Annotated in this window: 48 protein-coding genes and 4 tRNA genes (1 of these 52 running past the window's edge); 26 read left to right on the top strand and 26 right to left on the bottom strand. The window is 39.1% G+C overall.

Annotated elements, in window-relative coordinates:
- Positions 1–2,140, top strand: the 3' portion of a protein-coding gene (locus BW142_RS18460) for a TonB-dependent receptor (RefSeq protein WP_076925878.1). 803 nt of this gene lie to the left of the window's left edge; 2,140 of the gene's 2,943 nt are visible here — the last part of the coding sequence; the start codon falls outside the window, past its left edge; the stop codon is at positions 2,138–2,140.
- A 283-nt stretch (positions 2,141–2,423) separates the two neighbouring features.
- Here the strand turns inward: BW142_RS18460 and BW142_RS18455 are convergent, their stop codons facing one another.
- Entirely contained in the window at positions 2,424–2,897 is a 474-nt protein-coding gene (locus tag BW142_RS18455; RefSeq protein ID WP_004334993.1) for a Dps family protein, read from the bottom strand.
- Between the two features lie 334 nt (positions 2,898–3,231).
- On the opposite strand from BW142_RS18455, the gene BW142_RS18450 reads away from it, so the two are divergent.
- On the top strand, positions 3,232–3,441 hold the full coding sequence (locus tag BW142_RS18450; RefSeq protein WP_024599694.1) for a hypothetical protein: 210 nt from the start codon (positions 3,232–3,234) through the stop codon (positions 3,439–3,441).
- Here the strand turns inward: BW142_RS18450 and BW142_RS18445 are convergent.
- Both BW142_RS18445 and BW142_RS18440 read right to left on the bottom strand, forming a co-directional pair.
- Positions 3,438–4,043 (bottom strand): alpha/beta fold hydrolase, encoded by a 606-nt coding sequence (locus BW142_RS18445; protein WP_024599695.1) that lies wholly within the window; start codon positions 4,041–4,043, stop codon positions 3,438–3,440. The two genes, BW142_RS18450 and BW142_RS18445, sit on opposite strands and share 4 nt — an antisense overlap.
- 183 nt (positions 4,044–4,226) lie before the next feature.
- The gene (locus BW142_RS18440) at positions 4,227–4,763 is read right to left on the bottom strand and encodes a YaeQ family protein (RefSeq protein WP_024593828.1); all 537 of its coding nucleotides are present in this window, start codon (positions 4,761–4,763) and stop codon (positions 4,227–4,229) included.
- A 91-nt stretch (positions 4,764–4,854) separates the two neighbouring features.
- Between BW142_RS18440 and ylqF the strand changes: the two genes are divergently transcribed.
- Positions 4,855–5,799, top strand: a complete 945-nt coding sequence (ylqF, locus tag BW142_RS18435) for a ribosome biogenesis GTPase YlqF (RefSeq protein WP_024599696.1) — start codon at positions 4,855–4,857, stop codon at positions 5,797–5,799.
- 628 nt (positions 5,800–6,427) lie between these two features.
- On the opposite strand, the gene BW142_RS18430 is transcribed toward ylqF, so the two are convergent.
- Complete coding sequence (locus tag BW142_RS18430) at positions 6,428–9,406, bottom strand: DUF3857 domain-containing transglutaminase family protein (RefSeq protein ID WP_076925877.1); 2,979 nt, start codon at positions 9,404–9,406, stop codon at positions 6,428–6,430.
- A gap of 499 nt (positions 9,407–9,905) precedes the next feature.
- Between BW142_RS18430 and BW142_RS18425 the strand changes: the two genes are divergently transcribed.
- From BW142_RS18425 to BW142_RS18390, 8 genes are all read left to right on the top strand, one after another.
- Positions 9,906–11,147: a porin gene (locus BW142_RS18425; protein ID WP_076925876.1), complete on the top strand. Its 1,242-nt coding sequence runs from the start codon at positions 9,906–9,908 to the stop codon at positions 11,145–11,147.
- A gap of 11 nt (positions 11,148–11,158) precedes the next feature.
- Positions 11,159–12,139, top strand: coding sequence for a tripartite tricarboxylate transporter substrate-binding protein (locus BW142_RS18420; RefSeq protein ID WP_024599699.1), 981 nt, complete (start codon positions 11,159–11,161; stop codon positions 12,137–12,139).
- 12 nt (positions 12,140–12,151) lie between these two features.
- Entirely contained in the window at positions 12,152–12,619 is a 468-nt protein-coding gene (locus BW142_RS18415; protein WP_024599700.1) for a tripartite tricarboxylate transporter TctB family protein, read from the top strand.
- Positions 12,620–12,622: 3 nt separating this feature from the next.
- Positions 12,623–14,143 carry a tripartite tricarboxylate transporter permease gene (locus BW142_RS18410; RefSeq protein ID WP_024599701.1) on the top strand — a complete coding sequence of 507 codons (1,521 nt, stop codon included), beginning with the start codon at positions 12,623–12,625 and terminating at the stop codon, positions 14,141–14,143.
- 11 nt (positions 14,144–14,154) lie between these two features.
- On the top strand, positions 14,155–15,777 hold the full coding sequence (locus BW142_RS18405; protein ID WP_076925875.1) for a sensor histidine kinase: 1,623 nt from the start codon (positions 14,155–14,157) through the stop codon (positions 15,775–15,777).
- Positions 15,778–15,791: 14 nt separating this feature from the next.
- The gene (locus tag BW142_RS18400) at positions 15,792–16,517 is read left to right on the top strand and encodes a response regulator (protein ID WP_076925874.1); all 726 of its coding nucleotides are present in this window, start codon (positions 15,792–15,794) and stop codon (positions 16,515–16,517) included.
- A 206-nt stretch (positions 16,518–16,723) separates the two neighbouring features.
- Positions 16,724–18,808 carry an elongation factor G gene (gene fusA / locus BW142_RS18395; protein WP_076925899.1) on the top strand — a complete coding sequence of 695 codons (2,085 nt, stop codon included), beginning with the start codon at positions 16,724–16,726 and terminating at the stop codon, positions 18,806–18,808.
- A gap of 364 nt (positions 18,809–19,172) precedes the next feature.
- Positions 19,173–19,604, top strand: a complete 432-nt coding sequence (locus BW142_RS18390) for a hypothetical protein (RefSeq protein WP_033036928.1) — start codon at positions 19,173–19,175, stop codon at positions 19,602–19,604.
- 67 nt (positions 19,605–19,671) lie between these two features.
- Here BW142_RS18390 and mdoH read toward each other — a convergent pair whose 3' ends face one another.
- The 14 genes from mdoH to BW142_RS18320 all read right to left on the bottom strand — a co-directional run bounded on the left by mdoH (position 19,672) and on the right by BW142_RS18320 (position 36,188).
- On the bottom strand, positions 19,672–21,633 hold the full coding sequence (gene mdoH, locus BW142_RS18385; protein WP_076925873.1) for a glucans biosynthesis glucosyltransferase MdoH: 1,962 nt from the start codon (positions 21,631–21,633) through the stop codon (positions 19,672–19,674).
- A complete protein-coding gene (locus tag BW142_RS18380) occupies positions 21,605–23,224 on the bottom strand; it encodes a glucan biosynthesis protein G (protein ID WP_024599706.1) in 1,620 nt (539 codons plus the stop codon). The genes mdoH and BW142_RS18380 overlap by 29 nt, the downstream gene beginning before the upstream one ends.
- 329 nt (positions 23,225–23,553) lie before the next feature.
- Positions 23,554–26,292: an ExeM/NucH family extracellular endonuclease gene (locus BW142_RS18375; RefSeq protein WP_076925872.1), complete on the bottom strand. Its 2,739-nt coding sequence runs from the start codon at positions 26,290–26,292 to the stop codon at positions 23,554–23,556.
- A 128-nt stretch (positions 26,293–26,420) separates the two neighbouring features.
- Positions 26,421–27,431: a porphobilinogen synthase gene (gene hemB, locus BW142_RS18370; protein WP_076925871.1), complete on the bottom strand. Its 1,011-nt coding sequence runs from the start codon at positions 27,429–27,431 to the stop codon at positions 26,421–26,423.
- A gap of 12 nt (positions 27,432–27,443) precedes the next feature.
- Positions 27,444–29,297, bottom strand: a complete 1,854-nt coding sequence (locus BW142_RS18365; protein WP_076925870.1) for a diguanylate cyclase — start codon at positions 29,295–29,297, stop codon at positions 27,444–27,446.
- On the bottom strand, positions 29,297–30,082 hold the full coding sequence (locus BW142_RS18360; RefSeq protein ID WP_076925869.1) for a TatD family hydrolase: 786 nt from the start codon (positions 30,080–30,082) through the stop codon (positions 29,297–29,299). Before BW142_RS18360 ends, BW142_RS18365 begins: the two co-directional genes overlap by 1 nt.
- The gene (locus BW142_RS18355; RefSeq protein ID WP_024599711.1) at positions 30,082–30,597 is read right to left on the bottom strand and encodes a hypothetical protein; all 516 of its coding nucleotides are present in this window, start codon (positions 30,595–30,597) and stop codon (positions 30,082–30,084) included. Before BW142_RS18355 ends, BW142_RS18360 begins: the two co-directional genes overlap by 1 nt.
- Position 30,598: 1 nt before the next feature.
- Complete coding sequence (gene tatC / locus BW142_RS18350) at positions 30,599–31,339, bottom strand: twin-arginine translocase subunit TatC (RefSeq protein ID WP_024599712.1); 741 nt, start codon at positions 31,337–31,339, stop codon at positions 30,599–30,601.
- Between the two features lie 48 nt (positions 31,340–31,387).
- Positions 31,388–31,720 (bottom strand): Sec-independent protein translocase protein TatB, encoded by a 333-nt coding sequence (tatB, locus tag BW142_RS18345; protein ID WP_024599713.1) that lies wholly within the window; start codon positions 31,718–31,720, stop codon positions 31,388–31,390.
- Between the two features lie 5 nt (positions 31,721–31,725).
- The gene (gene tatA / locus BW142_RS18340) at positions 31,726–31,974 is read right to left on the bottom strand and encodes a Sec-independent protein translocase subunit TatA (RefSeq protein ID WP_024599714.1); all 249 of its coding nucleotides are present in this window, start codon (positions 31,972–31,974) and stop codon (positions 31,726–31,728) included.
- A gap of 79 nt (positions 31,975–32,053) precedes the next feature.
- Positions 32,054–33,658 carry a ubiquinone biosynthesis regulatory protein kinase UbiB gene (ubiB, locus tag BW142_RS18335; protein ID WP_076925868.1) on the bottom strand — a complete coding sequence of 535 codons (1,605 nt, stop codon included), beginning with the start codon at positions 33,656–33,658 and terminating at the stop codon, positions 32,054–32,056.
- 9 nt (positions 33,659–33,667) lie between these two features.
- Complete coding sequence (locus BW142_RS18330; RefSeq protein ID WP_076925867.1) at positions 33,668–34,351, bottom strand: SCP2 sterol-binding domain-containing protein; 684 nt, start codon at positions 34,349–34,351, stop codon at positions 33,668–33,670.
- 11 nt (positions 34,352–34,362) lie between these two features.
- The gene (gene ubiE / locus BW142_RS18325) at positions 34,363–35,118 is read right to left on the bottom strand and encodes a bifunctional demethylmenaquinone methyltransferase/2-methoxy-6-polyprenyl-1,4-benzoquinol methylase UbiE (protein WP_024589468.1); all 756 of its coding nucleotides are present in this window, start codon (positions 35,116–35,118) and stop codon (positions 34,363–34,365) included.
- An 83-nt stretch (positions 35,119–35,201) separates the two neighbouring features.
- Complete coding sequence (locus tag BW142_RS18320) at positions 35,202–36,188, bottom strand: GGDEF domain-containing protein (RefSeq protein WP_024599717.1); 987 nt, start codon at positions 36,186–36,188, stop codon at positions 35,202–35,204.
- Between the two features lie 358 nt (positions 36,189–36,546).
- Between BW142_RS18320 and BW142_RS18315 the strand changes: the two genes are divergently transcribed.
- Together BW142_RS18315 and BW142_RS18310 are read left to right on the top strand one after the other, a co-directional pair.
- Positions 36,547–38,328: a DUF885 domain-containing protein gene (locus BW142_RS18315; protein WP_076925898.1), complete on the top strand. Its 1,782-nt coding sequence runs from the start codon at positions 36,547–36,549 to the stop codon at positions 38,326–38,328.
- Positions 38,329–38,504: 176 nt separating this feature from the next.
- The gene (locus BW142_RS18310; protein WP_024599719.1) at positions 38,505–39,986 is read left to right on the top strand and encodes an FMN-binding glutamate synthase family protein; all 1,482 of its coding nucleotides are present in this window, start codon (positions 38,505–38,507) and stop codon (positions 39,984–39,986) included.
- A gap of 47 nt (positions 39,987–40,033) precedes the next feature.
- Here the strand turns inward: BW142_RS18310 and mtnK are convergent, their stop codons facing one another.
- Positions 40,034–41,251, bottom strand: coding sequence for an S-methyl-5-thioribose kinase (gene mtnK, locus BW142_RS18305; RefSeq protein ID WP_076925866.1), 1,218 nt, complete (start codon positions 41,249–41,251; stop codon positions 40,034–40,036).
- 129 nt (positions 41,252–41,380) lie between these two features.
- Between mtnK and mtnA the strand changes: the two genes are divergently transcribed.
- Positions 41,381–42,406, top strand: a complete 1,026-nt coding sequence (mtnA, locus tag BW142_RS18300) for an S-methyl-5-thioribose-1-phosphate isomerase (protein WP_076925865.1) — start codon at positions 41,381–41,383, stop codon at positions 42,404–42,406.
- Positions 42,407–42,472: 66 nt separating this feature from the next.
- On the opposite strand, the gene BW142_RS18295 is transcribed toward mtnA, so the two are convergent.
- The 3 genes from BW142_RS18295 to BW142_RS18285 are packed head-to-tail and all read right to left on the bottom strand — an operon-like array spanning position 42,473 to position 44,324.
- Complete coding sequence (locus tag BW142_RS18295; RefSeq protein ID WP_076925864.1) at positions 42,473–43,015, bottom strand: acireductone dioxygenase; 543 nt, start codon at positions 43,013–43,015, stop codon at positions 42,473–42,475.
- Positions 43,012–43,698, bottom strand: a complete 687-nt coding sequence (gene mtnC, locus BW142_RS18290) for an acireductone synthase (protein ID WP_076925863.1) — start codon at positions 43,696–43,698, stop codon at positions 43,012–43,014. Before mtnC ends, BW142_RS18295 begins: the two co-directional genes overlap by 4 nt.
- A complete protein-coding gene (locus tag BW142_RS18285; protein WP_024599724.1) occupies positions 43,695–44,324 on the bottom strand; it encodes a methylthioribulose 1-phosphate dehydratase in 630 nt (209 codons plus the stop codon). The genes mtnC and BW142_RS18285 overlap by 4 nt, the downstream gene beginning before the upstream one ends.
- A 108-nt stretch (positions 44,325–44,432) precedes the next feature.
- Between BW142_RS18285 and BW142_RS18280 the strand changes: the two genes are divergently transcribed.
- From BW142_RS18280 to BW142_RS18270, 3 genes are all read left to right on the top strand, one after another.
- Complete coding sequence (locus tag BW142_RS18280; protein WP_076925862.1) at positions 44,433–45,575, top strand: methionine aminotransferase; 1,143 nt, start codon at positions 44,433–44,435, stop codon at positions 45,573–45,575.
- The gene (locus BW142_RS18275; RefSeq protein ID WP_076925861.1) at positions 45,563–46,336 is read left to right on the top strand and encodes an amidohydrolase; all 774 of its coding nucleotides are present in this window, start codon (positions 45,563–45,565) and stop codon (positions 46,334–46,336) included. The genes BW142_RS18280 and BW142_RS18275 overlap by 13 nt, the downstream gene beginning before the upstream one ends.
- A gap of 75 nt (positions 46,337–46,411) precedes the next feature.
- Entirely contained in the window at positions 46,412–47,827 is a 1,416-nt protein-coding gene (locus BW142_RS18270; protein ID WP_076925860.1) for a mannose-1-phosphate guanylyltransferase/mannose-6-phosphate isomerase, read from the top strand.
- 30 nt (positions 47,828–47,857) lie between these two features.
- On the opposite strand, the gene BW142_RS18265 is transcribed toward BW142_RS18270, so the two are convergent.
- From BW142_RS18265 to BW142_RS18255, 3 genes are all read right to left on the bottom strand, one after another.
- The gene (locus BW142_RS18265) at positions 47,858–50,014 is read right to left on the bottom strand and encodes a response regulator (protein ID WP_076925859.1); all 2,157 of its coding nucleotides are present in this window, start codon (positions 50,012–50,014) and stop codon (positions 47,858–47,860) included.
- A gap of 167 nt (positions 50,015–50,181) precedes the next feature.
- Positions 50,182–50,838 carry a response regulator transcription factor gene (locus BW142_RS18260; RefSeq protein WP_004334929.1) on the bottom strand — a complete coding sequence of 219 codons (657 nt, stop codon included), beginning with the start codon at positions 50,836–50,838 and terminating at the stop codon, positions 50,182–50,184.
- Between the two features lie 219 nt (positions 50,839–51,057).
- Positions 51,058–51,426, bottom strand: coding sequence for a histidine triad nucleotide-binding protein (locus BW142_RS18255; RefSeq protein ID WP_024597062.1), 369 nt, complete (start codon positions 51,424–51,426; stop codon positions 51,058–51,060).
- 92 nt (positions 51,427–51,518) lie between these two features.
- Here BW142_RS18255 and BW142_RS18250 point away from each other — a divergent pair, with 92 nt between their 5' ends.
- The gene (locus tag BW142_RS18250; protein WP_076925858.1) at positions 51,519–52,118 is read left to right on the top strand and encodes a DUF2057 domain-containing protein; all 600 of its coding nucleotides are present in this window, start codon (positions 51,519–51,521) and stop codon (positions 52,116–52,118) included.
- Positions 52,119–52,191: 73 nt separating this feature from the next.
- Here the strand turns inward: BW142_RS18250 and BW142_RS18245 are convergent, their stop codons facing one another.
- On the bottom strand, positions 52,192–54,033 hold the full coding sequence (locus BW142_RS18245; RefSeq protein ID WP_076925857.1) for a M1 family metallopeptidase: 1,842 nt from the start codon (positions 54,031–54,033) through the stop codon (positions 52,192–52,194).
- Positions 54,034–54,176: 143 nt separating this feature from the next.
- Here BW142_RS18245 and murB point away from each other — a divergent pair, with 143 nt between their 5' ends.
- From murB to BW142_RS18205, 8 genes are all read left to right on the top strand, one after another.
- On the top strand, positions 54,177–55,187 hold the full coding sequence (murB, locus tag BW142_RS18240) for a UDP-N-acetylmuramate dehydrogenase (protein WP_024599731.1): 1,011 nt from the start codon (positions 54,177–54,179) through the stop codon (positions 55,185–55,187).
- Entirely contained in the window at positions 55,184–56,176 is a 993-nt protein-coding gene (gene birA / locus BW142_RS18235) for a bifunctional biotin--[acetyl-CoA-carboxylase] ligase/biotin operon repressor BirA (protein ID WP_024597284.1), read from the top strand. The genes murB and birA overlap by 4 nt, the downstream gene beginning before the upstream one ends.
- Positions 56,173–56,883, top strand: a complete 711-nt coding sequence (locus tag BW142_RS18230; RefSeq protein WP_076925856.1) for a type III pantothenate kinase — start codon at positions 56,173–56,175, stop codon at positions 56,881–56,883. The genes birA and BW142_RS18230 overlap by 4 nt, the downstream gene beginning before the upstream one ends.
- Before the next feature lie 126 nt (positions 56,884–57,009).
- A tRNA-Thr gene (locus BW142_RS18225) sits at positions 57,010–57,085 on the top strand.
- Between the two features lie 40 nt (positions 57,086–57,125).
- Positions 57,126–57,210 (top strand) — tRNA-Tyr (locus BW142_RS18220).
- A gap of 44 nt (positions 57,211–57,254) precedes the next feature.
- A tRNA-Gly gene (locus BW142_RS18215) sits at positions 57,255–57,329 on the top strand.
- A gap of 11 nt (positions 57,330–57,340) precedes the next feature.
- Positions 57,341–57,416: transfer RNA gene (locus tag BW142_RS18210), tRNA-Thr, on the top strand.
- Between the two features lie 128 nt (positions 57,417–57,544).
- Positions 57,545–57,671 (top strand): GTP-binding protein (locus BW142_RS18205; RefSeq protein WP_033023824.1); only part of this gene is annotated, 127 nt, incomplete at its 3' end.

Here is a 57,671-nt window from a genome sequence, read left to right as displayed (position 1 = left end):
TTTATCTTCATTCCCACCACAAGGTCGTTTTAGCGCAGGGGATGAAACATTTACGTTTAATGATGCAAACAACCTACAAAACTCATTTAGTACTAATGGTGGCGATGGCGTAGATGCAAATGGTTTTAACCGAAGCGGCGTACGTACAATAGCAATACCTACAGAGCGCTACTTATTCGCATCAAATGGTAGCTATGAGTTAAGTGACAAGCATAGCTTTTTTTATGAAGGCACTTACGCTGCAACAACAACTGTTTCTGAATTAGAGCCGTTCCCTTTTGCTTCTGATGATATTTATGCAAATGGCCAAGTACCGATTGAATTTAATGTAAACGGTGAAATATTACGAAATGCATTTGTACCAGACGATATATATAACGCAGCAACCGACACCGATGGTGATGGTATGCGTGATATCTTTTTTGCAAAACGTTTGAGTGACATTGGTAACCGTGGAGCACGAGCAGAGCGTGATACATTCCGTTTAGCGCTTGGTTTTCAAGGTGAAATAGCAGATGGTTGGTTTTACGATACTTACTACGTATATGGTAAAACAAAAGAGCAGCAAGTTTCTGGTGGTTTAGTCAACGTGCAAAGCTTCCGTCAAGGTTTAGAAGCTGTTATTGATAGCCAAGATTTAGATGGTGACGGTATTACTGACGAGGCTATCTGTATCGATGCGACAGCTCGCGGCTTTAACTGTGCGCCTGTAGACATTTATGGTTTTAATTCGTTATCACAAGGAGCTATTGATTTTGTAAGTGCACCTAGCTCTCTTTCAACGTCAGTTGAGCAAGAGATCATTGGTGGTAATATCTCAGGTGATTTATTTGATTTACCAGCAGGTACGGTGGGTATTGCTGCTGGTTTTGAATACCGCGAAGAATTTTCACGCAGTGAATTTGATGCACTACAGCAAGCCGGTCTTAATGCAGGTAATGCAATCCCAGCAACAGAAGGCTCGTTTGACGTAACAGAGTACTATGTAGAAGCAAACATCCCAGTACTTGATACTGTAACGATGAATGCAGCAGTTCGTTTATCTGATTATTCAACAGTCGGTAACACCGAAAGTTGGAATGTGGGTGTTGATTGGGAAGTAATGGATAGCTTACGTTTACGTGCTACTCGTGCTCGTTCAACGCGTGCTCCAAATATCGATGAACTATTTTCTCCGCCTTCACAAACGTTCCCAAGTGGTTTAAACGATCCATGTTTAGGTGTTACTAATAGTGGCGGTGGTGCTGCTGGTGATGCTTGTCGTACAGATGGTGGTGTTACAACTAATATCGCTTCAAATGGTGAGTTCACGCTTAACCAGTCTGACTTACAAGGTATTAGTGGCTTTAACCGTGGCAACCAAGATTTAAAAGAAGAAGTTGGTGACTCTGTAACAGTAGGTTTAGTATTTACACCAGAAAACCTAATTTCAGGACTAGACATTACGCTTGATTACTTTGATATCGAAATTACAGATGCAATAGTATCAACCCCTCGTCAGTTTATTCTTGACCAATGTTATGGCGGCGGCGATACAAGCTTTTGTGACTTTGTAACTCGTCGTAGTGCGCCATCAGGTAATAATAGTGCTGGTTCACTAGAATTTATCGACAGTGGTGTATCTAACAGTGGTGGTTTAGGTACAGAAGGTGTTGATTTAACACTAACGTACTCTACTGATATTGGTCCAGGTGCGTTTAGAACTCGCCTTGCTTATACTTACCTAATCGATGGTTATAGCATTCCACTTCCAGGCGCTGATAAAGATGAGTTTGCTGGAGAAATTGGTGCATCAGAGCATAAAGCTAACTGGAACTTTGGTTATAAACTTAACGACTTTGATTTTAACTGGAGCTTAACTTACATTGGCGCTGCAGACTTTGATGATCAATTCTTAAGTGGTTTTGGTATTGCTCCAGGTGGAGTAGGGATTGGTTCAGTAACGTATCATGATGTTCAAGCAAGTTACCATATCAGCGATTCAACAGAGCTTTACGCTGGTGCAAGTAACTTATTTGATAAAGAGCCACCGCGCATTTTATCGGGTGTAAGTGGTTCAAGTACTGGTACTGAAACTGATGCAGGTACGTACGACCCAATTGGTCAATCATTCTACATCGGTTTTAGAAGTAAGTTCTAACCAGCAATAACGACACTAATATAGTTACTTAATTAGTTACGTTCACAAAGCCCCAGTATCGCTGGGGCTTTTTTATTGGAAAAAATAATGAGAGCAGTAATGCTCATATATTGTTTATCCCAATATATGAGCATTGTACCCACTTAAACCAAAAACAACGCCACTGGTAACAGGGGCGTTGTTTAGTATTGGGAGCAGGCTAATATAGTAACCGAATCGCTTGATTATTTAACGATTTATCCCTATTTGTGGCCCTCTTCATTGAGGGCTTTTTTTTGCTAGTTTAGTCTAAGTAAGCCTTTAGCATCCAAACCAGTTTTTCTTGCTCTGAGATGTAATCGCTCATTAGTGAGGCAGTACCTTCATCATCTGCATCACCAGCTTGGCTTAAAATATCACGCTGCATGTGAATTAATGTGCTGTAACCAGCAAGTAGGTTTTCTACGGCTGTAACGCCATCACTAATACCTTTAGCTTCTTTAATTTTACTTACTTCAAGGTAATCAGAAAATGCATGTAGAGGCGCACCATCTAACGTTAAAATACGTTCTGCAACTTCGTCTACTTTTAGAAGTAGTAAGTTATAAATTTCTTCAAATTTAACGTGTAGTTCAAAAAAGTTACGGCCTTTAATGTTCCAGTGAAAGCCACGCGCGTTCATGTATTGAATCTGGTAGCTACTCAATAATGTATTGAGTGACTTTATGATGTCTTCGCTTTTTGCACTGTTTAGACCAATTGCGTTTACATGTGACATAACTTGCTCCTGAATAACCGTTTGTTTGTGAACTTGTGATAAGTATCGCGGATTTTTATTGTTTAGTAAAATCGTTTAAATATATCTAGTTAATAGCTTTAACCTATTAACTGCTTTTGATATCAATACGCACCTCTAACTATTAATAGAAATGGGTCTGATTAATAAAAATACCACCCCTTAAAAGTAAATAAACGCTAAATAAGTATAAATTATGATCTAAAACAAACTTTATTCAAGGCGATAATTTAGCTATTTTTTTATTGATGCAGGTCAAAAATCATCCACCCTAACGGCGCATAATAAGTGTGTCGAAATAATTAGGAGAGATAACATGCATGCAAAAACAGCGAAACAAAATAAAGCAGAGTTAATAGTGGTAGGTCTTGCAGTCATCGCATTTGTATTAGGGTTAGTAGCCCACTTAGCAGGTGCGAGTTTTGCGAATTCGGATGTTTTTGGCTACATTGCGGCGCCGATTCCGCTTATATTGGCAGTAGTATTTTTAATTAGTTATAAAATAGCAGCCAATGCTGAGGATTAATCGCTTTCGTTTAAGCACTTTAAAATGTAATCGAGTACTTGGCGCGAGTAAATCATACTGGTATGGCTTAAATGAAACACTTTATGTTCGGCCATACCTTTAAGTTTGGTTTCATCTAGTAATACAGTGCCATCTGACTGGCTACCTTTAACTATTAAGGGCATAAGCCCAATAGGTAAATCGCCTGCAATACTGTAAAGCTTAGCTTTAAAAGGCCAATTACCATTTTTAGTGAGTAAAAATTCAACACTATTTTTTAAAAATGATTCAAACCCTTTTTGTTTCATCTTTTGCGCAATATGGCTGCCTTTGTGTGGAGTACCAAGCGTAATTACCTTCGTAACATTCTGGCTAGCAGGGGAGTTTGCCTCTAGGTAAGCACGTGCAATCAGCCCTCCCATAGAGTGGCATACAAGCGCTGCAGGCTCGTTAGAAATACACTCATCAATTTGTGCAAATATGGTATCGCGGTGAGGGTCGAGCGTATTATAGGTAATGTTTAATACTGTCATCCCCGATTCTTCAAGCCGTGAACAAAGTGGGCGCATAACAAAGCCAGACATATACAAGCCATGTAAAACAATAACGTGTTTAACTTTCATATGCTCCCTAATACCAATTTTATTAAAAACATGATCATTCTAGCGTATTAAATAATCCGCTACCTGCGTTAAAAATTATTTATATAGAACAACTATATGTCATAATTTTCGCCTTGTTATCGACTTATTTATTTGTCGCTATAATAGATAACTAATTTAATGCAATTGGTATAACTACCGTAATTACATTAACTGTAGCGGTTTTATTTCAATATTGGTTGTATCGGTATTTACCCATACTTCACCATCTTGAATGGTAATGGCGAGCTTAATTCCACGATCAACTAAAGCAGCAAGTGCTTGTGTTGCTGCATAATCAAGGCTAAAAATACTTAGATTTTTAAATTCATACAATTTAGGTTGATGTTTTTGCCACCAAATTGCTTGATTGTTTTCACCATAAGTATATAGCACTACTTTTTTAGATTTATTACAGGCTTTTTTAAGGCGTTTTTCATCTGGTAAGCCAAGCTCAACCCACAGCTCTATCTCTTCACTATAGCTTACATGCCACAGTTCAGGCTCATCATCAGCGCTTAATCCTTTAGTAAATTCTAAACCATCACAGCTATTTAGCGCAAAAGCGAGTAAGCGAATCATCAACCGTTGATCGGTCTCTGATGGGTGTTGAGCCAAGGTTAAATTAAAATCTTGATAAACGTGGCGGTCCATATCGCTAAGCGATAACTGCACTTTCATAATGGTGGATTTAAGAGCCATAACAACTAATCTGAAAAAATTTGCGTCAGTATAGCGCAATTAAATGAATTGCCAGTTAAAATAGCGGTTAATTATACGTTAGGAGTTAAAAATGGCTATCCAGTGGTTCCCTGGGCATATGAATAAAGCCCGCAATGAAATTAAAGAAATAATGCCACAAATGGATGTGATCATTGAAGTGCTTGATGCGCGCATTCCCTACAGTAGTGAAAACCCGATGGTGGCAACCTTGCGTGAAGGCAAGCCAGTCATCAAAATTTTAAATAAGGCTGATTTAGCTGATCCTAAAATGACTCAAATTTGGAAAGATTATTTTGAGCAAGAAAACGGTGTTAAAGCGATTTCTTTTGGACATGATAAAGCAGCTGAAGTACACCGTATTAATGAGCTTTGTAAAAAGCTAGTGCCGCATAAAGTGGGCGCCGATAAGCAAATTAAAGCCATGATAATGGGTATTCCTAACGTGGGTAAATCTACGTTAATTAATGTATTGGCTGGACGTATAGTTGCAAAAACAGGTAATGAGCCTGCTGTTACTAAAGCGCAACAACGCATTAAGCTTGAAGACGGTATTATGCTTTACGATACGCCAGGTATGTTGTGGCCAAAAGTAGAAAACGAAAACTCAGGTTATCGCTTAGGCGCTACCGGTGCTATTCGTGATACTGCGCTTGAGTATGAAGAAGTAGCAAGTTACACCGCTGAGTACTTATTGCGTGCTTACCCTGAGCTTTTAAAAGCGCGTTATAAAATTGCCGAACTGCCTGAAAGTGATTGGGAATTTGTTGAAATGGCGGGTAAAAAACGCGGCTGTATCCGTGGTGGTAATCAAATAGACACATACAAAATGTCTGAAATACTAATCAACGAATTGCGCGATGGTATTATTGGCCGTATTACGATGGAAACTCCGCAAATGCGTGAGGAAGAAGAAGTAATGGTTGCTGGTTTACGCGCCGCTGCAGAAGCTAAAAAAGCAGCTAAAGAAGAAGAAAAGCTTCAACGCCGGGCACGAGCACGTAAAAATCGTCGTTAATTAGTTTAATTTAACCAACTAAATTACAGACATAAAAAAAGCCCGTAAGGGCTTTTTTAGTTTCATATCTACCGTCACCGATATGAGCAATGTAGCAAGTAAAATAGTAGGGCGGTTACTCATCATCAACATCAAGGGGCGTTGCGGTTCATAACAAGTAACCATAGCTGTTAACGTGCGCCACACGTTGTTTCAGGGTCGAGAAACAAATCAATTCATTCCTTAACAAGTGGTATGCAATCCGTCTTGTTGATATTGATTATCAGTTAGATCTAACTGTCTGTCAATACCTAAATGCAAATAATTCTTATTATTGTGGAGCTTGTTTTTTATTCATATATAAATCGGCTAGTTAGCACTGCCATTTCATAAAAATGCTTATCTTGGTTAAACAATTAAGAATAGGTTTTTAATACTTATTAAATAATTTGATATGGATTTTTAGTATAAAAGCATTGATCTTTCAAAGTTAAAATAAATTCAAGCTAGGAATGATTTTATCGCCTTCCAAGACAGCGACTGCTTTGATATCAAATCAAATAGTCTCTTGTAAAATCTTAGCCCTCAAAGATTAACAGCCTTTAATTAGTGGCTAAAAATATTCGTACTAATTGGATATTTTAAGCCACTAACGCACTTTATTTGCTGTTATACGTAAATTAATCTGCTCCACTAGTACTTTATCCTGCTTGTTTAGACGCCCTACAATGAGTAAGAAGTCACTACCGTCAGTTTTTATTACTTTTATACTTGTGTTATCAAGCTTGGTTTTACCGTACGAGGCTTCTATTTTTTCTATATCTTTAAAGTGACTAAGATCCGATTCAAGCTTACCGTCATCGTTTTTGTAGTAACTAAAAATATAGTTTTCGGTTATTCCGTTACCGTCTTCTCGGTAATCAAATACTGCATCGCTATAAAAATAAAGTATTTCTTCGTTTTCAGGTGTTAGGCGATTACGTTTTAAAAAGTGTACTTGGTAAGGCCATAAACTATCGCCTTTGATAATTGCAGCATTGGGTAAAATATTTACTTCTTGAAGTACGCCCAAAAATAATAGAGGTGCAAACGCAAGCGAGATTAAATACTGTCTAATTCGCCAGTACGAGTTGTAATGTAAGGCTTCTTTACTTGTATCGGTTTGCTCAATGTAACTAACTAGAGGCAACCATAAAAATGGCATTATACAAATCACTATGGTTGCGTATTCGTCCATTCGATAAGCAAAGGCGCTGGCAAGTACCATTAGCCAGAGTGTTAAGGCAGTCCAGTTAGGCATTACTTTATTTTTGTTTAGCTGTTGCTGGCTGTGCTCTGCAAGTGCGAGGTACAAAGGGTAATACCATAAAAATGCAAATATACCTCGAGCAATAGGCATAATACTTGAGTTATCGCGTTCTTTAATGGCTTTAAAGTTACGATAACTCCAATAGTTAACAAATATGCCTAAACTCAAAATACTGTAAATAATAAACTTACCTACAGATACTGCATAAAATGGACTATCTTCAAATTTCACTTTTTTTGCTGACTCTAATCGCCAATCGGCGAAAAAGAATATGAGTACTAAAATATAGCCAGCCAACACATATTTAAGCCAGCTATAACCAAAGCTATCTAACACATCAGCTGTTGTTTGAGGCGTTTCGCTCGCCTTTGCATATTTTAGAATAGGGTAATGAGTTGCTGATATTAACTTTTTACGCTGTGCTAAATAATCATCTATTTGAGTGGCTTTTATATGATCTTGTTTTGCGTAATAGCTATAGGTCAGTGTTAAAACGTTATTATTAAATTCAGTGGCTGTTTTTAAATTAAAGTAGTCGTTATCAATTTCTTCTTTTTCGCTATCAAATCCCCAATCTTTTTCTGTAAAATGTAGTTTTATTGTGGTGTTAATTATATTGGGATAGCTGAAGTAAAGCGGGTCAGTTCTGTTTACTTGTTTTGGTTCGTAAACACTGTTTTGTATTTCACTTGCATAAAAACTAGCTTCGTAGCCTTCATCTGTTTTTTCCCAAAATTCATCAATTAAATACGATTCTTTGGTTATTAGTTTACCCGTTTGCTCTTGCTCACTAATTGCCATTGTTTCATTTATTGATAAACCATTTAAAAATCCTTGGTAATACTCAAAGTAAGACTTAGCAACGCTATTTAGACCACTGCTGGCTATATTACTTCTTCGGTTAATTGCTTCAAATCCGGCATAAGTGTATTGGGTTTCAAAACGTGATGGCTCAGATACTTTTTCTGCAATAAAAAAGTTATCTTCTACAGATACATTTGTATGTACAGGCTTTTGTGCCATAGAGGTTAAAGCAGTTTCACCTTTATCAATAATTAGGGCATAGCCATAATCAGGTTGTGCTAAATATTCAAGTGTACCTCGTTGGTAGTTCACCGTAGGATCGAGCCAGTAGCGCTTTCCGTCTTGCTTAAGCGTAACAATTACGTGATTAAACACACTTGCAGTAGCCGGTAGTTCTATTAAACGTTTGGTTTCTTCAGTATCGACCAGCGCAGGGAAAGCCTCTATACCCATCGCTTTTAATAACGAAATAAGCAGTACCGTTTTATCTTTACAATCGCCGTATCGTAGCGAAAGCGTTTCTGAAGCTGACGTTGGTTGATGCGAGTTAGTGCCCATTTCAAGCCCTAAATATCGAACTTCGTCTTGGCTAAAGCGCAGTGCTGCGGCAATTTTATCTGATGTTTTTGTGTGTGTTGCTTTTATGTTTTCAGCTACATCCAAAATGCTATTTGGAGTTTCTATGGCTGATTGATAAAGTGGATATGCCCAGTTAACTACCTGACCCCAATCGTCAAACTCAGAAAAGTAAACTTGTGTATATGGGTCATACCACGTTGGGGTTTGAGAATTCTGCTCCAGTAAAGGTTCTTCAAAAAGAGTTATAGAATAATCTTTGCCATATTTATTAACCGTTTCTTGAATATCGGCTGCGCCGTTTATTGTATTTATATGTAGAGGTGTTTGTTTACCCCAAAGTACACGCATATTTTGTTGCACTACGGGTACCGACCAGTTCAGCGTGCGTCTTGTACTAAATTTATTAGCATATATAGGGTTGCTACCTGTCACTGTGTAGCTGTAGTCAAGTATGTCGCCACTGCGCATATCATCAATAATAATATTGAGTGACAGGCTACCGTTATAAATACGATCTGCTAATTCAGATTCACTTTGTATAACCGTCATTCTCGCGCTACCAAGCTTATCAATGCGCTCGCTATTTCTAATAATTGTTAAGCTGTTTAATGTTAGCGACTCGTAACTTGGATCAAAATCAAGATTAAGCTGGCTTATATAATCAACACCACTTTGATTTAAAGCTTTCATAACTAGGCGGGTATAGCGTTGTTGCTTTTGTTTATTTGGAACATAAGTTTGGTTATCGAGTAACAAATACAGTGTACCGTCACGCACTTTGGTTATGTCGGAATGCTTGGGTTGCTCAATAATATGTGTATTAACCCAATTAGCTGGCTTATCTATTTTATATTGCTGCGCAAAAATATTATGAGAGAAAATTAATAAGGTAAGTGCAAGTAGCCAAGAGCTGAGTCGAAGAAAGTTCCATTTCATTGTAGGGTCTTATAGTTGTTTTTATAAATACTATCGAGGAAAGAATGTACCAAATTTAGACTTTTTTGACAATGAGATGTTAACAGGCCCGTACGTGAGTAGTTAATTAATAGTATATAAATGAACTGCTATGTAATTGCGAAACGCTTAGCTTCCCCTAAAATGTTCTTGAAATAATTTTTTAGTGGTATTTCCAAACCATAATTAGTTAAACCTACTTTATTACTGGTTTCGTTAGATCTGCAAAAATCCTATCTGTTTATTCGTACGGTAATCATTAAAACCCTTAAAAGTATTTATAAATCAAAATATAACAGCAACTGTTTTTGCTCTTTTTGTTCATGAACTTTATGAGCAAAAAGCACATAACGATCATCAATGCACCTTACCTTCTAAATATTTCGTTAATTTCCCGTTAACAATAAGCTGCGCGTTAGATAGCAGTTTGTCGTCGCTTATCTACCTGACAATAAATATACACACAAGCGTGGAGAAAATAATGAAAGCAAGTAACACACAACTCGCTTTGGCAGTTGCTGCTGCATTAGCAAGTACATCCGTTTTAGCCAATAACGATACGCAAAAACTACAAGAGCAATTAGATGCGCTACAAAAAGAAGTAAGTGCATTAAAAACTACCAGCGGTTTTAATTTAGAGTTTGGTGGACGGGTTCAGCTCGACTACAACTATTTTGACGGTGCTTACAACGCCGATAACGAGGGCTCTGGCGGCAGCGATTTTTTTCCTCGTCGTATTCGTACTTACGTTGAAAGTGAGCACGGAAATTGGGATCACAAGTTATTACTCGAATTTGCTGAAGGCACTGCTGAAATAGTGATGGCGCGTGTTCGTTATGCTTTTGATAGCGGACTTAAAGTTAAAGCAGGTAAAATTCGCGAAGATATATCGCTAAATGCATTAACCAGTTCAAAGCACATTAATACGATTGAGCGTAGTTCGCTAGCCAATACTTTCTCTCCATTTTTTCGTTGGGGCGCTTCTGCTTATCAATATTTTAAAGACTCTGGCTTTCGTTACGCGATAGGCGTTTATAAAAATGATGCATTTGGTGCAACAGGTAGTGATGAAAACGACAAGCTTACTCTTGCTATTACTGGGCGTGCTACATGGTCGAGTGCATCACCTGGCGATGTAATTCATTTAGGCGTGTGGCATTCATATCGCGACATGGGAGGCAATGAATTAGGAGCACGTTTTGCGCGTGGTGAAGTGCGCGAAGCCAATACCCGCCTTGTTGATTATGCCGCCGGTGGTGTAACAAGCCCACTTGATAGCTTATCGCAAACCGGTTTTGAGTTTGCTTATCAGGCGGATTCTTTAACACTTGAGGCTGAATATGCAAGCCGCTCACTTGATGCCGCTAATAGTGCTGATTTTTTAGATGGCGAGCGCTTTGATGGTTTTCATGTATCGGCAAGTTACTTTTTAGGGGGCGAGCAGCGCCAATACAAAGCGAGCTCTGCATTATTTGTACAACCTAAAAATATTAAAGATGCATGGGAGTTGGTGGCACGTGTTTCAGAAGTAGACGCTACAAGTATCTTACAAGGCACAAAAGCAACAACTTATACATTAGGTACATCTTATTACGTAAGTAGTGATATTAAATTTATGGGCAATCTAATTTACAGCGATGTAGAAGGTGCCGGCACTCCAGCACTTGTTGGCGATGAAGACTCTGGCATGGGCTTTAGTGCACGTATGCAGTATTTATTTTAAGGATACACACAATGAAATTATTTAAGTCATTTAAATCAGTAAAAACGACCATAATTGCAGCATCGTTAGTGCTTAGCAGTCCATTGGCAATAGCCGACACTCACTTTTTAATTCCAGGCGGTCCTGGTGGTGGTTGGGATACAACAGCCCGAGGTATAGGTGAAGGTTTAGTTAAGTCGGGTATTGAAGGTAACGCATCTTTTCAAAATATGTCTGGCGGTGGTGGCGGTCGCGCTATTGCATACTTAATCGAGTCGGGTACAAAAAAGGGCGATATTTTAATGGTTAACTCAACGCCTATTGTATTGCGTGCTTTAAGCGGGCGAATTCCTTATAGCTACCGTGATTTAACCCCTGTAGCCAGCATGGTTGCAGATTACGGCGCATTTGTTGTACGTAACGATTCTCCATTTAAAACTTGGGAGGATGTTATTAAATCAATAAAAGAAGATCCAAGTTCGATAAAAGTGGCGGGCGGTTCTGCTCGCGGCAGTATGGATCACTTAGTGGCGGCTCAAGCTGTTAAAGCGGCGGGTATAGATGGTCGACGCTTGCGTTATATTCCTTACGATGCAGGTGGAAAAGCGAAAGCAGGGTTGCTTTCAGGCGAAGTGAATTTACTTTCAACAGGTTTAAGTGAAGCGCTTGAAGTCGCTAACGGTGGTCAAGCACGCATTTTAGCGGTTACATCTGGTAAACCTTTACCTGATTACCCAGAAATCCCTACGCTTAAGTCACTTGGTTACGATATGGAATTTGTAAATTGGCGTGGTCTTTTTGCTGCGCCTAATTTACCCGCTGAAAAGTTAGCACAGTACACAAAAAAGCTTCGTGAGTTGCAAAGTACTCCTGAGTGGGAGGCTGTGAGAGCTCGTAATGGTTGGCTAAATCTGTTTCAAGAAAAAGATGAATTTATTAAATCACTAGAAGCGCAGGAAGCACAACTTAAAGTGGTTATGGAAGAGCTTGGTTTTATCCGTGCAGCACGTTAATCGAGGTTTAAAATGATGAATCGCGAATTACTAGGGCCAAGTTTATTCTTGGCACTATTTACTTTATATGCCGTGGTTGCATGGCAAATTCCACTATTACCGTTTGAAGAATACGAAACAGTTACCTCAGCGACTCTTCCTAAAGTATATGCTGGGTTTGGTATTGTGGTGTGCTTACTGTCTATTGGTTCAACATTGCTTAAACCAAGAGAAAAAACGAATGCAGGTGATGTTCTTGAAAAATCACACATGCTGCGCACTTTTGGTTTATTAATATTAATGGTGATTTATAGCGCTGCACTTGAGCCAATTGGTTTTTTAATTTCGACTAGTGCATTTTTGCTTGCCGGTTTTTTTGTTATGGGCGAAAGACGTAAGGGAATTTTGCTATTTGCATCGATTCCGGTTGCAGTGGTGTTTTGGTTTTTGATGACTCAAGTATTAGGTATTTACTTGGTTCCGGGCGATTTGTGGAGTTAAGTTATGTTTGATGGAATTATGCTTGGTTTGTCGACCGTGCTCGACTTTAATAATTTAATGTATGTTATTGCGGGTTGCCTTGTTGGCACCTTTATAGGCATGTTACCAGGATTGGGGCCAATTACCGCAATTGCCTTAATGATCCCTATTACTTATAGCATTGGCGCCGACTCGGGCATGATTTTAATGGCGGGTGTTTATTATGGTGCAATTTTTGGTGGCTCTACGTCGTCTATTTTAATTAATGCACCAGGGGTTGCTGGCACTGTGGCTTCTTCCTTTGATGGCTATCCGCTGGCAAAACAAGGTCATGCAGGTAAAGCATTGGCAATTGCTGCTTATTCCTCCTTTATAGGCGGAACAATTGGCGCCATATTATTAATGGTTGCTGCGCCTTTATTAGCAAAGGTGTCATTGAGTTTTCAATCCCCTGACTATGTAGTACTGATGTTTTTAGGCTTAACAGCTATTGCAGCATTTTCAAATAAAGGGCAATTTTTAAAAGCAATGATGATGACCGTGTTTGGCTTAATGCTAGCAACGGTTGGAATCGATCCGTCATCAGGTACTGACCGATTTACCTTTGGACAACCTGATTTACTCGACGGAATAAGCTTTTTATTAGTTGCTATGGCAACGTTTGCATTAGCCGAGGCACTTGTAAATGTTGTAAAGCCAGAGAAAAAAGATGCTAAAAATATTAATGATTCCGACACTCCGCAAATAGGTTCAACCAAGTTAAGTAAAGCCGAGGTTAAAGAAATAGCACCAGTAATTGGTCGCTCGTCTATTTTAGGTTTTATAGTGGGAGTGCTACCGGGTGCAGGTGCAACTATTGCGAGCTTTATGGCTTATGCAACAGAGCGAAATTTAGCGCCAAAAGGTTTAAAAGAAAAATTTGGTAAAGGCTCATTACGTGGCTTAGCTGCCCCAGAATCAGCAAATAATGCCGCGTGTACAGGATCGTTTGTACCGCTGTTAACGCTTGGTATTCCGGGCTCAGGAACAACTGCAATTATGCTAGGCGCTTTAATTGCTTACGGTATTCAGCCAGGTCCAATGCTTATGCAAGAAAACCCAAGTGTATTTTGGGCGGTTATTGTAAGTATGTACTTTGGTAACATTGTGCTGCTTATTTTAAATCTTCCGCTTATCCCTTACTTTGCAAAAGTGTTAGCAATGCCTAAGTCAGTACTTACTGTGATGATTTTGTTCTTTAGCTTAATTGGTGTTTACTTAGTGTCCTTCAATACCTTCGACTTATTTATGATGGTGGGGTTTGCAGTGGTTGCGCTAATATTGCGATTACTGTCGTTTCCTATGGCACCATTATTATTAGGTTTTATATTAGGAGATATGATTGAGCGAAACTTCCGTCGTTCAATGATGATTTCCGATGGTTCATTAAGCTTTTTATGGGATCGCCCGCTAACATTGAGCATATTTATAATTTCAATTTTAGTGCTGTTATTTCCTTTAAAAGATTATTTAATGCAACGCCGTGAAGACAAAGCAAATGCATAATTGAGAATGAAATGAAAAACACCAACAAGCTAAATCCATTGCAAAACATGGTCACAAAACCTAAACGTTTAGAAACACGATTAATTATTTGGGTAACAGGATTATGTGTATTGCAGGCTTTATTATTTGGCGCGTTGGTGTATCAACTTACAGCGCAAAGTTTACATAGCCATATTGGCGATAAGGCATTAGCTGTGGCTAGTAGTGTAGCTACACGTGCTGATGTAATTAATGCATTGCAAACCCCTAGTGACTTAAACGCTATTAACATGCAAATTGAAGATTTACGACAACTTGTAGGTGCTGACTTTATTGTTATTGGCGATGAGAATGCATTTCGTATTGTGCATCCAGATGAAGATAAAATTGGCAAGAAAATGGTTGGTGGCGATAGCCAAGCTGCGCTAAAAGGTAAACGCTATATTTCGGTAGCTCATGGTAGTTTAGGTGAATCAATTCGTGGCAAAGTGCCGGTGTACGCAGGTAATAATGAAATAGTAGGCGTTGTGTCGGTTGGTTTTTTAGTACAATCAATCGATCCGCTTATTCTCTCTCGCAGTAGTGAAATTTTAATATGGGGCTTAATACTTGTAGGTTTAAGTATACTGGCGGCTATTTATATTGGACAGCGTGTCAGAAATGCTATTTTTGGCCTGCAGCCAGATGAAATTGCACGTTTGTTTTCAGAGCAAGATGCAATTTTAAATACGGTACGCAGCGGTATTATTGCACTCGACCCGGACGGAAAAGTACGAAAACTCAACCAACGCGCCTGCGAAATATTAGATAAACCAACTTCAATTATTAATCAGAACCTCAGCTTAAACGATTTACTGCCAGAGCACGCAGAGTTTCTATTACGAAATCAGCGGCGTAAAATAGTGGGTTTTGAATTGTTTGCCGCCGATAAACGACTCATTTTATCGAGGTTTTCTTTACAGGTGCAAGGGCAGGCAGATGGTATTTTACTAAGTATGCGCCCCTCTGATGAACTTGAATATTTAAGCCAGCAACTTACTAAAGTTCAGGCTTTTGCAGAGCTTTTAAGGGTACAAACTCATGACTACTCCAATAAGCTCAACTTAATTGGCGCGTTAGTGCAAATGGGGAAAAATGAGCAAGCTATAGAAATTATAGGGCAAGAAAGCCAAGGCTCCCAAGCACAAATTCATAACTTGTTAGAGTGCATACAAGACCCAGTGCTTGCTGGTTTGTTAGTGGGTAAATATCATAAAGCGCGAGAATTAAATGTTGTGCTTGAGCTTAATCCTGACAGTCTACTTGGCGTTATTGCACGCAAAGATATGCTAGAGCGAGTAGTGTCTATTTTAGGAAACTTAATAGACAATGCCATTGAAGCTGCAATTAGAGCATCAGATTCTCGCTCTGCAAAAGTACGTGTAACCGTTGATGAAACCAGTCAAACACTTTTATTTGATGTAGAAGATACTGGCTTTGGGTTAGGCTCTGACCATGATGTTATTTTTACTCCTCAATACAGCTCTAAATCGGGAGCGGGGCATGGTATTGGGTTATATTTAGTAAAAACAAATTTGGACTCATGTGGTGGCACGTTAGAAATTGGTGAGTCAGACTTGCTTGGTGCAAGGCTAAGTATTTATATTCCAAAATAATAAGAGCATTAAATATGACGTATTCAGTAGTAATAATTGAAGACGAAGTAGAGGTAGCACAGCTATTAGCGCAGTACTTGTTATTACCAAATGGTGTGGCCGGTAGCCAAACGCCAAAGCAGAGCTTAAGACAAGCTCAGTATCAGGTAGTAGGCATTGCCGGTAATTTAAGTACGGCAACAGCTTTGTTGCATGCTATTGAACCCGATTTAATTCTACTCGATATACATTTGCCAGATGGCAATGGCTTAGATTTGTTAAGCGATTTACGACGACGGGCGATTAAAAGTGAAGTTATGTTGTTAACAGCAGCTAAAGAGGTCGAAACCCTTGAAAAAGCAATGCAGTTAGGCGCGTGCGACTTTTTAGTAAAGCCGTTAATGCTAAGCCGTCTTGATCAAGCTCTTGCACGTTTTGAATCACGTCAGCAATGTTTTTCTGATGCGAGTGAAGTAACACAGTCGATGGTTGATACATTATTTGGCTCAAAGCAACAAACCAACACGTTTATTCGTTTACCAAAAGGGGTCGATCAACTTACCCTACAAAAAATACATAATGCTTTTGTAGAGCACGGAACCACTGCATTTACCGCTCAACAAGTGGGCGATTTAGTTGGCGTAAGCCGCTCTACAGCGCGCCGTTACTTGGAGTATTTACTGGAGTCAGGCAAGTTAACTGCGGATCAAAGCTACGGTAGTATTGGCCGCCCTGAACGCTGCTATAAAATAACGAAGTAACTTCGTGCATTTGAAGTAAATGCATTAAATTCCATTTATTTCAAGGCCTTGCATGTTTTTTGTTATGTTTGATATTTAATAGATTCTGGCATATAAAAAAATATGTTGAATTGATTGCATTTTAAGCGGCTTGTATGGTGATGTTCGCTTTAAGTGATGTTATACTCCTGCCGAATAATTTATCGACTTTATTAAGAGTAAAATTAATGGCAGATTTATCGAAGTACAGAAACATTGGTATTTTCGCGCACGTTGATGCGGGTAAAACCACGACTACTGAGCGTATCCTAAAGCTTACTGGTCAAATCCATAAAACAGGTGAGGTTCATGATGGTGAATCTACTACTGACTTCATGGAACAAGAAGCTGAGCGCGGTATTACTATTCAGTCTGCGGCTGTAAGCTGTTTCTGGAAAGATCACCGTTTTAACGTTATCGATACTCCTGGACACGTTGACTTCACAGTTGAAGTTTACCGTTCACTTAAAGTATTAGATGGCGGTGTTGGTGTGTTCTGTGGTTCTGGTGGTGTTGAACCACAATCAGAAACTAACTGGCGTTATGCTAATGACTCAGAAGTTGCACGTATTATCTTCGTAAACAAATTAGACCGTATGGGTGCTGATTTTTACCGTGTAACTGAGCAAGTACGTAAAGTACTTGGTGCTGTACCACTAATCATGACTTTACCAATTGGTATTGAAGATGAGTTTGTTGGTGTTGTTGATGTTTTAACTAAAAAAGCATACGTTTGGGATGACACTGGTCTTCCTGAAAACTACGAAATCACAGATGTTCCTGCAGACATGGTAGAAAAAACTGACGAGTATTATGAAATGCTTGTTGAAACTGCCCTTGAGCAAGACGATGAACTACTTGAAGCTTACATGGAAGGTGAAGCACCTTCTGTAGAAGACATCAAACGTTGTATCCGTAAAGGTACTCGTGACCTTGCTTTCTTCCCTACATACTGTGGTTCTGCGTTTAAGAACAAAGGTATGCAGCTTATTCTTGACGCTGTTGTTGATTACTTACCAGCTCCTACAGAAGTTGACCCTCAACCTCTTATGGATGAAGAAGGTAACGAAAATGGTGAATTTGCAATCGTATCTGCAGATGAACCTTTCAAAGCATTAGCATTCAAGATAATGGATGACCGTTTTGGTGCATTAACATTCGTACGTATTTACTCAGGTAAACTAAACAAGGGTGATACTATCCTTAACTCGTTTACTGGTAAAACTGAGCGTGTTGGCCGTATGGTTGAGATGCAAGCAGATGACCGTAACGAATTAACTAGCGCACAAGCTGGTGACATCATTGCTATCGTAGGCATGAAAAACGTGCAAACTGGTCACACATTATGTGATCCTAAGCACCCAGTAACACTTGAGCCAATGGTATTCCCAACTCCAGTAATCTCGATTGCTGTACAGCCTAAAGATAAAGGCGGTAATGAGAAAATGGGTGTTGCTATCGGTAAAATGGTTGCAGAAGATCCATCTTTCCAAGTTGAGACTGATGAAGATTCAGGCGAGACTATCCTTAAAGGTATGGGTGAGCTTCACTTAGATATCAAAGTAGATATTCTTAAGCGTACTTATGGCGTAGACCTTATTGTTGGTCAACCACAAGTTGCTTACCGTGAAACTATCACTAAAGAAATTGAAGATAGCTACACGCATAAGAAACAATCTGGTGGTTCTGGTCAGTTCGGTAAAATTGATTACCGTATCAAGCCAGGCGAAGTTGCTTCAGGCTTTACGTTTAAATCATCTGTTGTTGGTGGTAACGTACCTAAAGAATTCTGGCCTGCAGTTGAGAAAGGCTTCAAGTCAATGATGGGTACTGGTGTTCTAGCTGGCTTCCCTGTACTTGACGTTGAAATTGAACTTTTCGACGGTGGTTTCCATGCCGTGGATTCATCTGCAATCGCGTTCGAAATCGCTGCTAAAGGCGCTTTCCGTCAATCGATCCCTAAAGCAGGCGCACAACTTCTTGAGCCAATCATGAATGTTGACGTGTTCACTCCAGAAGATCACGTTGGTGACGTAATCGGTGACCTTAACCGTCGTCGTGGTATGATGAAAGACCAAGAAGCTGGTTTAACAGGCAGCCGTATTAAAGCTGACGTACCGTTATCAGAAATGTTCGGTTACATCGGTACACTACGTACAATGACATCAGGTCGTGGTCAGTTCTCTATGGAGTTCTCACACTACGCTGCATGTCCGCAAAACGTTGCTGATACAGTAATCGCTGCAGAAAAAGAGAAAAAAGCTGCTAAATAATTAGCTCTTTAACTCTTTAAAAAAAACCCGCACATGTTGCGGGTTTTTTATTGCCTATAATTTAGTTTTTTTTGTAGTTGTTTATAGCTACATTTTATTATTAAGTAGTCCTATATTATCAGTTAGTAAAAAGGTATTAGAGAGCATTTTATTTACTTCATTTACTTCATTTACTTAATCAGTTGGTTTGTAAGGAGTTAATTGTAAATTCTATGTAACCTACTGAATTTTAAGAACTTCTGTTGATGCTTCTATGTGCGTAATGTAGAATACCAGCACTTTCAGACTAGAGCTCTAAAGTCAGATAGGGAAGTCTCCGCAGCAGAGACGTTTACATATTAATTCTATATAAGACGTAACGATCATGAAATCTATTAAATTAGCACCAAACTGGTGGCTACAATTCACAAAATGTATTTTAGCATTCAGCATAATATTTTTAATTCATATTATGTTTACTGTGAACCTAAAGATTGTTTTTCTCACTGTAATGCCAGCTCTACTAATTATCATTGCTTTTAATATTCTTCATCTTCGTTTTTTACATTGTTATAAAGCAGGTATTTGTTATACACGTTTGTGCACAGAGCGCTATATCAATAGTGAGGAAATTAGTTGCGTATCATTTAGTTCGTTTTTTCTTTTCACCATTTTTAAGGTGAAGCTAGATAATGGCAAAAATTTCCATTTCTATAACTGGCAACTTGATGATGAAGCGCAGTCAGCTATTTCTGAAATGTACTGTAATAAGTTAGCTGACAAAGTGGAAAATATTAGCGATAAATGCAACGCTTGATTTTTAATTAAGATAGCAAAAAGGAGCGGTTAATCGCTCCTTTTTAGTTTTTGTATTTTATAACGCGCTAATTAAACTTTTTTATAGCCTTAGCTTTTAGCGCTTTCATCTTTAGCCTGCTTGGCTTTTTAAAGGACTGGATAGGCATTGTTACCAATTGCTCTTGTGGTAGTGTCGGTATAGTTTGTGGATAAGCACCTTCCTCAGGTATCGAAATTTCTTTTAGGTGCGTTTTAAGCGCTTCTAGCGTTGAATCGTTATCAACTTCGCTAGGGCAAATAAATATACCTAACTTTCTAAGCTGTACACCGAGCTTAATGCTACTGGTATAACGGATAATTGGAGCGCCTAACACTAAGCCTAATAATATAGGCGATAACCACCAAAAGAACACTGGTGTGAAGTAATAAGCTGTACTACCCCATGTAATAGCCACAATAGTTGAGAATAACGTATAACCAAACGCTTCCTTCCAAGGGACCATGCGACCTTCACGAGGTTGTGCATCCCACTTCACTTTTTTGCCTAAAAACACACAAAGTACAAAGTAAGCATGAAATACCATCATTAATGGGGCAACAATAATAGCAAATACAGTTTCGATGATTGAACCTAGTATTAGCTTAATTGAACCACCAAAGCGTTTGTTTCTATGTATTAGGGTTACTATTATGCCCATTAATTTAGGCATTAATAAAATAATAATAGTTAGATACAAGAGTGAATCAATAAGATCGGTTTTAGCTATTTGCCATGTGGGGAATAATTGGTAAACACGGTTAAAGTACACATCACTATTTAATGCGCGAGTTACTGCATCAATAGTACTTAGCGCCAACATTGAGAGCCAAATTAGCGATGAAATATAGGCTGTGGCACCGAGTAGAAAATGCAACTTACTCATTAATTTTAATTTGGATGACGATAGTAAACCTAAGTGCTGAATATTACCTTGCACCCAACGTCTATCGCGTACAGCGTAGTCTAGAATGTTACTTGGTACTTCTTCATAGCTACCTTCAATATCTGATAGCAACAATACATCCCAACCAGCACTATGAAGTAGTGAAGCTTCTACAAAGTCATGACTTAAAATTTCGCCGCCAAAAGGTGCATTACCTTTTAGTGTTGGCAAACCACAGCACGTTATAAATGCCTCAACTCTAATGATTGCATTATGACCCCAATAGTTTGCTTTATCAGTTTGCCAAAAAGCTGAGCCAGTCGCGAGCATTGGGCTATAAAGTACTGACGCAAACTGTAAAAAACGGCCAAAAAAGGTATCTTGACGAACAGGGATCGGAATAGTTTGGATCAGACCTGCTTGTGGGTTGTTGAGCATACTTGTAGTAAGCTCTAACATACATTTTCCGGTCATTACGCTATCTGCATCAAGCACAATCATATGGTCGTACTGGCTGCCCCAGCGCTCACAAAAGTCGGTTAGGTTACCTACTTTACGATGTTTGTTATCTTCGCGACGGCGATAGAATACGTGCTTTGCCGTATCACCTAAACGCTCACACAATGCATGCCACGCACTTAGCTCATTTTTAGCTATTTGTGGGTCTTGGGTGTCGCTTAATAAGTAAAAATCAAAGTTTGCAAGTTGACCTGTTTCTTTTAACGATTGCAGGCTGACTTCAAAACCCGCGATAACACGGTGGGTATCTTCGTTATAAATAGGCATTACAACGGCGGTTTTTTGGGCGTTAATTGCCTCCTCGTCAAACTCAATTGGTTTAATACGTTTCAATGTAAGTGGATCAATTCGTAATAGCTGTAATACAAAGCCAATTGTTCCACTACAAAAGGCCGTTACAATCCAGGCAAAAGTGATTGAGAATAATACTAAAAGAGCGTATTCAAGTAATGTCATACCGTTTGAGCTTAAAATCTCAAACATAATAGATATGCCGTAGCCAGATGTGCCAAGTGCCGCAATAGCAAATAGCCATACTCTTAGTGTTTTGAATGGCATAGGAGTGCCCTTCCCTTTATTACTTGATGTCATTTGGGTACCAAACATAGCTCCATACCTCGCTAATTTCTTTGTCTCGTAGTTTTAACGATAAACGCATATCAACGGGTTGATCGTCCTGTGGTGCAATTTTGAAAGCTACACGCCATCCTCGTGAATCAGGCAGTTTTTGGATATTTATGTCGGTTACTTCGCCTGTTGTAAGTTGAATGTCGGCATCTAATTTTAATTGTTCTGAAAGTTGATTTATTTCCGACCCAGTAAAATCAACAGTAAATTGGCGATGACTTTTTGGTGGTGGGTTGTCTTCACCAGGTAAAGCGGCGCTACCAATCCTTGTACGTAATACTCGCGCTTTTTCGTGCTGAGTTAAAGCTGCATTAAAGGTCGTCATTTTGTAGCTCAGCTTTAATGAATCTCCGGCTTTCATTGGCTTTTCTGGTACCCAGTAACTCACGATATTGTCGTTAGTTTCAGTATCAGTAGGTATTTCTACAAGTTCTACACGACCATTTCCCCATTCACCTTGTGGTTCGATCCATAGGCTGGGGCGGTTGTGGTAATGTGCTTCTGTGTCTAAATAGTTATTAAAGTTTCGATCGCGTTGAGCTAACCCAAAACCTTTTGGGTTATTGTACGAAAATGAAGTAACACTTAACTGCGAAGGATTGTTAAGAGGGCGCCATACCCATTTGTCATCAGTAGATTGAGTTAATAGACCATCCGAGTCATGAACTTCAGGGCGGTAGTCATCAAAAAATTTGGTGCTGTTTTCGCCGTGATAAAACATACTCGTTAATGGTGCTACACCCAGTTTTTTAATATCTTTACGCGCAAATATCTGCATATCAACATCAACTAGCATATTAGTGGTAGGGTCAACACTGAACTTGTATGCACCCGATATAGATGGGCTATCTAATAATGCAAAAATGGTAATTTGTGTTTGGTCGGCCTTTGGTTTAACTAACCAGAATTCTTTAAAAACTGGAAATTCTTCACCCGAATTTTCTGCAGTATCAATGGCAAGGCCTCTAGCTGATAAGCCATAAACCTGTTGAGGGCCAACGACTCTAAAATACGATGCACCCTGAAATACCATTACTTCATCTTTATACTCGTTAGTATTCAATGGGTAATGTATGCGAAACCCAGCATGGCCTAGTTGAGTACCCGCAACACTTTTAGCTATTTCTTCTTGTAGTGGTGCCGCTGTGCCATCATATTGGTAAAAGTCGGTACTGAAGGGTAAGCGACTGCGTTTAGAGTCGCTATCAACGGTATTTATTGTCACAGGTGTTTTATATAAAAAACCAGGGTGGAATAATTGTAGCTCGTACAGGCCTTCATCTTTCCATACTGCTTTGTCTTTTTTAAATCGAATTGAACGGTAATCCTGATAATCAATATTGTTAAGTGCTTCAAGCTCAATGTTTTTAGGTGCCACGTATTCTTCGCTTGCTAACTTTTTGGCGCGAGCGCTAATTACATCAAATAAGCTACTTTGTGGGATTGCTACATCAACGGTTGCAGCAATCGCTTGGTTGCTATTGCCCCAAGTCGAAAAAATAATAAGTAGACCCAGTAGTGGTGCTGACTTTTTTTGCCATTTAGGCAGATTTTGGGTTAATTGTTTCATTCTCATTCCTTTATAAAAACACGACTTATTTTTACGTTTAGGGTAAATATTGATTTTGTTTAGTAAGTATCTTCTTAATTATTTAAAGCAAAATGTGAACCCATATAAAAGTTCATACTTTTCAATAGGTAAAACCGATATACATAATAAAAAGAGTTTCATTGTGTAAAATTCACTCAAATGTATGTAGTTGTTACTGGTTAATTACTAGAAGATTCACAGATCGTCTGAACATATTACGGGGGGTTTAATGAAGCTTGTCTGAATTACATTTGTATAAAATAAAAAAGCCGCAAGAGCGGCTTTTTAAATGTTTGGATTTAACTTAGTTATTTCTTTTTAAATCGACGCACTATTGATAGTGGTGCTAAAAGAAGTGATAACCATAATAATGAACCTGCATCATTATCGTCATCTGAGCGTAAGTTATTTACTTTCACAGCTACTTTTTCAACGTTAGATAAGTTACCCACGCTATCTTGAGCTTGCACTGTTAAAGTAATACGATTTTCGAATTCGTAATCAATCTCTCCAGCAACAATTAACTGCCCCTGATTGTTAATTGAAACGCTATCATTATTAGATGTAATAAATTTAACAACAGGTGATTCATCGGCATTTGGATCACTAAAATCGAGCGTGCCGATAACTGTACCAATTGCGCTGTTTTCATCGACTGCAAAAACTTGATCAGCTGTAATAACAGGCGTTTGCTCTTCAGGTGTTAAAGTAATTTCAGATTTAATATCAATAATTACAGGGTCGTGATCTGATGCGCGGTATGCACTTTCAGAGTACAAACTAGATTGTTGACCTTCGCTTTTAAACTCTACATTGTAATCAAGAGAAATAGGTTCATCTGCGTTGATGTGCCAATCTGTTGCTGCAACAATTTTACTAAGTAGTGATTGGGTAGCTACTGCGTGATCTAAACTACCAGCGCGACCAGAAAAGCTGTAAGAGTAACCAAGTGTATCCCCATCAATTTCTGCAACTACATTTTTGTAGCCTTTATCAGCAAATGCACGTATTGGGTCTTCCATTGCGTAAGCATTCATATCGCCGACTAAAATAGTATCTTCGTCGTCAATACCGGTTGGTTTGCTATCAAGCCAATCAGCGAATGCATTAGCACCTTCTGTGCGTATTTCATTCCAACAGCCTTGGCCATCACCTGAATCTGCATTATTACCCGAAGCACTACCACAGCTTTTAGATTTAAGGTGTGACACAGCAACTGTAAATACTTCATCAGTTTCTAATGATTTAAAGCTTTGTGCAATTGGAGCACGATTACTAAAATCAAATGGTGCTTCAGTTGTAATGGCAGCAGTACCTACTTCTTCTACTTTGTTAGCACGATAAATTAATGCGGTAGTAATTGCATCTGTACCAATTTGATCTACGTTAAAGTCAACAAATGCGTATTGGTTAGCTGAATCAGCTTCGTTTAATGCATTTACTAAGCTCGCAATAGCGCTAAATTCGCCAAAGCCATCATTTTCTATTTCCATTAAACCAACAACGTCGGCCTGGATAGCGCTAATTGCACTTACAATTTTAGCTTCTTGACGAATAAGTTCAGCTTCTGAATCTGCACCTCGAGCGGTAGGGAATCCTTCGCCTTGGCCATCACCATTAAAGTAATTAAGTACGTTGAAGCTAGCTACGCGTAAATCTGCTTCAGCATTAAGTTCAGGCGCATCTTCACGTGCATTTGTTGCAATAAACTGAGGTGCTAAAGTTGGGTGTATTCTGTAAAGGCTAAAGCTATAAGCAAGTGCACCTGTAACTGTGTTTACAGTGTCACCAGTACGTAATGTATTTTCTGCTGACAAGCCTGGGGTTGGGTACGCTGTTGGATCTAAGTTTTGTACAGTAGAGCCATCATCTAGTAGGATCTTTTTAAGCAGGTTTTCTGTTTCAACTGCATTAGCCGTATCTCCAGGTAGTGCAACCTGTGTACCTTGATACAAGCGCTCTGTTGCTAACTCAACTTCACCATATCGACCAAGGCCAAAGTTATTAGTTACTACTAATGGTTGCTCTAAAGTAACTAGCATACCTTCAAAAGCCTCTAAATCCGTTGTATCAGCTAAAGGTAAAGTAATTTTTGTAGCTGCTACAGGTAAACCTGTATCACAAATTGCTACTTGGCTTACGCTGCCAATTTGTGTTGCATCAAAATACTCTTCAACAGTACCTTGTACGCGCACATGGTCACCAACATTTACATCAGTATCTGCAAAATAAACAAACACACCTTCAGAAGTTAGTGGATTGGCATCTATGTCTGCAGCAAGTGAGCTAACAAAAAAGCCTTTTAATTGATCATCACCTTGGAAGTCTGCGGTTACTACACCTTCAAGTTCTACTAATGTATCAACAAGCGGGCTTGCAGAACTATCACCTTGTATAGCGTTAATTAGTACTTTTTCTGCGTCACAAACAAGTGGTTCAAGTGGTTCTGGTTCTGGAATTGGTTCAGGTGTTGTTCCACCATTACCTGCATGTGAGCCTAAGCCGTCAAACTCATCTTGGTCGAACTGTACCCATTCTTCACTTGGGTTAAATGCTGCATCAGGTGTTGTTCTTCCTGTAGTAATTTCATCTTTTCTGCGTAAAGTTTGATTCGCTGTGGTTACTCCGCCTTCTGACCACGATGAACCAGGATCGACACCAACTTGTCCAAAACTATCAACAACAGATCCATCCTTAGTCAATACGATTGCATCGTCACCATTAAAGTTAACTACGCTATCTAATAGATCAGCTTTACCTGAAAGGTCGGTAGAAGCTCTAGTGTCCGCATTGACAATTACATAGGTACTATTTGCAGCTAAAGTACCGCTTAATGTAATTTCTGTAGATACGCTAGCAGAGCCATTTGAATAGCGCTGTAATGAGTATTCACTAAGGTCAATGTCTGTTGTTGCATTATTGTAAAGTTCAATGGCTTTATTGTAACCACTTCCTTCTATATATTCAGAAATGATTAGATCAGCGGATGCTGGTGCACTGAGACTGGCTATAACAAGTGCGAGTGGTGTTATTTTTGTTTTAAACATTTTTTTATTATTCCCGTGTATTAATCCCAAAATGGGACACCAGTTTAGAGAATAAATATGACGAAAATAATACAAAAAGGTAAACGAATGTAAATAAAAGGCGGTTTAACCGCCTTTTTATAAAACCCTTACTTTTTAGCTAGGTATTGTGCGGCTTGCTTAGCAAAGTAGGTCAATATTCCATCAGCGCCTGCACGCTTAAATGCAAGTAAAGACTCCATTATAGTAGCTTCCTCACTTAACCAACCGTTATCGATAGCTGCTTTGTGCATTGCATACTCGCCACTTACCTGATATGCGAAAGTAGGTACACCAAACTCGTCTTTAACACGACGTACAATATCTAAATAAGGCATGCCAGGCTTAACCATGACCATATCAGCGCCTTCTTGTAAGTCTAATGCGACTTCACGTATTGCTTCATCAGAGTTTGCAGGGTCCATTTGGTAGGTTTTTTTATCGGCACCTTTTAAGTTACTAGCAGAACCTATTGCATCTCTAAATGGGCCATAGTAGCTAGATGCGTATTTAGCTGAGTAGGCCATAATACGGGTATGCACAAACCCATCAGCTTCAAGCGCTTCACGAATTGCAGCAATACGGCCATCCATCATGTCTGAAGGGGCAATTACATCAGCGCCTGCTTCTGCATGTGAGAGTGCTTGTTTAACTAAAATTTCGGTGGTTACGTCGTTTATCACATAGCCAGTGTCATCAATAATGCCGTCTTGACCGTGCGTTGTGAATGGATCAAGTGCACCATCAGTAATTACACCCAACTCAGGAAATGCTTCTTTTAAAGCACGAACAGTGCGTTGGACTAAGCCATCATCATTATATGCTTCTTCGGCAAATAATGATTTTTTATCCGCAGGTGTTACCGGAAAAATAGCTAAGGCAGGTACACCAAGTTCAACAAGTTCTTTTGCTTCAAGCAACAGCAAATCTATTGATAAACGCTCGATACCCGGCATTGATTCAATTGCTTCGCGGCGATTTTTACCTTCAAGTACAAATACAGGGTAAATTAAATCGTTTACGCTAAGTTGATTTTCAGCCATTAAGCGGCGAGAAAAGTCGCTGCGGCGCATTCTGCGCATGCGAGTATACGGGAAAAGGTCTAATCCTGATTGGGCCATATTAATATGCTCCTACTGTGGTAATGGAAAAGTAATTACTTGATTACGGCCATGTTGCTTTGCGTAATAAAGTGCTTTGTCGGCGCACTCAGTAAAAATTTGAGGATTGCTAACATCATCAGCAATGCTGGTGTATACACCAGCGCTAATTGTAAATTGAATATCATTATTGGCTACCGTTACTGTACTGGCTGAGATAGCTGCTCGTATTTTTTCAGCTATGTCTTGTGCGCCTTCATTGGGGGTATTAGGTAATAGCACCACAAATTCCTCACCGCCGTAGCGGGCAACTTCATCTAGTGGGCGCTTTAAATGATCTTTTATTAGGTCAGATACAGCTTTAATAACTTGATCGCCAATTATGTGTCCGTACGTATCGTTAATGCTTTTGAACCGGTCTATATCAAGCATAACAATGCTAAGTGGTGTTTGCTCTCGGCGAGACCGACGAAGTTCCATGACGAGTTTCTTATCAAAAAAACGTCTGTTTTTTATTCCGGTTAAAGCGTCTTCGGTATTGAGTAACTCAAGTGAACGATTTTTTTCTTCAAGTTCTCTAAGTGTAACTTGTAATTCAAAGGTGCGTTCGTCGACTTGTGATTCGAGTTCTTGGCGCGTTTTTTCTTGTAACTTTAAGCGCTCTTTAAGCAGTGTATCTTGGGCTGCATTTTCAGCAATCAAGGTTTGCTGAGCTATTACTTCTTCATCGCGTTGTAAAATAAATAACTTCATTACACTGTAACATAGACAGAAAGTGCAGCTAAAAAAGCATGCAAATACAAATGCTAATGTACTTCTGCTAAAGGCGTATAGCCCCATTACTGCCACAATAAAATAAAGCATTACCACCAAGAAAAAAACTAATACGAGCAATAGCGCTTTATTAGGTTTAGAAGGCGCTAAACGCATGCACGTAAATGTAGTTGCAATATAAAAGCCTAAAGCGATTGGGGTAGCCGTTAAGCAAAATAGTGTCACTATATGGTTTGGAAATAACCAAATAAATAATAATGAGACACCAACTACGTTAACCACTACCTTTTGAACCGTTAGTAAAGAAGAGGGCTTTGGATGGCAAATTTGCTTTTGCAAAGGTAAAAACATTAAAGTAATAAGCATAAGTAGTATAGGGATCATAACTTGCTGTAATGCCGGCAAATTAGGGTGAATATATCTTAAGCCAAAGCCGCAAAGGTAGGCTAAGACCCCCCCCAATGTGAGTGTGATTAAACCAGCACAAATAAAATAACGTTTACGCGAAAAACCATATAAAACTAAGCAGCTCACACCTAAAGAAAATATAAAACCAATCAATAAGCCATAGAGTAAATTAAGTTTACCTTTATGCGCTAAATAAGCTTCTGGTTGCCACAAAGTTAAAGGGACTCGCAAGCCTGAGCTATTCATCACCTTCAGTATAATAATCGTTTCGCTATTTGCAGGGCAAATTAGTTTAACTAATAAAGATTCACTTCTGATCGCACGCTTATCAAGGGGGTATGCATCGCCAATTTGGGTGTAAGAAAGTAATTGCGAGTTATGTAACTGATATACTTGAACGTCGTTTAGCAGAGGGTTGTTTAGCGACAACAGTTGTTCGGTATTATAACTAAGCGTGTTTTTTATTTTAAATTTCACCCATACAGAACGTTGCTCAAGACCTAGGTTAAGAGGTTTGCCTAAGGTTTTTTGCCAGTCTACCTTGCTACTTTGTTGTGCATGTAATAGCGACGTTGGTTCAAAAGAGTAATACAGGTTATTGATGTTTTGAGAGTTGAAATCGTGTTTTATTATTACCGGGTTTGCAAATGAATAAAAAGTGCAAAGAAGCATTAATAGACTTAGTAATGCCTTTGCGCACGCCATTAGCAGCTCTTTAAACCAAAAACATTGTAAAAGTTTTCTGTTGTTTTTCGGGCTATTAATTCTTCATCTGTTTGATAAAGTTGCGCAACTGTTTGGCAAATATAAGGGAGCAGAGCGGGTTCATTTTTACGCGATTTAGGTTTTGGCTTAACTGTTCGTGGAATTAAAAATGGTGCATCAGTTTCTATTAATAATCGATCTAGAGGAATACTAGGTACTAGCTGTTGTAATTCTTTGCCACGCCTTTCATCACATACCCAACCTGTTATACCAATATACAGACCTAAATCTAAATATTGCTTAAGAGCTACAGAGTTACCCGTAAAACAATGAAGTACACCGCGAATATTAAACTCTTTTAGAATACTCAACATATCGTCACTTGCATCACGTTCATGTAAGTAAACCGGTAAATCTAATTTTTCGGCAAGCGTTAGGTGGCGTCTAAAAACGCTACGCTGTACATCGCGAGGTGAAAAGTCACGGTTATAATCAAGGCCGCACTCACCAATCGCTATAACTTGCTTATTGTTTGCAAGTGCAGTTAATTGTACTTCTAATTCATCCGTCGCCGACTTAGCATCATGTGGGTGTATACCCGCTGTAGAATATTGAAGATGTTTTATTGCAAGTTCAAGTGATTGCTGACTGCTTGCAATATCACAACCTATAATAAGCATATTTGTAACACCGGCTTCACTTGCGCGTGTAACTACATCACGATGCTGGTCATTAAATTGATGATTGGCTAAGTTAACCCCAGCATCAATTAACGTATATGACATTATTTAGTACGTTTAACGCGAATAGAGCGGTTTTTACCGTCTTGTTTCAGTAAAAATGAGTTGAATGCACCACGGCTAATTACAATTGTATCGTTTTCTTTTAAACGCATGCTGTCAGAGCCAATTTGACGCCATTGTTGGCCGTTATCTAGAGAGATAATTAACTCGCCATAAGCGGCTTCTTTAACTGAAGTAACCATAGCTTTAATTTCAGTCTCTTTTTCTACCTGTGATTCTTTGTACTCTAAGCCAAAATCGTCAGCTTTTGCCTTTGCTTGAATTGGTGCAGCAGCTACGACTTGAGGTACATTGTTAGCCGTTGGTGGAGTAAGCGTTTTTGTTACTGTTGGCTTTGTTAATGATTTACCAGCAACTGTATTGTCATAGCAAAGTAATCGGTTAAAGTCATTTTCAATAAAGCTACATGCTTGTAACGCTTGAGTATTAAATTGTGTTTGCGCAGCAAAAGTAGGCGCACTTAATAAAACCAATAGTGAGAGTAGTTGTTTTTTCATTTTATTCCTCAGATTCTTTTTGTGGTTTAGCGGTATAGAATTTTGCTAAAATTAGGCCTAGCTCAAACAAAAGAAGCATCGGAAATGCTAATAAAGTTTGTGATAACACATCGGGCGGTGTTAAAAACATCGCCACTACAAAAACGCCTACGACAATATATGGGCGCTTTTCTTTTAAGCTTTTTGTTGTTGTTGCACCACTCCAACATAGCAGCATAATTGCCACAGGAATTTCGAAAGCGACACCAAATGCAAAAAACAGTTTTAATACAAACCCTAAATAGCTACTTATGTCGGGCGCAAGAGTCATCATCTCTGGACCAGTACTTGTAAAAAAGCCTAAAATAATTGGCAGAACTACAAAATAACAAAAGGCTATACCGCCATAAAATAATACTATACTTGAGGCGAGAATAGGCATGAGCATTTTCTTTTCATGCTGATATAAACCCGGCGCTATAAACCCCCAAATTTGATGCAATATCCACGGAATTGACGCAAATAAAGCGACAAATAAAGTTAGTTTGAAAGGTGCAAAAAAGGGGGCAGTAACGTCGGTTGCAATCATAGTTGCAGTACTTGGCAAATGCGAAACTAACGGCTGTGCAACAAAGGCATAAATGTCATTCGCAAAATATACTATGGCAATAAAAATAATGAAAATGCTCAATAGTGCTTTTATTAGCCGATCACGCAACTCAATTAAATGAGCTACAAATCCCGATTTTACTTCCTCAGCCATTATTTTTTATACCATGTAATAAGTTGACCACAAAGTGAGAGATAAATTTCACTTTTTTTCATCAAGTTGTTGGTTATTTGATGTATCCGGTTGTTTTTTCTTGTAGCTGTGAGTAACTGACTCAGCCGCTTTTTGTAACTCTGTTAATGAACTTTGTAACTCAGGGCTTAAATCTTTTAGTTCTTGTTGTTCTGCTTTTTTAAGGTTTTCGTGAAGTTCGTGAATACGCAGTTCCTCACTTACTTCGGCTTTTACCGAGTTGGCAAGTGACTTAGCTGTTTTAACCCATTTACTTACTGTTCTAATAGCAACAGGTAAGCGTTCTGGGCCAAGCACTACTAAGCCAACAATAAAAATAACAACAAGTTCCCACATCCCCATACTAATTAAACCTTATTGCTATCTTTGTTTTTTTCAGTATTGGTTGAGCCGTCAACGGTGCTTTTTTCTGATTGTTGAATTTGCTCTGACTTTTCTTGTTCACTCGCTGTGTCGTCTGACATTGCTTTTTTAAAGCCTTTAACAGCGCCTCCAATATCACCACCCATACCGCGTAGTTTTTTTGTACCGAAAAGTAAAACTATGATCGCTAAAACAATTAATAATTGCCAAATACTAATACCACCAAAACCCATGGTTTTCTCCAATATATAAACGGTTAAATGTATATTTTAAATACTAATTATACGCCCAATAGCGCAAATAGCACTCAGTTTATGCGTTGCGCCATGCTGTTATAAAACTAATAGCCGATAAGCTTATAGTAATACCTGCAGCTATTAAATCGTGCTGTAAATAACAAAGTGTTGCCATAATCATTGTAGCACTACCAAATAAACTCAATATTAAAGGTTTATGAGATACCTTTTGTTCTTGAGGTTTATGAGCGTGTGGTGCACGCTTTAAATTCTGGTAAATTAGATCAGGTAGTTCAGGCATTTTTTCAGCCCAAAATGGCAAGTTAGCATACATTTGCTTCAGTACTGATAGCGGTCCAACTTGCTGCTTAACCCAATCTTCTAAAAAGGGTTTAGCTGTTTTCCATAAGTCGAGTTGTGGATATAGCTGACGCCCTAATCCTTCAACGTATAATAAGGTCTTTTGCAGTAACACTAATTGCGGTTGAACCTGCATGTTAAAACGACGTGCGGTATTAAATAGATTTACGAGCACGTGACCAAATGAAATTTCAGCAAGCGGTTTATTGAATATAGGCTCGCACACTGTGCGAATCGCAAATTCAAATTCTTCAATACTGGTATCGTGTGGTACCCAGCCAGAATCAACGTGTAGCTGTGCAACTTGGCGATAATCACGATTAAAAAAGGCAATAAAGTTTTCAGCTAGATAACGTTTGTCTTCTTTGCTCAAAGTACCAACAATACCGCAGTCAATACCGATATACATTGGATTTTCAGGATGCTCGCGAGAGACGAATATATTACCCGGATGCATGTCGGCATGAAAAAAGCTGTCTCTAAACACTTGCGTAAAAAACACTTCTACGCCGCGCTCAGCAAGTAATTTCATATTCGTGTTTTGCGCCAGAAGTGAATCGGTATCAGAGACGGGTATACCGTAAATACGCTCCATTACTAGGACATTACTACGGCTATAATCACTGTAAACTGCAGGAATATACAATGATTCAGAGCCTTCAAAGTTGCGCTTAAGTTGAATGCCATTGGCACCTTCGCGCATTAAGTCGAGCTCGTCTAGGAGTGTTTTTTTATATTCTTTAACTACTTCTATAGGACGCAGGCGTTTTGATTCGTTATGGACTTTTGCAAGTACCTTAGCGAGCTTTTCCATTAACGCTAAATCGGCATTAATTTGCTCGTAAATATTTGGTCTAATAACCTTAATTACTACATCTTGCTCAATGCTTTGCTCATCAATAAGCTTTGCTGTATGCACTTGCGCTATAGATGCAGAGGCTAGAGGAGTTTGTGAAAACTCACTAAACAATTCACTTATATCGTTAATTTCTAGCGCTTTTTCTATTATTTTTTGTGCAAGTTCGCCTTCAAATGGCTGAACTTGATCTTGTAAAAAGGCAAGCTCTAAAGCGATATCATGAGGGAGTAAGTCACGACGAGTAGAGAGCATTTGGCCAAACTTAATCCAAACGGGACCAAGCTCTTGTAGTGCCAAACGTAAACGTAGTCCTGCAGGTTTTTCTTTGTGCTGATTACGCAGCCAAAACAAACTGCCACGAGCTACTTTACCAAACCAAGGGATCTTATGTTTAGGAATTAGCTCGTCTAGCCCATAGCGAAGTAAAGTTTTGGTGATGTTATACAAACGTGCAGTCGACACAAAAAATCCTTAGCGGGTGTTTGAAGGTAAAAAAGAGTTTAACAAGGTATTTATACGCTGCTCAACAGCAGCTACTTGGCCTTTGAGTTCTCTATTTTTTTGTTTAAATTGCTCAAGTTCTAATGGGTGAATAGTAATTGCGAGCTCGTCTTGGCATAAACTTGTAAGCATGGTACTTATTTTAGTATTGGTTTTGCTGCTCTTTTGTTTTAGTTTTTTTAGGTATAGATATAACTGCTGAGCGGGGGTATCGCCAATGTATTTAGAAAGCTGTTCAGGCCAATCAATATCAATGCCTGAAAACGCATTACTATAAGTTTGCGCAATATTTAAATCGCCTTGTAAGTCGAGCTTATCTTGGCGAATTAACTGGGTAAGCATAGCTGGGTTTTTAAGTGCTAAAAGCGTGTCTATATCTGCGCTGATCATACAATCTGCGTTTTCGTTACTTTGAGCACTGTATAAGTGCAATTGCTCAGCGCTATAAACAAGTTGGATACTTTGTTGCCAATCTCTTACTTCAACCACTAAGCGTTGATGTTTAACTGCGCTTAGTTTTTGAGACAATTGTGGGTCAAGGCTGAGAGCTTGATTTAGTACACGCTCAATAAGCGAAAGCACAAAATTAGGTAACATAAAAAATTCAGATGCCATTGCATCATTATTATTTTTTGTTATTTTCTCAAGTGCCATAACTGCTAGCCTTAATATTTAAAACCACGATGCAGCGCAACAATTCCGCCTGTGAGGTTTTGGTATGTTGTTTGCTCAAAGCCTGCATCTTCCATCATCGCTTTTAGTGTGTCTTGATCTGGATGCATGCGAATAGATTCAGCTAAATACTTATACGATTCACTGTCGTTAGCAACTAGCTTACCCATTGTAGGCAATAAATTAAATGAGTAAAAATCGTAAGCTTTACTAAGTACGTCATGCTCTGGTTTTGAAAACTCTAAAACAAGTAAACGACCACCTGGCTTTAAAATACGGTACATAGAGCGCAATGCTTTGTCTTTATCGGTAACGTTACGTAAGCCAAAGGCAATAGTGATCACATCAAAGCTATTATCTGGGAACGGCAGCATTTCTGCATTCATTTGTACGTAGTCGATATTGCCAACTAACCCAAGATTATGTAGTTTTTCACGGCCAACTTTAAGCATAGATGAGTTTATATCACCTAAAACAACTTGACCCGTTTCTCCAACTAATTGACTAAACTTTGCAGTTAAATCGCCAGTGCCGCCGGCTAAATCGAGTACATGATGTCCTTTACGAACACCTGAGCTTGCAATAGTTTGACGTTTCCATAAACGATGCACACCAAAAGACATTAAATCATTCATTACATCGTATTTTGCAGCTACTGAGTGAAATACATCAGCAACCATAGAAGCTTTATCGTTCTCGGCTACTGTTTTATAACCAAAATGCGTGGTCTTTTGTTCGGTTTCGTTCATGACTAATCTCTATCGTGACAATAGAGGTTAGTGTACTTTATTGTACACAGTAGGTGCAATTTGAATATGATTTATCAGGTAATTTATTGCCCTGCAGTGTAACTACTTTGCCCTAATGAACGTGCTTTATAAGCCGCATGAGATGCTTTTTTAGCTAGCTGATTAAAATCATCTTCTTGTTGATGCTGAGCAATTCCTAGTGATAAGCCAATACTAGGTAGTTTAATCCCTGTTTTTGAACTAACAAAGCGCAGCTTTTCGACACCATTTCGTACTTTCTCGGCTATTACATTGGCCGTATCTGGGTCGATGTCGGCGAGCAAAACAGTAAATTGATCTTTAGCTGTGCGACCAGGTAAGCCACTTTGGAAAACATATTTTTGAACTTGCTTAGCTACTTTATTCAAAATGACTTCACCAATAATATCACCATAATTTTCAGTAAAATGATCAAGGTTGTCTATTTGAATCGCTATTGCGCAAATAGACTTTTGTTGATTAGTCCACACTTGCGTTTGTTGCGTTAAATAATGGCGCTTATAAAGCCCTGTTTGACTATCAATAATATGTTGTTTACGAAGCTGAGTAAGTTGCTTTTGTGTTTTTTCGTGTAGTTGTTTAGCTTTACTGAGTTCTTGCTTAAATTGCTTATGTTGGTTGAGTAATTCGGCGGTTTGATTATGGAGTACTTCAAGCGCTTGACGGCTTTGTTCTATGTTGTTCTCATTAAGCGAATGTACGCACTCGCTTACTTGACCCGCAAAACGAACTATTTGCTTCTCAGTAGCATGAGAGTTTTGAGAAAGTGAATTTATAACACCATCAACGTTTTGAATCATGTTGACTTGCGCTAAGTGGCCGGTATTTAAAAACTCAGAATGTAGCTGTTCAATTAAAACGCTATCTATATTATCTTCAACAGCAATAGCACGATCTAAAGCTTTATTTAGCTTGAGATTAGTTTGACTGGTATAAGTATAAATAACTTGATAATTCAGCGGCGTAGGTGGGAGCGCATAACGCTCTAAAAAAACACACACTTTGGTCATTTTTTCTTGTGCAATAGCCATGGAATCATGGAACATCATTTTTTAAATACCAACTAAGTACGCATAAGTGCAAATTCGAATATCTCATTCCATGAGGCGGTTATGCGTCCGAGCTTTTTATTATTTTTTACTACAGTAATCGTTATGTGCGCCATTTAAAAGTAAAAACAGAAGTTAGGGAACTTAAATTTTACTTTAGCGGCTTGATAGCTGTTTTTCTCATCAATTAAGCTTGCTATTGGCAATGTTAGAGTCGTTTCTTAGTTTAATACACTTGTTTTTAGTAAGGTTTATTTATTAAAGTTGGTCTCATTTACTTGCTATTTATTTAGCCTGCGATAGTTTTATGAAATTAATAACACTGCTAAGTTACATTATAATGAATCACTTTTTAGTTAAGCCACTTCGCCAATCTTTATTTGGCATCACAATTTTATGTTCATTGAGTGCATGCCAAATAACAACACCAAATGCCAATAAACAATTTACACAAGTAGCAAAAAGCATTGTCGATTATAGGCAAAGTACTAATCCTTATAGCAATTTAGAGGGAGTTGAAGGTTATTTATTACCAAATTTATCGCCCAAATTTTTAGCACAAGAATATAAAAATAAAGCGAGTCTACTTGCTGAGCTAGACGCAGTTAATATTGCAAAGTTAAGTGATGAAAATCAAATAAACTTCAATATTATTCGAGCTCAAGTACAAAACAGTGTTGATGAATATGTATTTAATGCGCACTATATGCCGCTTACCTCAGAATATGGTTTTCATTCTGGTTTATCGTACATAGTAAACAGCTCTCAATATAAAAATCAGCAAGACTACCAAGTATATTTGACTCGATTAACGCAAGTCCCACGCTTTTTTGAACAAAACATCTATTGGATGAAAAAAGGGATCGAAACAGGCCTTACCCAACCTAAAGCAGTTTTAGAGGGTTATGAAGACTCAATTAATGCTTACATTGTTGACGATGTAACTACATCTGAGTTTTATAAACCTTTTTTAACTAATACAGCAGGTTTGAGTGACGATAAATTTAAAGCGTTACAACAAAAAGCTAAAAACATTATAAAAGACGATGTTATACAGTCTTATAAGAATTACTTAGCGTTTTTTACGCAGCAGTATCGACCTAGTGCACGCACAAGTATTGGCATATCAGAGACGCCTAATGGCGAGGCATTTTATAAAAACAGAGCTAAGTATTACACCACTACCGATATGACACCTAAAGAGATTCACGAACTTGGATTGAAAGAGGTTGCTCGAATCCGCAGTGAAATGGAAGACGTAATAACAGAAGTAGGTTTTAAAGGCACGTTTGCCGAATTTATTCACTTTTTACGCACTGATCCACAATTTTACGCCACAACACCTGAGCAGCTTTTAAAAGAAGCCTCTTATATTGCTAAAAAAATGGATGCACAACTGCCTAAGTTATTTCATACCTTACCGCGTAAACCTTATGGCGTAGCACCCGTGCCAGCCAGCATTGCCCCTAAATACACAACAGGTCGATATTCTGGTTCTAATCGAGATGATGAAGCAGGGTATTACTGGGTAAATACTTACGCTTTAGATAAGCGCCCTTTGTATGTTTTAGAGGCATTAACGTTGCACGAAGCCGTGCCAGGTCATCATTTGCAAATCTCACTCAATGCTGAGCTTGAAAATTTGCCGAGTTATCGTCGTGATGCTTACCTTTCGGCATTTGGCGAAGGTTGGGGACTTTACTCTGAGTATTTAGGATTAGAAGCAGGCTTTTACCAAGACCCATATAGCCGTTTTGGTCGCTTGACCTATGAAATGTGGCGAGCAGCCCGTTTAGTTGTTGATACGGGTATGCATATGTATGGCTGGAGTCGCGAGCGTGCCATGAATTTTATGAGTGAAAATACAGCGCTTTCGCTGCATAACGTTAAAACAGAAACTGATCGTTATATTACATGGCCTGCACAAGCCCTCTCGTACAAAATTGGTGAATTAACTATTAAACGTTTACGCTCTGAAGCAGAGCAAGCACTTGGGCACAATTTTGATATTCGTGAGTTTCATCATCAAATATTACGTCATGGTTCAGTGCCTTTATCGGTACTTGAAACGCAAGTACGCATTTATATTAAAAAGGAATCAGTTAAGCTGGAAAGTAAATAAGTATAATTTTTTAAAGTGGGTACTGAGTTTTTTTTTAGCTATTTAAGTTACAGGTTTGCTGGTAAGTACTTGTATTTATTTTAAGCTAGCAGATTAATAATTATGATGTGCCATTTAGTTCATTAAAACGGTCAGTACTTATTAGCTATTATTTTAAAAATCACCAAGGGTCATAAATGAGCAATTTTATAATGTTTAGTATCGATATATTTGCAAGTATGTTTATAGTTGTGCTCGGGTTCGTTGTACTTACTGTTATTATTTTTTATATTCGAGATGTAACGCAAACAAAGCATGCTATTAGGCGTAATTACCCTGTAATTGGTCGTTTTCGGTATTTTTTTGAACGCCAAGGTGAGTTTTTTAGACAATACTTTTTTGCTCAAGATAGAGAGGAAATGCCATTTAACCGCGCAGAGCGAAGCTGGGTTTATCGCGCTGCTAAAGATGTTGACCGTACTGCTGCATTCGGTTCGACACAAAGCTTAGAAGTAACAGGTACAGTTATGTTCATGAACTGTGCGTTTCCGACTTTAGATGAAGAAGCACTCGACCCGAGTAATGTCACTTTAGGTCCATACTGTAAAACACCTTACACCACTAATTCGTTATTTAATGTATCGGGTATGAGCTTTGGTGCGCTCTCAAAGCCTGCGGTTCGTGCTTTATCAAAAGGAGCTAAATTAGCAGGTTGCTGGATGAACACCGGTGAAGGTGGGCTAAGCCCATACCATTTGGAGGGGGGCGCCGATATTGTTTTTCAAATTGGTACCGCTAAATATGGTGCTCGAGACGAGCATGGAAATTTAAGCACCGAAAAACTTAAAGAAATAGCGGCTCACGAACAAGTCAAAATGTTCGAACTAAAAATGAGCCAAGGCGCTAAACCAGGTAAGGGTGGAATGCTTCCAGGGCGTAAAGTTAATGCCGAAATAGCTAAAATTAGGGGTATTCCAGAGGGGCAAGACTCTATTAGTCCCAATGGCCATCCTGAAATTAAAAACCCAGCCGATATTCTAGATATGATTGCCACGGTACGTAACGCGACAGGTAAGCCTACAGGCTTTAAAGCGGTAATTGGTGCCTACGGGTGGTTAGAAACGTTGTTCGCTGAAATAAATCATCGTGGTATAGAGTCAGCACCTGATTTTATTACCATAGATAGTGCTGATGGTGGTACGGGGGCGGCACCACAACCGCTTATGGACTCAGTCGGTTTACCACTACGTGAGAGTTTACCGCTGGTAGTTAACATGCTTGAAAAGCATGGGCTGCGAGATCGTATTAAAATAATCGCATCAGGTAAATTAATTGTTCCTTCCAAGGTTGCTTGGGCATTGGCACTGGGTGCTGATTTTGTTGTGTCGGCTCGAGGGCATATGTTTGCACTGGGCTGTATTCAGGCAATGCAATGTAATAAAGATACCTGTCCAACGGGTATCACTACGCATAACGAGCGTTTGCAACGCGGTTTAAATGTAGCTGATAAAGCGCAGCGAGTAGCTAACTATAATAAATACATTCATTACGGAGCGGGGCTTATAGCTCATTCTTGTGGTGTGACTAGTGCACGCGAATTAAGGCGTGAGCACGTACGTATAGTGCAAGAAAGTGGTTTATCGGAGCCGCTTGATAAAATTTATGAAAATTATAAGTAAATTTTAATAATAGAAAAGGCGCTGATAGCGCCTTTTTTTAATGTTTTTTAGTTTAATTGGCTTATTAATAAACTAAAAAATGCGTCTTTGTTGTCGCATGTTTGGGCATTCAAAATAAGTTGCTCGCCTAGCGCTAATGTTTGTTTTTGCACTGTAAGGCGCGCAGCCTCATCACTAATGCTATCTATATCGGTTACATGTGCGAGCCCTATGGTGCGCCTAATTAATTCAGCACCACAATAACCAATAGTGTCTTGTAGTACGCTTTTCATAAAGTACTCACTATAACCTGCAGCCTTTAGCGCAGCTTCAGTAGTATGCTCATTGATAAGCGTAAGCCAATGTTGTTCAAATAAGGTATAGCATTCAACAAGAGTGCTTAATAAATGGGTTTGGTAATTACGACGAGCCACAAAATCTTCAATACGCCCGTATTGCGCACAATAATTTAAAAGTAAATTACCAATAAAAGAGCCAATATCGAACCCAATAGGACCAAAAAAACCAAACTCAGGATCGATCATCTTTGTATTATTACAATCAACAAAAATACTGCCGCTATGCATATCACCATGAAGTAATGTTTGCGGGTTAGATAAAAAATTAGCTTTTAGTTTTGCGATTTCTAACTTTAACGCGCTATTTTTTTGTATTGCATCAACTTCGCTTTGTAGTTGCTCTGGGTAGTTATTGCGTTCGTGCTCAATGTACGGATCGCTAAAAAATAAGTCTTCAGTAATTTGGCAAAGCTCGGGATTAGTAAATTGGCTAACAAGTGCTTTTTTAGTTTGTGCGGTTAAATAAAAATCTGAATTATAAAAGCCAGTATGACTTAAGTAGGTCGCTACATGCTGCGCCAATTTAGGAAATTGCTCTGCATTATTTTGTGCAGTACGCAGTATTTGTAAATTACCTAAATCTTCTAAAATAGTGAGCGCTTGCATTTCACTATAATGTAAAACCCTAGCTGTATAAGTTGGGCAAATAGCGCCATGATTAAGCAAAACTTGTGCTTCTATACGAGCTCTATCAAGCGTTAATGGCCACGACTCACCCACGCAACGGGCGTAAGGCAAAGCTTGCTTTAAAATAACGCTATTATTTTGCTCATCAGTAATTCTAAATACTAAATTAAGATTGCCATCACCAAACTCGTACGCCGTTAAGGTTTGTCCGTGGGCAAAAAAATTACATTGGTTAGATTCAATTAACGTCGACACATAATCGATAGCGCGCTGTGCATTAAAAGCAACATAGTTAGTCATGGTTTAAATCTCAAAAATCAGCTTTTAAGCATTCTATACCTTTAAATGTTTAGATGTCTACAAGTCTAACTTGAGAGTTATTCAAAGTGGTGTAAAATAACGTTACGCATTTTTAATACCTTGAGCATTATGCAAAATTTAATCGCAAGCAGTTTAAAATATGAAAACGGGTCGCTTAGTGTGCTCGACCAATATTTACTACCTCACCAGCAGGTATGGCATCAGTGTCATGATGTAGAAACCATGAAAGAGCTGATCATTAGTTTAAAAGTGCGTGGAGCTCCACTTATTGGCTTAAGCGCGAGCTTGCTAGTGGCGTATTTAGCTGAGCAAGGGGTAGTTAAAAGTGAGCTTGAAAAAGCAATCGACGAACTAGAAGCCACTCGCCCAACGGCGGTTAATTTAATGTATTGTATGGCGGCACTACGTAAAGCTTTAACACAAAGCGATTATGTTACCGGTATTGTTACCACTGCTGAGCAGTTGTTTGTAGAAGATATAGCGCTGTGCGAGCGAATGGCAAACCGTGGCGCTGAACTAATAAATAGCGGCGACAACATATTAACCCATTGTAATACTGGGGCGCTTGCAACTGCGGGTATTGGTACGGCACTGGGTGTTATTTATAAAGCGCAGCAAAAACATGGCAACGTACATGTGTGGGTTGACGAAACACGACCCTTATTACAAGGCGGTCGCTTAACTGCTTTTGAGCTTGAGCGCTGGCAAGTACCTTACACACTAATTTGCGATAATATGGCGGCAAGTTTAATGGCTGCAGGCAAGGTAGATAAAATAGTAGTTGGGGCTGATCGTATTGCCGCTAATGGTGATTTTGCTAATAAAGTGGGCACCTATAATTTAGCTGTACTTGCGCATTTTCATAATATTCCATTTTACGTAGTCGCGCCTGTTACCACGCTTGATACAAACACTATTTGTGGCAATGATATAGAAATAGAGCAACGTAATCCTCATGAGGTACGCGGAGTTAGCGGTAGCTTTGGCGAGGCTTTATGGGCACCCACTAATGCTAATGTATATAATCCTGCATTTGATATAACACCAGCAAAGCTGGTTACAGGGTGGGTGTTAGATACTGGCGTTTATAACCAAAGCCAAGTAGAAAGTGGCGAACTTTTAAAGCTTAAATAATTTTGCGATGTTTTGGTCCACATTATGTTTATTAGTGTGGACCAAGGTTTTGAATGTATGGCTAACTTACGATAATAGTGGAAATTGCTTGGCAATAGATGACTCCGTACTTTTTGCTACCCAGCCCTCTGTATTGTTAAATAAGCGAATGGCAGTGAACTCAGGGTCGCTCCCCATATCAAACCAATGCGGGGTAAGCTCTGGCACTGAAATTAAATCGCCTTGCTGGCAAAGTACCTGATAAACCTTATTGCCTAAATGCAGGCAAAATAGTCCTTGGCCTTTTACAAAAAAACGCACTTCGTCTTCACTATGAGTATGTTCAAATAAAAACTTTTTGCGCAGCTCTGATGCAGCAGGGTTTCCTTTAGCCAGTGATATTACGTCTACTGTTTGATAGCCATTTTCGGTTTTTAACCGATCTATATCGTTTTTGTACGCACTAATAATTTGCTCATGAGTAGTGTGCTCATTAATCTCTGCATTTGCTTGCCACTTTTCAAAACGTACGTTTGCTTTAGCTAGTTGCTTTGCAATATCATCAGCATTTGATGTGCTTACAAGTACTTTGTTTGCATTGTTGTCGGCATACACGGTTAATTGGCTCATACCAATTGCTCCAATGTAAATTGGCTAAAGTCATCAATATAAGGGTGTGCTTTAGTGCTTGCTTGCCCATCACGAATTAAATGTAGAGTTTTTAAGCCCGCAGCTTGTGCGGCATCAAGCTCGCCGGCTACATCACTTAAAAAGAGTATTTCTGCTGCTTTAAACGGTAACAGCTTAACAATAGTGTTATAGGCTGCTTGCTCTTGTTTTGCGCCAACTTTGGTGTCAAAAAAATCAGTAAATAAGCTGCGAATGTCGCCATAATCACTGTATTTAAAAAGTAGCTGCTGCGCTTTTACCGACCCTGACGAGTACACATACAAAGTAATATCGTTATTGTACTGAGCTTGTAAAAAATCAAAGGCGTCTGGGTATAAATGACCTTTAAAATCGCCGTGTTCATACCCTGTTTGCCAAATTAAGCCTTGTAACTGCTTAAGTGGAGTGATTTTTTTATCTTCGTCAATCCAGGTAAGTAAGGTGCTAATGACTTCTTCTATATCGGCGTTTGGCTTTTCTGTAAGCGCTTTTACGGCACTGATTTGCTCGGCTACATCGGGCTTGTTAGCATTGGCGCGTACAAAGGTCGGTAACTGTTTTGCCGCGTAAGGAAACAATACCTCTTTAACAAACGAGATGCGGGTTATTGTGCCTTCAATATCGGTTAAAATGGCTTTAATCATTTAGTCACTCCCGCTTGAATACCTATTATTTTTAAGCGCTCTAGCTCGCAGCTAAATAAAAACTCTAAGGCTTCTAGGTGGCGACGAACTTCATCAATATTGCGTCCTACTGCATATAAACCATGACCACGTATGAGTACGCCATGTTCTATAGGTGTATGTAAATGATGGTCACTGACCAGCAGGCTTAATCGGTCAATATCTTGATCGTTATCGAAAATAGGAATGCTCAGCGTTTCTAAATGCGAAGTAAAGCCGCTCAGTGCTTTTTGCATTTCATAGCCTGTTAAATCAAGCTGATGACTTTGGGTAATTTGCGACAGTACGGTGGCGGCTACAGAATGAGTATGTAAAACACACTGTGCATCAGGTATAAGCTGATACAAACTTAGGTGTAATTGTGTTTCTGCCGATGGTTTTACAGCTCCACTTAGGCGCTCGCCTTGGTGGTCTAATTGCAAAAAATGCTCTTGCGTCAGTGAGCCTTTATCGTGCCCACTTGCCGTAACAACAAAGCCAGTGCTAGTACGAGCTGAAAAGTTTCCGCCTGTTGCGGGTACCCAGCCTTTTTGGCTAACCCATTTTCCGGCTTCAATAAGTTGTGAAATAGCGGTATTGTTTTGCATACATTCCTCACTAATGAGCGTAAAGTTAATTGTTTTTAGACGGCTATACTTCTGTTTTGAGCAATGATAGCATCGCTTTAAGCGCAAAACCATCATTAAGGGCATCACGTGTTTGAAAGTAAATTACCAAATTTAGGCGTTAGTATATTTAGCCAAATGAGCGGGTTGGCTAATGAGTTTTCGGCAATTAATCTCTCTCAAGGCTTTCCTGAGTTTGATGCTCCTGATCTTTTAAAAACGCAGCTAAATTATTATGTGCAGCAGGGCGTTAATCAATATTCACCTTCAAGTGGTGTACCACGATTACAGCAACAAATTGCTGATTTAGCAAAGCGTAAATATGCAGCTGATATAAACGCGGCTGATCAAATTACTGTTACCTCGGGTGCAACAGAGGCATTGTTTGTGGCTATTCAAACAATCGTGCGCCCTAATGATGAAGTAATTGTATTTGACCCTGCATATGACTCCTACCAGCCGGCAATTGAACTTGCTGGTGGAAAGTCGGTACACATTGCTTTAAGTGCGCCAAATTACACTATTGATTGGCAAGTAGTAAGCCAAGCAATTACTAAAAATACCCGTGCCATTATTATTAATACGCCTCATAATCCAAGCGGTAAAATATTACAGCCACAAGATATAAAAGCGCTTAAAGAGTTAGTTGGTACTCACAATTTGTATGTAATAAGCGATGAGGTATATGAGCACATTACGTTTGATCAGCAACCGCATTTAAGCGTATTACGCGATGATGAGTTATTTAGCAAAAGCTTTGTTATATCGAGTTTTGGTAAAACGTTCCACTGTACGGGCTGGAAAATGGGTTACTGTATTGCGCCTACTGATTTAGCTATAGAATTTAGGAAAGTACATCAGTACGTTACGTTTTCAAGCTTTACCCCCGCACAACATGCGCTTGGCGATATGCTAGAGCAGCAAGGCGAGCATATAGATGAGCTAAGTAGGTTTTATCAGCAAAAGCGTGATTTATTAGCGAGTCATTTAAGTAACAGCCGTTTTAAAATTTTACCTAGCCAGGGCACTTACTTTTTATTGTTAGATTACGGTGATGTATCGGATTTAAACGATGTTGAATTTTGCCATTGGTTAGTAGAGCAAGCAGGTGTTGCGGCTATTCCGTTAAGTGTGTTTTATCAAAAGCCCCCAACCGATAAAGTCATTCGTTTATGCTTTGCTAAAAACGACAACACTCTCATAGAGGCAGCGCAAATATTATGTCAACTTTAACTATTACAGCATTGCAAAGCTCGCTTCACTGGCTTGATAAAGACGCTAATTTAGCCATGTTTAATAAACAGCTTGAAGCAATTACTAATCAGCCCGATTTAGTTTTATTACCAGAGACATTTTCGACTGGCTTTGCTATTAATTTAGATTGTGCAGAGCCCGAAAACGGTAAAGTGCTTACTTGGTTAAAGGCACAGGCTCATAAACATAATGCGGTTATTGCCGGTTCGGTACTGGTTGCACAAGGCAATAAAAAAGCCAATCGGCTTTATTGGGTAAAGCCCGATGGTGAGGTGAGCTATTACGACAAACGTCATTTATTTCGCTTAGGCAGTGAGGGCGATTACGTTGTAGCAGGGCAGGCGCGCAAAGTTTTTGAAATTAACGGTTTTAAACTATTACCGCAGGTATGTTACGACCTCCGCTTTCCGGTATTTCAACGTAATAATAACGACTACGATGTAATGATAAACGTAGCAAATTGGCCAGCTGTGCGCCGCCATATTTGGGATACGTTACTTATGGCACGTGCCATGGAAAACCTGTGTTACGTAGTAGGCGTTAATCGCGTAGGGGATGATGGTAATGGTGCCGCGCACAATGGTGGTACAGCGGTATACGACTTTAAAGGCGATGCGTTAACTAAAGCGCAAGATGACACCGAGCAACTAGTTACTATAACACTTGAAAAAGCACCACTGGATGAGTTTAAAGCGGCGTTTCCTGCCTATTTAGATGCAGACTCTTTTACATTAATATAAACACGTTAATTTAGCGCAGAGCCAATAAAGTGTTAAAATGGCCGCTGATATTTTTTGTTGGCGGCAAATTTCGTAATGAACACTTTAATCACTCCTGTAATTTTAGCAGGTGGCTTAGGCTCTCGCTTGTGGCCGCTTTCTCGCCAAGCAATGCCTAAACAATTTTTACCACTACTAAATGAAAACACGTCATTGCTACAAAGTACGTTGGCGCGTGTTTCTGATGGGTTGTTCGATAATGCTATTTTAGTGTGTAACGAACAGCACCGATTTATTGCCGCCGAGCAAGCTGAAAGCTCAATTCCTACTGCATTATTACTCGAACCCAAAGGTAAAAATACCGCTCCTGCCATCGCATTAGCCGCCCACTATGCACTGCAAAATGGGATTACCGGCCCGCTATTAGTGATGCCTGCCGATCATCATATTGAAAATTTTGATGTATTAACAGCTAAGCTCCCAGAAGCTGTAAAATTTGCCGAGCAAGGAAAGCTCGTGACGTTTTCGATTACACCTACACAGCCGCATACTGGCTATGGCTATATAAAACAAGGCGCGGCTATTGCCGGTACGGGTTGTTACGATGTTGCTCAATTTAAAGAAAAGCCTGACTTAGATACAGCGAACCATTATTTAGCTCAAGGTGGTTATAGCTGGAATAGCGGCATGTTTTTATTTACCCCTGCGGCTTATTTAAAAGAGCTAGAACGATTTGCGCCAAAAATAGCAACGAGTGTCGCCGCAGCCGCACAATTTACTAAAGATTTAGGGTTTACCCGCCCAAGCAACAGTGCGCTTGAACATTGCCCAAGCAATTCAATTGATTACGCCATTTTAGAGCGAAGCGATAACGTAGTTGTTATGCCTGTTGATTTAAAATGGAGTGATGTAGGCAGTTTTTCATCCCTTGATACGCTTACAAAAAAAGATGAAAACGGTAATAGTTTAAATGCTAATTATATGGCTCAAAAAAGCACTAATAACTTAGTTATTAACGAGGCTGAACATACAATAGCCACGCTTGGAGTAAGTAATTTAGCAATTATTCATACTCATGATGCCACGTTAATTGCAAACCAAAATGAGCTAGATTCTTTGCCTTTGTTGCTTAAGCAAATTGCTACAACACAGGCTGATAAACTTAATCATCATCAAGTGGTTTTTCGCCCGTGGGGAAATTACCGTACTTTAGTTGAGGGCACTGGCTTTAAAGTTAAAAAAATTACTGTTAACAGCGGTGCTAAGCTTTCGACGCAGCGCCATCAGCATCGCGCTGAACATTGGGTTGTGGTTTCGGGCATTGCAGATGTATGCATTGATGAGCAGGCGTATACGCTAACGCATGACCAATCGTGTTATATCGCCGCAAAACAAATTCATAACTTGGCTAATAATCAAAAAGAGCCGTTAATAGTCATTGAAGTGCAAACCGGTGCTGTACTTGATGAAAGCGACATAGAGCGATTTGATGATAAATATGGAAGAGGCTAATAATTAGCTGTTTTTAAAGCTAATTCACTATTACTCTAACTGCCCACGCACAAACTTTAAATATTGCTCTAAGCTGCGTTGCCACAGATCTAACGCTTCATCAAGCATATCGTTGTGTGGCTTTTTATCGAGTAAACGACGTTCTATTTTTTTCAGCTCAATACCATAGCGATTAAAACCAAGTTGCAGAGCGGTACTTGCTTGGCGATGTAAAAGCTTAATGCATTGCTCTGGCTGCTGATCTATTAATTTTTGACAGCGAATTAGTTTGTTACGCGCCGAAAGCACAAACTCATTATAAATCGACGATACTTCATCTTCACTAAACGAGCTGGTGAGTGTTTCAGCTGCGGTTTTATCGTATAACGTATCTATTAGCTCAACAGCAATACTCGCAGTTTGATTAGATTGAGAGTCGCTAAGTGCTTGGCGAAGCTTTTCGTGCTTAATAGGCTTGCCTACAATGTCTTTTATTCCTAATTCTAAATATTCTTTTACTTCGTCAGGGCTAAGGCTTGCAGTAAAAGCGAGTACAGGGGTTCGTTGGTTTTTATGATCAATGCGTTTTAAGCGCTTAAGTACTTCTTGCCCTGTTAAGTCAGGTAGATTCATATCAAGCAAAACAACATCAAAGTGGTGGGCTTGCATGAGTTCTATGGCGCTTTTACCATCTTTTGCGAGCTTAATTTTGTGCTCATCGTCGGCCATAAATTCAATAGCAATTTTTTGATTTAAATCTAAATCTTCAACCAGTAATACATCAAGACCCGTTAAGTAATCTTTAGTTTGATGGCGCTGCTCTACAAGGCTTAATTCACCTAAAGTAAAAGTAACGGTAAAGCTAAATACACTACCAGTACCAAGCTGGCTGGCTATTTCGAGTCGGCTACTGAGCTTTTCAAGCAGGCGACTGGTAATAGCTAAACCAAGGCCGGTTCCGCCTTTCTCTTTTCCTGCACTACTTTGTACATAAGGTTCTGTTAAGTAGGCTATCTCATCATTTTCTATACCTGGACCTGAATCTTTTACACTAATTTTTATAGTGTGCTCAAGTTGCTTTTCTAATACTAAATCAACCTGAATTTTAACAGTTCCGTGGTCTGTAAACTTAATGGCATTACCCACTAAATTAATAATTATTTGCCTAAGTTTTTGCTGGTCGCAGTAATAACATGCTTGCTCAGGAATATTGCATATTAGTTCAAACTTGAGCTGCTTTTGCTCGGCGAGAGGGCTTAATAATAAGCATAAATTATTAAGCCATGTTTTAAACTCTATATCTTCTTCGTAAAGCGCTTCGTCACTTTGATCTAGGCTCGCGTAATCAAGGACCTTATCTACCAATAAGTTAAGTGATTCGGCAGAATTTATAATCGCCTCGCAATAGGCTTTATTGCGAGTATCACTTGTTTGGTTCATAACAAGTTGAGCACTGCCCAAAATACCGTTAAGCGGAGTGCGAATTTCATGGCTTATAGTAGATAAAAATAACCCGCGTATTTCTAAATCTTTTTGTGCTTTATCGGCTAACTTATTGAGATGCTGCTCTCTGCGCTCATTACACAATAACGCCATACCTGCAGCATAAAACATGGGCGCAATTACGCCATTTAAAAATAGCAAAGAGCTAAACCAGCCGTTTACTAAAAGGTTTTTTTGTTCAATGTTATTCATAAATAACGAGCGGCCAATAAAGCTTAAAGCAACAAGCGTTAAAATGGTTATGTATACAATGCTGCCATTAGGATAGGGTTTGCGGGCACATTTAATAAATATAAACAGTAAAAAACCGGCTTCTGCTATGTGTTGTATATCGGATGCAATTACTCTTTCGTGCAAAGATGGGTCAAAAAAGGTGTAATAGCCAAGCATTACAGTGCAAAAAACGGTCACTGAGCAAAGTAATTTAAAACCAATACCGTGATAATTTAAAAACTGACTAAGTGAAAGGCAGTGCACTATTGATGCGGCAAACATCATGCTACTGGCAGCGCTAATAATTACTAAATTATGTGTATCACCAACAAGAGTAAAGCCAATAACTGAGCCTAATAGCAATATGGGATAGAAAATATAAAGCAATGTGCCTGGAATTTGTTTGTTTGTTCGCCACGTCAAAAAGTTAAGTAAAGTCATTACAACCATGATGGCGATGCTGGCAAAATAAAGAGTGAAAGAGTCGAGCATTAATAGTCCAGCAAAGTAGTTTTTAAACAAATATTATTAAAAGTATACACTTATACCAATTTTCAAAACAGATCACTTAAGTAAGCAAATTAGTATTAAATAAGTATGCAACACATACAAAAACAGACACCTAAGTGTCTGCTTTTAATTTTAAACTAAATATTTGATTAACGAATTTCATCAGGAATATTTTGCTGTGCCCAAGATAGGAGCTCAATACGGTTACGACATTTAGTTTTTCTAAATGCGCTATATAAATGTGTTTTAACAGTGTGTGGACTGATACTTAAATCTTCTGCGATCTCTTTATTCTTCGAACCTTTACTCATTAGTGAGATTATTGCTTTTTCTCGTTTAGTGAGTTTAACAGGCTCAATATCACCTTCAGTTAATTTATGCAGGGCATCTTTATTAAACTGAAGCATACGATTTAATGCATTACACATTATATCGCGGCGATACCAAAGTTGATCTTCAAGTAGTAAGCGAATACCTTTCATTAATACATCGGCGTTATCTGTTGTGTAAAACACGCCACGAATACCGCTCAACAATGCACGGTTAGCAAGTTCAGGGTTTTCGTCTAGATTAAATAATATGATATCGCATTTAATACGTAGGTTTACTAGTTGTTCTTTTAGTTTTCCCCATGCATCCTTGCTTGATGTTTCAATAAACAAAAGTCGAGTCCCTTCAGGTATGTCTAAAATATTAGTACCTGTGGTTACGTCAAGGCCTTGCGTTTTTAACAAAGGTTCTAAAACGTTAATACCAATAGTGTTAATTGGCTCTTGATCTAATAACAAAAAGGCTGAACTGCTCATGTTTTTATACTCTTTTATAAAGCTGACTGACTGAGTTTATCACGACTTCCACACCTTTTGTATTAGAAAGTCGTTGATGTACTCAATAACAAATACGATATTACGATTATTTAAACATAAAATGTTGCAAATAAGTAACTATTTATTATTTATAACCTTGAAAAACCATAACATTTGTAACTAATTAGTTGAGTGGCATAGTTTAGTGAAAAATTTTAATTAATTTACTTTTTTTACATTTTGATAAGGTGGCCACCCCATCTCTTTACCGGCAAGCATGTGTAAATGTATGTGATAAACAGTTTGCCCACCATGTTCGTTACAGTTCATAACTACGCGGTATCCGTCCTCAGCAAAATTATGTTGCTTAGCTAATTTAGCTGCGGCTACGTATAAGTTGCCTACTAAATGTGAGTTTTCAGGATTTATATCATTTATAGTAGCAATTGCTTTTTTTGGGATAATTAATACATGAAATGGCGCTTGTGGGTTTATATCTTTAAATGCGAGAGTGTTTTCATCTTCGTAAATAATATCTGCCGGAATTTCACGATTAATTATTTTGGTAAAAATAGTTTCTTGGCTCATAGTGTGTTCCTAATTAGGTGTTGTGAATTTTAAGCTCACTAATGACAAACTTTCAAAGCAGTGTCAAACTGAAATCAAATAAAGGAGTTAATATGCTTAAACCAATTTTAATAAGTAGTGCAGTTGCATTACTAGTTAGTTTTTCGGCTAATGCTGAGAATATTCACTTTCCAGAAGAAATTGTACCACTGCAAGTGGGCGATAAAATGCTAGAAAGCTCTTTGTTTAGTCGTATTGACGATGTCGAGCTTGCTCCAGGGACCTATCAGCTTAGGCTAAAGTACACCGATTTATATGAAGATGATTATGACACGCATGAAGTTATAGAGTCGGAACCATTTTGGGTAAGCGTAACTGTTGAAGCAGGTAAAGATTATACCTTAGTGTTTAATCGTGCTGAAAATGCGGTATCTGCAAAAGTATTTGCAGAAGCCCCTCAAGTGAGTTTAAAAGCAAAAAGTAGCGCTGTTGCTAAACCTTTAAGTGTTATTTATAACACGCAGCTAGCAAGCAATAAACCGGTAATGCAAAATACAATGCCTGCAGGACCTTCACGTCCTAGCCAACCAATAAAGCCAATAGCACCAATTACAGGTAAGGGCATGCCAAGTGCGCCGCAAATGCTTGATTTTTGGTGGCAGCAAGCCACGGCTACGGAGCGTAAAGCTTTTTTAGAAAAAGTAAAAAAGTGAAAAAGTGAAAAAGTAAAAAACAGAAAAACAAAAGGGCCAAATTTGGCCCTTTTTAGTTTCTAATTAACGCTATTTATTCAAATAATGCGTCAATAGTACCCTGTGCAAGAGGGTGATACCCAGGGCGTGCTTTTAAGTACACGCTTTGAGCCCACTCTTTTTTACCGTTAGTGATAAGTGATTTGTATAACGGCACAATTAACTTACGACGGCCAATACCTGATAGGTGCTTATCAAGCGCAGGATAAATTGGTTGATAACCATTACCTACTGCTAGCATAAACCAAGCAAATGCACGTTCAGCATTCGTTGATTGCGTTAGATTAAATTCACTATCAAGCTCGCTCATTTTCTCTATGCTTAAATCGCGTGGTAAGTTATTTAAAAAGTGTAGCCACTCATGCACAGACCAATCAGCTGTTGGTAGTTGAGCTGCTGTTGTGTCGCCTTTTAGCCATGCTGCTGTTGCAGTATCTACTTTATCAAATGCATCAGAAGTAGGGTTGGGCGCATCACTTGGTAAGCCAGGTTCAAAAATCCATTCGTTTACTTTATCCATACTTACAACACCCGGGTACTTCTCAATTAAGTTAGCTTTTAAGTAAGTAACAAATTGCGCGGTAGTAAGTGATTTAAACGAAAACTCTTTAAAGTACGCTTTTACAAACGGGTCAAACTTATCGCGGCCATATTTGTTTTCTAGATAGATTAAAAATAACTGACCTTTAGTGTAAGGCACTGAGCTAAACGCATCATCTGGGTCGCGGCCGTTAAGCTTTAAATTAAGGCGTGTATCTGGTGCATCAATTGTTTTAATTTGTGCGCGTAAAGACGCTGAATCAAGTGCTTGTTCCATAACCGCACGGTCACGACCAAATACTTCTTCCATAATGCGGTTTTCAACGTACGAGGTAAAACCTTCGTTTAACCACAAATCTTCCCACGTTGCGTTAGTTACTAAGTTACCAGACCAAGAATGAGCAAGCTCATGGGCAATAAGGTTAACTAAGCTTTTATCACCAGCAACAACCGTTGGAGTTATGAATGATAAGCGTGGATTTTCCATGCCACCAAACGGAAAACTTGGCGGTAGCATTAATAAATCGTAACGACCCCATGCATATTCGCCGTACATCGCGTTTGTTTTATCAATCATGGCTTGGGTGTCATCAAACTCAGCAACTGAGGCATCTAAAATTGTCGGCTCAGCAAATATGCCTGTTTGATGCGACATTGCTTTAAATTCTAAGTTACCTGCGCCAATAGCAATTAGGTAAGGTGAAATTGCTTGTGGCATATCAAAAATGTAATCGCCATCTTTATAAAGCGCATCTTTGTTATCGGCACTCATTACAGCACGTATATCTTTTGGTGTATGAATTCGTGCAGAGTAAGTTACACGCATTGCGGGTGTATCTTGCACTGGGATCCAACTACGTGCATGAATTGCTTGCGATTGGCTGTACATAAATGGATGCGTTTTACTTGCCGTTTGCGTGGGTGTTAACCATTGCAGGCCTGAAGCTTCTGGACGACTGTTGTAGTAAATACGAACTACTTCAGCTTGGTTTTTAAACACAATAGTAAGCTTTGAACCTTTAACGTCATCTCGCTTAGCTAAATCAAAAGTCGCCTTTTTCCAGTTACCACTTTGATCTTTATACATTACTTTATCAATGTCTAAGTCGCGGGTATCAAGTACGAGAGTTCTACTTTTGCTGTTGTTCCACTGAAGAGTATGCTCCACAAAACCTTCTAACTGCTTGTCGGCAAAGTCGACATCTAAATCAAGGTTTAAGTGAGTAGTAACAACATCATCAAGGTTAGCATACGAGTTTTGGTCAATCGCATTAGCCATTGCTTGCGAACACATACCCGCCATAGCGAGGCTTAAAAAAAGAGGTTTAATTTTCATCATTACTCTGAACACAAATAAAAAAGTGCTGGTTTTATATCACGATTGGCACGGTGGGTTGAGTGATTTTTACAATCTAGTGCCACATTTGCGACGATGAGGTAAACTATTGCGATTAGTTACCGGTATTTTTAGAGAGCTTTGTGGCGCATTCATTACACTCCTTACATACATTCGCATTAAACAGCCAATGCCAAAATTTTGTTGAAATTACTCAGCTTGAGCAACTTAAAACGCAAAGTTTTAGTACACCGTTTTGTTTGCTAGGCGAGGGCAGTAATACCGTATTTTTAAATGACTACATGGGTACGGTTATAAAAATAGCCTTAAAAGGGATTAAAATTACTGATCGTGAGAACGACACACTAATAACTATTGCCGCAGGCGAAAACTGGCATCAACTAGTCAGTTATTTATTAGAGAAAAATATACCCGGGCTTGAAAATTTAGCACTTATACCGGGCACAGTGGGTGCATCGCCGGTACAAAATATTGGTGCTTATGGCGTTGAGATAGCTAAATTTATTGAGTTGGTAGAATACTTTGATATAACCACTAAAACTATGCACTCACTAAATAACGAGCAATGTGAATTTGCTTACAGAGACTCAATATTTAAACATGCCCTTAAAAATAAAGCGGTGATCACGCAAGTGCATTTAGCGCTTCCAAAAAAGTGGCAACCAGTATTAAGTTATGGCCCCCTGCAGCAGCTCTCAAGCATTACCCCGCAAGCAGTATTCGATCAGGTTATAAAAACGCGCAATAGCAAATTACCTAACCCATATACACTTGCCAATGCGGGTAGCTTTTTTAAAAACCCAATAATTACTAACCAGCAGTTAGCTGAGCTATTAAAGCAGTTTGCAGATTTACCTCATTACGAATATGGGCAAAGCCATCACAAGGTCGCAGCAGGTTGGCTAATCGATAAAAGTGGTTTAAAAGGGCACCGCGAGGCCGGTGTAGAAGTGCATGAACAACAAGCGCTAGTGCTTGTTAATCACGGAAATAGTGAAGGTAGTGACCTAATAAAAATGATTAAACACATTCAGCAAGTGGTTTATATGCGCTACAACATTATGCTTGAGCACGAAGTACGTTTGATAGATTCGTGCAGCGAATGCCATATTAACGCGGAGCCTGAGCAATGAAAGCACCTGATGGAAACAAACTCGCTATTTTAAATGCACTCAACCAAGGAGGCTTTGTATCTGGGCAAGCCTTGGGTGAAAAGCTAGGAATTAGCCGAGCTGCGGTTAGTAAACATATTAAAACGTTACAAGAAATGGGCTTGGATATTTTTAAAGTGACTGGCAAAGGCTATTGTTTGAATAGTCAGGTGGGCCTTTTAAATAAAACGCAAATTGATCAACACTACAAAGCGCTAGGTGATAATACGGCCAATGTAGAAGTACACCCTATTATAGATTCGACCAACAGTGAGCTTATGCGCCGTATACAGGCTAAAACAGCGCTTGAGTCTGGGACTGTTATTGTTGCTGAAATGCAGCAAGCAGGGCGCGGCCGACGCGGCCGTGTTTGGCAATCCCCATTCGGCGCTAATTTGTATTACAGTTACTTTTGGCGTTTAGATGACGGGCTTCAAGCTGCAATGGGTGTATCAATTGCAGTAGGCCTTGCAGTTTATGATGCAATTAAAGCGTTATACCAAATTGACGTAGAGCTTAAATGGCCTAACGATATTTATATAAATAAGCAAAAGCTTGCAGGTGTATTAGTTGAACTCGACGGACAGCCGCAAGGTCCTTGTCAGCTTGTGATTGGTATAGGTATCAACTTACAAATGCCAGACAGCTTTAGCCAACACATAGATCAAGCGTGGACCGACTTAAATCAACATACCCAACAGCTAGATAAAAACCAGCTGGTGGCATCGCTTACTCATCATTTAGAGCAGCGTTTAGTGCAGTATCGTCAAACAGGTTTGCAAAATATGTATGAGCAATGGAATTCACTCAATGCATTTGCTGGTGATTATGTTGAGCTTAATACAGGGCACCGAAGCTGGCGTGGAATATGTGAAGGTATTGACCCACAAGGTGGAATACGAATTCGCCAAGATGGTGAAGTAAAAAGTTATTACGGTGGGGAAGTCTCCCTCAGAAAGGCGCAAGTATGAGATTACTGATCGACGTAGGAAATACATCACTAAAAGCTGTGCAGTGGGATAACGAGCAAGCACAACCAGCAGATATAAATAACCTTCCTTGGTTGCAAATAACCGAAGTGATTTATGCGTGCGTAGGGCGCAGTGATTTATTAAACGATATTCTAACGCAAGCGGCTAGCAATAATATTACTTGCTTTGAAGCCAAAGTAACCAAAACGCTTGGAGATCTTGTATGCGCTTACGAGCACGTAGGTAACTTAGGCATCGATAGGTGGCTTGCGCTTATTGCAGGCTTTACATTATACCCACATAAAGCATGTATTGTTATTGATGCAGGTACTGCCACCACAATTGACGTGCTTGATAGTGAAGGCCTACATTTGGGTGGCTGGATTTTACCTGGGCTTGATTTAATGACCTCATCGCTTACACAAAACACCCAACGTGTTTTTGATGACGGTAAAACACCATTTACTAATGAATTGGGTAAAAACACGCCAAACGGTTTAAAAAATGGTGCTTTAGTGGCAACCATCGGAGCAATTGAGCAAGCTAAGCTGAATTTAACGGCTCAAAAAACAGAACAAGCACCACAAATTATTTTTGCTGGTGGCTATGGCTCGCTATTGCAACAGCAATTTGCAGGAAGTATTTTTGATTCATTGTTAGTAATGAAGGGCTTAAATTATTGGTATGAATTAACCGAAACAGTATAAAAAAGTGCAAAAAACGTGTTTTCGCGTGAATATTGAGCATTTAAACTAAAAATTTACACTTTTTTTAATTTTATTGTTGCATCCCAATAAACCTTACTCTAATATCTCGCCCCGTACTAAAGCAGTGCCGACTTAGCTCAGCTGGTAGAGCAACTGACTTGTAATCAGTAGGTCAACCGTTCGACTCGGTTAGTCGGCACCACTTTCCTTTTACCGGAAGTGAATTAGTAGAGAATTATCGTGGAGGGGTTCCCGAGCGGCCAAAGGGATCAGACTGTAAATCTGACGGCTCAGCCTTCGCTGGTTCGAATCCAGCTCCCTCCACCACTTTATTCTTGACGGTTAGAGGTAGTTTAAGAACAGATTTTTATGCGGGCATCGTATAATGGCTATTACCTCAGCCTTCCAAGCTGATGATGCGGGTTCGATTCCCGCTGCCCGCTCCAGTTCTTGTGTTGCTGATATAGCTCAGTTGGTAGAGCGCACCCTTGGTAAGGGTGAGGTCGGCAGTTCGACTCTGCCTATCAGCACCAGTCCTAAGAATCTCCTTGATTACTTCCTTTATCTGTCAGAAAATACTATTTGAAAAAATTAACTTAATCTACCTCTGGTGGATTATTTTCATATGTAATTTAGATACACAAAACTGATAGGTTCCGTCATGGCAAAAGAAAAGTTTGAACGCGTAAAACCGCACGTAAACGTTGGTACAATCGGCCACGTTGACCACGGTAAAACTACACTAACTGCAGCAATCACTAACGTACTTGCAAAAGTATACGGCGGTG

It is taken from the genome of Pseudoalteromonas sp. EB27, assembly GCF_001974875.1.
Lineage (GTDB): Bacteria > Pseudomonadota > Gammaproteobacteria > Enterobacterales > Alteromonadaceae > Pseudoalteromonas.
Note: the sequence above shows the minus strand (reverse complement) of the source record. Positions and strands in the feature narration are given on the sequence as shown.

Excerpts from the sequence above, each read along its gene's own strand:
- BW142_RS18455 (WP_004334993.1), bottom strand. The coding sequence starts at position 2,897 with ATGTCACATGTAAACGCAATTGGTCTAAACAGTGCAAAAAGCGAAGAC.
- BW142_RS18450 (WP_024599694.1), top strand. The coding sequence starts at position 3,232 with ATGCATGCAAAAACAGCGAAACAAAATAAAGCAGAGTTAATAGTGGTA.
- BW142_RS18445 (WP_024599695.1), bottom strand. The coding sequence starts at position 4,043 with ATGAAAGTTAAACACGTTATTGTTTTACATGGCTTGTATATGTCTGGC.
- BW142_RS18440 (WP_024593828.1), bottom strand. The coding sequence starts at position 4,763 with ATGGCTCTTAAATCCACCATTATGAAAGTGCAGTTATCGCTTAGCGAT.
- ylqF (WP_024599696.1), top strand. The coding sequence starts at position 4,855 with ATGGCTATCCAGTGGTTCCCTGGGCATATGAATAAAGCCCGCAATGAA.
- BW142_RS18430 (WP_076925877.1), bottom strand. The coding sequence starts at position 9,406 with ATGAAATGGAACTTTCTTCGACTCAGCTCTTGGCTACTTGCACTTACC.
- BW142_RS18425 (WP_076925876.1), top strand. The coding sequence starts at position 9,906 with ATGAAAGCAAGTAACACACAACTCGCTTTGGCAGTTGCTGCTGCATTA.
- BW142_RS18420 (WP_024599699.1), top strand. The coding sequence starts at position 11,159 with ATGAAATTATTTAAGTCATTTAAATCAGTAAAAACGACCATAATTGCA.
- BW142_RS18415 (WP_024599700.1), top strand. The coding sequence starts at position 12,152 with ATGATGAATCGCGAATTACTAGGGCCAAGTTTATTCTTGGCACTATTT.
- BW142_RS18410 (WP_024599701.1), top strand. The coding sequence starts at position 12,623 with ATGTTTGATGGAATTATGCTTGGTTTGTCGACCGTGCTCGACTTTAAT.
- BW142_RS18405 (WP_076925875.1), top strand. The coding sequence starts at position 14,155 with ATGAAAAACACCAACAAGCTAAATCCATTGCAAAACATGGTCACAAAA.
- BW142_RS18400 (WP_076925874.1), top strand. The coding sequence starts at position 15,792 with ATGACGTATTCAGTAGTAATAATTGAAGACGAAGTAGAGGTAGCACAG.
- fusA (WP_076925899.1), top strand. The coding sequence starts at position 16,724 with ATGGCAGATTTATCGAAGTACAGAAACATTGGTATTTTCGCGCACGTT.
- BW142_RS18390 (WP_033036928.1), top strand. The coding sequence starts at position 19,173 with ATGAAATCTATTAAATTAGCACCAAACTGGTGGCTACAATTCACAAAA.
- mdoH (WP_076925873.1), bottom strand. The coding sequence starts at position 21,633 with ATGTTTGGTACCCAAATGACATCAAGTAATAAAGGGAAGGGCACTCCT.
- BW142_RS18380 (WP_024599706.1), bottom strand. The coding sequence starts at position 23,224 with ATGAAACAATTAACCCAAAATCTGCCTAAATGGCAAAAAAAGTCAGCA.
- BW142_RS18375 (WP_076925872.1), bottom strand. The coding sequence starts at position 26,292 with ATGTTTAAAACAAAAATAACACCACTCGCACTTGTTATAGCCAGTCTC.
- hemB (WP_076925871.1), bottom strand. The coding sequence starts at position 27,431 with ATGGCCCAATCAGGATTAGACCTTTTCCCGTATACTCGCATGCGCAGA.
- BW142_RS18365 (WP_076925870.1), bottom strand. The coding sequence starts at position 29,297 with ATGGCGTGCGCAAAGGCATTACTAAGTCTATTAATGCTTCTTTGCACT.
- BW142_RS18360 (WP_076925869.1), bottom strand. The coding sequence starts at position 30,082 with ATGTCATATACGTTAATTGATGCTGGGGTTAACTTAGCCAATCATCAA.
- BW142_RS18355 (WP_024599711.1), bottom strand. The coding sequence starts at position 30,597 with ATGAAAAAACAACTACTCTCACTATTGGTTTTATTAAGTGCGCCTACT.
- tatC (WP_024599712.1), bottom strand. The coding sequence starts at position 31,339 with ATGGCTGAGGAAGTAAAATCGGGATTTGTAGCTCATTTAATTGAGTTG.
- tatB (WP_024599713.1), bottom strand. The coding sequence starts at position 31,720 with ATGGGGATGTGGGAACTTGTTGTTATTTTTATTGTTGGCTTAGTAGTG.
- tatA (WP_024599714.1), bottom strand. The coding sequence starts at position 31,974 with ATGGGTTTTGGTGGTATTAGTATTTGGCAATTATTAATTGTTTTAGCG.
- BW142_RS18330 (WP_076925867.1), bottom strand. The coding sequence starts at position 34,351 with ATGGCACTTGAGAAAATAACAAAAAATAATAATGATGCAATGGCATCT.
- ubiE (WP_024589468.1), bottom strand. The coding sequence starts at position 35,118 with ATGAACGAAACCGAACAAAAGACCACGCATTTTGGTTATAAAACAGTA.
- BW142_RS18320 (WP_024599717.1), bottom strand. The coding sequence starts at position 36,188 with ATGGCTATTGCACAAGAAAAAATGACCAAAGTGTGTGTTTTTTTAGAG.
- BW142_RS18315 (WP_076925898.1), top strand. The coding sequence starts at position 36,547 with ATGAATCACTTTTTAGTTAAGCCACTTCGCCAATCTTTATTTGGCATC.
- BW142_RS18310 (WP_024599719.1), top strand. The coding sequence starts at position 38,505 with ATGAGCAATTTTATAATGTTTAGTATCGATATATTTGCAAGTATGTTT.
- mtnK (WP_076925866.1), bottom strand. The coding sequence starts at position 41,251 with ATGACTAACTATGTTGCTTTTAATGCACAGCGCGCTATCGATTATGTG.
- mtnA (WP_076925865.1), top strand. The coding sequence starts at position 41,381 with ATGCAAAATTTAATCGCAAGCAGTTTAAAATATGAAAACGGGTCGCTT.
- BW142_RS18295 (WP_076925864.1), bottom strand. The coding sequence starts at position 43,015 with ATGAGCCAATTAACCGTGTATGCCGACAACAATGCAAACAAAGTACTT.
- mtnC (WP_076925863.1), bottom strand. The coding sequence starts at position 43,698 with ATGATTAAAGCCATTTTAACCGATATTGAAGGCACAATAACCCGCATC.
- BW142_RS18285 (WP_024599724.1), bottom strand. The coding sequence starts at position 44,324 with ATGCAAAACAATACCGCTATTTCACAACTTATTGAAGCCGGAAAATGG.
- BW142_RS18275 (WP_076925861.1), top strand. The coding sequence starts at position 45,563 with ATGTCAACTTTAACTATTACAGCATTGCAAAGCTCGCTTCACTGGCTT.
- BW142_RS18270 (WP_076925860.1), top strand. The coding sequence starts at position 46,412 with ATGAACACTTTAATCACTCCTGTAATTTTAGCAGGTGGCTTAGGCTCT.
- BW142_RS18265 (WP_076925859.1), bottom strand. The coding sequence starts at position 50,014 with ATGCTCGACTCTTTCACTCTTTATTTTGCCAGCATCGCCATCATGGTT.
- BW142_RS18260 (WP_004334929.1), bottom strand. The coding sequence starts at position 50,838 with ATGAGCAGTTCAGCCTTTTTGTTATTAGATCAAGAGCCAATTAACACT.
- BW142_RS18255 (WP_024597062.1), bottom strand. The coding sequence starts at position 51,426 with ATGAGCCAAGAAACTATTTTTACCAAAATAATTAATCGTGAAATTCCG.
- BW142_RS18250 (WP_076925858.1), top strand. The coding sequence starts at position 51,519 with ATGCTTAAACCAATTTTAATAAGTAGTGCAGTTGCATTACTAGTTAGT.
- BW142_RS18245 (WP_076925857.1), bottom strand. The coding sequence starts at position 54,033 with ATGAAAATTAAACCTCTTTTTTTAAGCCTCGCTATGGCGGGTATGTGT.
- birA (WP_024597284.1), top strand. The coding sequence starts at position 55,184 with ATGAAAGCACCTGATGGAAACAAACTCGCTATTTTAAATGCACTCAAC.
- BW142_RS18230 (WP_076925856.1), top strand. The coding sequence starts at position 56,173 with ATGAGATTACTGATCGACGTAGGAAATACATCACTAAAAGCTGTGCAG.